This window comes from Tenacibaculum sp. 1_MG-2023 (assembly GCF_030547425.1).
Lineage (GTDB): Bacteria > Bacteroidota > Bacteroidia > Flavobacteriales > Flavobacteriaceae > Polaribacter.
Window position 1 is genome coordinate 57672 of the sequence record NZ_JAUORH010000003.1, and the last position, 57274, is coordinate 114945.

Annotated in this window: 65 protein-coding genes and 3 pseudogenes (2 of these 68 only partly in view); 16 read left to right on the plus strand and 52 right to left on the minus strand. The window is 31.6% G+C overall.

The window, feature by feature from the left end:
* From Q4517_RS03190 to Q4517_RS03225, 8 genes are all read right to left on the minus strand, one after another.
* Positions 1-364 carry the 5' portion of a response regulator transcription factor gene (locus Q4517_RS03190; RefSeq protein WP_047789269.1) on the minus strand. 335 nt of this gene lie to the left of the window's left edge, so 364 of the gene's 699 nt are visible here — the first part of the coding sequence; it begins with the start codon at positions 362-364; the stop codon falls past the left edge of the window.
* 11 nt (positions 365-375) lie between these two features.
* Positions 376-1941, minus strand: a complete 1566-nt coding sequence (locus Q4517_RS03195) for a sensor histidine kinase KdpD (RefSeq protein WP_303506163.1) — start codon at positions 1939-1941, stop codon at positions 376-378.
* A gap of 109 nt (positions 1942-2050) precedes the next feature.
* Positions 2051-2650, minus strand: a complete 600-nt coding sequence (coaE, locus tag Q4517_RS03200; RefSeq protein WP_303506165.1) for a dephospho-CoA kinase — start codon at positions 2648-2650, stop codon at positions 2051-2053.
* Positions 2643-3572, minus strand: coding sequence for a hypothetical protein (locus Q4517_RS03205; RefSeq protein WP_303506167.1), 930 nt, complete (start codon positions 3570-3572; stop codon positions 2643-2645). Before Q4517_RS03205 ends, coaE begins: the two co-directional genes overlap by 8 nt.
* An 80-nt stretch (positions 3573-3652) precedes the next feature.
* Complete coding sequence (gene yajC / locus Q4517_RS03210; RefSeq protein WP_115900569.1) at positions 3653-3973, minus strand: preprotein translocase subunit YajC; 321 nt, start codon at positions 3971-3973, stop codon at positions 3653-3655.
* Positions 3973-4440, minus strand: a complete 468-nt coding sequence (locus Q4517_RS03215) for a DUF1573 domain-containing protein (protein ID WP_303506173.1) — start codon at positions 4438-4440, stop codon at positions 3973-3975. The genes yajC and Q4517_RS03215 overlap by 1 nt, the downstream gene beginning before the upstream one ends.
* Before the next feature lie 40 nt (positions 4441-4480).
* Positions 4481-5419, minus strand: coding sequence for a transcription antitermination factor NusB (nusB, locus tag Q4517_RS03220; protein ID WP_303506176.1), 939 nt, complete (start codon positions 5417-5419; stop codon positions 4481-4483).
* 77 nt (positions 5420-5496) lie between these two features.
* Positions 5497-6597, minus strand: coding sequence for a Glu/Leu/Phe/Val dehydrogenase (locus Q4517_RS03225; RefSeq protein ID WP_303506178.1), 1101 nt, complete (start codon positions 6595-6597; stop codon positions 5497-5499).
* Between the two features lie 155 nt (positions 6598-6752).
* On the opposite strand from Q4517_RS03225, the gene Q4517_RS03230 reads away from it, so the two are divergent.
* Both Q4517_RS03230 and Q4517_RS03235 read left to right on the plus strand, forming a co-directional pair.
* Positions 6753-8507: an ABC transporter ATP-binding protein gene (locus Q4517_RS03230; protein ID WP_303506180.1), complete on the plus strand. Its 1755-nt coding sequence runs from the start codon at positions 6753-6755 to the stop codon at positions 8505-8507.
* An 83-nt stretch (positions 8508-8590) separates the two neighbouring features.
* A complete protein-coding gene (locus Q4517_RS03235; RefSeq protein ID WP_303506182.1) occupies positions 8591-8953 on the plus strand; it encodes a PUR family DNA/RNA-binding protein in 363 nt (120 codons plus the stop codon).
* 382 nt (positions 8954-9335) lie between these two features.
* On the opposite strand, the gene Q4517_RS03240 is transcribed toward Q4517_RS03235, so the two are convergent.
* Genes Q4517_RS03240 through Q4517_RS03250 form a run of 3 tightly spaced genes read right to left on the minus strand, consistent with a single transcriptional unit; the run spans position 9336 to position 11639 of the window.
* Positions 9336-10373, minus strand: coding sequence for a chorismate-binding protein (locus Q4517_RS03240; RefSeq protein ID WP_303506184.1), 1038 nt, complete (start codon positions 10371-10373; stop codon positions 9336-9338).
* Positions 10370-11221, minus strand: coding sequence for an alpha/beta fold hydrolase (locus Q4517_RS03245; protein ID WP_303506185.1), 852 nt, complete (start codon positions 11219-11221; stop codon positions 10370-10372). The genes Q4517_RS03240 and Q4517_RS03245 overlap by 4 nt, the downstream gene beginning before the upstream one ends.
* A gap of 1 nt (position 11222) precedes the next feature.
* Positions 11223-11639: a PaaI family thioesterase gene (locus tag Q4517_RS03250; RefSeq protein WP_303506186.1), complete on the minus strand. Its 417-nt coding sequence runs from the start codon at positions 11637-11639 to the stop codon at positions 11223-11225.
* Between the two features lie 58 nt (positions 11640-11697).
* Here Q4517_RS03250 and Q4517_RS03255 point away from each other — a divergent pair, with 58 nt between their 5' ends.
* The 3 genes from Q4517_RS03255 to Q4517_RS03265 are packed head-to-tail and all read left to right on the plus strand — an operon-like array spanning position 11698 to position 13295.
* Positions 11698-12198: an IS1096 element passenger TnpR family protein gene (locus Q4517_RS03255; RefSeq protein WP_303506188.1), complete on the plus strand. Its 501-nt coding sequence runs from the start codon at positions 11698-11700 to the stop codon at positions 12196-12198.
* Positions 12199-12201: 3 nt separating this feature from the next.
* Complete coding sequence (locus tag Q4517_RS03260) at positions 12202-12822, plus strand: L-threonylcarbamoyladenylate synthase (RefSeq protein WP_303506190.1); 621 nt, start codon at positions 12202-12204, stop codon at positions 12820-12822.
* Entirely contained in the window at positions 12822-13295 is a 474-nt protein-coding gene (locus tag Q4517_RS03265; RefSeq protein ID WP_303506192.1) for an SRPBCC family protein, read from the plus strand. The genes Q4517_RS03260 and Q4517_RS03265 overlap by 1 nt, the downstream gene beginning before the upstream one ends.
* Positions 13296-13479: 184 nt before the next feature.
* Here Q4517_RS03265 and Q4517_RS03270 read toward each other — a convergent pair whose 3' ends face one another.
* The 4 genes from Q4517_RS03270 to Q4517_RS03285 form a co-directional block, all read right to left on the minus strand.
* Complete coding sequence (locus Q4517_RS03270) at positions 13480-14478, minus strand: glycosyltransferase family 2 protein (protein WP_303506194.1); 999 nt, start codon at positions 14476-14478, stop codon at positions 13480-13482.
* A 131-nt stretch (positions 14479-14609) separates the two neighbouring features.
* The gene (locus tag Q4517_RS03275; protein WP_303506196.1) at positions 14610-15239 is read right to left on the minus strand and encodes a hypothetical protein; all 630 of its coding nucleotides are present in this window, start codon (positions 15237-15239) and stop codon (positions 14610-14612) included.
* A 291-nt stretch (positions 15240-15530) separates the two neighbouring features.
* Entirely contained in the window at positions 15531-16079 is a 549-nt protein-coding gene (locus Q4517_RS03280) for a nucleotidyltransferase family protein (RefSeq protein ID WP_303506198.1), read from the minus strand.
* A 5-nt stretch (positions 16080-16084) separates the two neighbouring features.
* A complete protein-coding gene (locus tag Q4517_RS03285) occupies positions 16085-16528 on the minus strand; it encodes a type I restriction enzyme HsdR N-terminal domain-containing protein (RefSeq protein WP_303506200.1) in 444 nt (147 codons plus the stop codon).
* A gap of 405 nt (positions 16529-16933) precedes the next feature.
* On the opposite strand from Q4517_RS03285, the gene holA reads away from it, so the two are divergent.
* The 10 genes and pseudogenes from holA to Q4517_RS03335 all read left to right on the plus strand — a co-directional run.
* Positions 16934-17935 (plus strand): DNA polymerase III subunit delta, encoded by a 1002-nt coding sequence (gene holA / locus Q4517_RS03290; protein ID WP_303506202.1) that lies wholly within the window; start codon positions 16934-16936, stop codon positions 17933-17935.
* Between the two features lie 370 nt (positions 17936-18305).
* On the plus strand, positions 18306-19916 hold the full coding sequence (tssD, locus tag Q4517_RS03295; RefSeq protein WP_303506204.1) for a type VI secretion system tube protein TssD: 1611 nt from the start codon (positions 18306-18308) through the stop codon (positions 19914-19916).
* Position 19917: 1 nt separating this feature from the next.
* Positions 19918-20601, plus strand: coding sequence for a hypothetical protein (locus Q4517_RS03300; RefSeq protein WP_303506206.1), 684 nt, complete (start codon positions 19918-19920; stop codon positions 20599-20601).
* 80 nt (positions 20602-20681) lie between these two features.
* Complete coding sequence (locus Q4517_RS03305) at positions 20682-21356, plus strand: hypothetical protein (RefSeq protein ID WP_303506208.1); 675 nt, start codon at positions 20682-20684, stop codon at positions 21354-21356.
* Between the two features lie 167 nt (positions 21357-21523).
* A complete protein-coding gene (locus Q4517_RS03310) occupies positions 21524-21997 on the plus strand; it encodes a hypothetical protein (protein ID WP_303506210.1) in 474 nt (157 codons plus the stop codon).
* 145 nt (positions 21998-22142) lie between these two features.
* Positions 22143-23450 carry a hypothetical protein gene (locus tag Q4517_RS03315; RefSeq protein WP_303506212.1) on the plus strand — a complete coding sequence of 436 codons (1308 nt, stop codon included), beginning with the start codon at positions 22143-22145 and terminating at the stop codon, positions 23448-23450.
* Positions 23451-23453: 3 nt separating this feature from the next.
* Positions 23454-24113: a hypothetical protein gene (locus tag Q4517_RS03320; RefSeq protein ID WP_303506215.1), complete on the plus strand. Its 660-nt coding sequence runs from the start codon at positions 23454-23456 to the stop codon at positions 24111-24113.
* A gap of 11 nt (positions 24114-24124) precedes the next feature.
* Positions 24125-24595, plus strand: a complete 471-nt coding sequence (locus tag Q4517_RS03325; protein WP_303506217.1) for a hypothetical protein — start codon at positions 24125-24127, stop codon at positions 24593-24595.
* A 23-nt stretch (positions 24596-24618) separates the two neighbouring features.
* Positions 24619-25221 (plus strand): hypothetical protein, encoded by a 603-nt coding sequence (locus Q4517_RS03330; protein ID WP_303506219.1) that lies wholly within the window; start codon positions 24619-24621, stop codon positions 25219-25221.
* 16 nt (positions 25222-25237) lie between these two features.
* A pseudogene (locus Q4517_RS03335) lies at positions 25238-25411 on the plus strand (DNA polymerase III subunit delta); the annotation flags it as partial.
* Between the two features lie 198 nt (positions 25412-25609).
* Here Q4517_RS03335 and Q4517_RS03340 read toward each other — a convergent pair.
* The 3 genes from Q4517_RS03340 to Q4517_RS03350 form a co-directional block, all read right to left on the minus strand.
* Positions 25610-26161, minus strand: a complete 552-nt coding sequence (locus tag Q4517_RS03340; protein WP_303506221.1) for a Swt1 family HEPN domain-containing protein — start codon at positions 26159-26161, stop codon at positions 25610-25612.
* Positions 26162-26181: 20 nt separating this feature from the next.
* A complete protein-coding gene (locus tag Q4517_RS03345; RefSeq protein WP_303506223.1) occupies positions 26182-26814 on the minus strand; it encodes a DUF5343 domain-containing protein in 633 nt (210 codons plus the stop codon).
* A gap of 828 nt (positions 26815-27642) precedes the next feature.
* A complete protein-coding gene (locus Q4517_RS03350; protein WP_303506225.1) occupies positions 27643-28335 on the minus strand; it encodes a hypothetical protein in 693 nt (230 codons plus the stop codon).
* A 113-nt stretch (positions 28336-28448) separates the two neighbouring features.
* On the opposite strand from Q4517_RS03350, the gene Q4517_RS03355 reads away from it, so the two are divergent.
* The gene (locus tag Q4517_RS03355; protein WP_303506227.1) at positions 28449-30080 is read left to right on the plus strand and encodes an ABC-F family ATP-binding cassette domain-containing protein; all 1632 of its coding nucleotides are present in this window, start codon (positions 28449-28451) and stop codon (positions 30078-30080) included.
* Positions 30081-30378: 298 nt separating this feature from the next.
* On the opposite strand, the gene Q4517_RS03360 is transcribed toward Q4517_RS03355, so the two are convergent.
* The 34 genes and pseudogenes from Q4517_RS03360 to Q4517_RS03520 all read right to left on the minus strand — a co-directional run.
* A complete protein-coding gene (locus tag Q4517_RS03360) occupies positions 30379-30756 on the minus strand; it encodes a DoxX family protein (RefSeq protein ID WP_303506229.1) in 378 nt (125 codons plus the stop codon).
* A gap of 432 nt (positions 30757-31188) precedes the next feature.
* On the minus strand, positions 31189-33030 hold the full coding sequence (locus Q4517_RS03365) for a PLP-dependent transferase (protein WP_303506231.1): 1842 nt from the start codon (positions 33028-33030) through the stop codon (positions 31189-31191).
* A 225-nt stretch (positions 33031-33255) separates the two neighbouring features.
* The gene (locus Q4517_RS03370) at positions 33256-33750 is read right to left on the minus strand and encodes a VOC family protein (RefSeq protein WP_303506233.1); all 495 of its coding nucleotides are present in this window, start codon (positions 33748-33750) and stop codon (positions 33256-33258) included.
* A 74-nt stretch (positions 33751-33824) separates the two neighbouring features.
* The gene (locus Q4517_RS03375) at positions 33825-34640 is read right to left on the minus strand and encodes a helix-turn-helix domain-containing protein (protein WP_303506235.1); all 816 of its coding nucleotides are present in this window, start codon (positions 34638-34640) and stop codon (positions 33825-33827) included.
* A 113-nt stretch (positions 34641-34753) separates the two neighbouring features.
* Positions 34754-36892: an amino acid permease gene (locus Q4517_RS03380; RefSeq protein WP_303506237.1), complete on the minus strand. Its 2139-nt coding sequence runs from the start codon at positions 36890-36892 to the stop codon at positions 34754-34756.
* 597 nt (positions 36893-37489) lie between these two features.
* Entirely contained in the window at positions 37490-38200 is a 711-nt protein-coding gene (locus tag Q4517_RS03385) for an aromatic aminobenezylarsenical efflux permease ArsG family transporter (protein ID WP_303506239.1), read from the minus strand.
* Positions 38201-38641 carry a nitrophenyl compound nitroreductase subunit ArsF family protein gene (locus tag Q4517_RS03390; RefSeq protein WP_303506241.1) on the minus strand — a complete coding sequence of 147 codons (441 nt, stop codon included), beginning with the start codon at positions 38639-38641 and terminating at the stop codon, positions 38201-38203.
* Between the two features lie 18 nt (positions 38642-38659).
* Positions 38660-39634: a permease gene (locus tag Q4517_RS03395; protein ID WP_303506244.1), complete on the minus strand. Its 975-nt coding sequence runs from the start codon at positions 39632-39634 to the stop codon at positions 38660-38662.
* Entirely contained in the window at positions 39627-40034 is a 408-nt protein-coding gene (locus Q4517_RS03400) for an OsmC family protein (RefSeq protein WP_303506246.1), read from the minus strand. The genes Q4517_RS03395 and Q4517_RS03400 overlap by 8 nt, the downstream gene beginning before the upstream one ends.
* A 7-nt stretch (positions 40035-40041) precedes the next feature.
* The gene (locus Q4517_RS03405; protein ID WP_303506248.1) at positions 40042-40227 is read right to left on the minus strand and encodes a thioredoxin family protein; all 186 of its coding nucleotides are present in this window, start codon (positions 40225-40227) and stop codon (positions 40042-40044) included.
* A gap of 101 nt (positions 40228-40328) precedes the next feature.
* The gene (locus tag Q4517_RS03410) at positions 40329-40634 is read right to left on the minus strand and encodes a helix-turn-helix transcriptional regulator (RefSeq protein ID WP_303506250.1); all 306 of its coding nucleotides are present in this window, start codon (positions 40632-40634) and stop codon (positions 40329-40331) included.
* A 242-nt stretch (positions 40635-40876) separates the two neighbouring features.
* On the minus strand, positions 40877-41638 hold the full coding sequence (locus Q4517_RS03415) for a YoaK family protein (RefSeq protein WP_303506252.1): 762 nt from the start codon (positions 41636-41638) through the stop codon (positions 40877-40879).
* 66 nt (positions 41639-41704) lie between these two features.
* Positions 41705-41824: pseudogene (locus Q4517_RS15435) on the minus strand (hypothetical protein); the annotation flags it as partial.
* 334 nt (positions 41825-42158) lie between these two features.
* Positions 42159-42824, minus strand: coding sequence for a peroxiredoxin (locus tag Q4517_RS03420; RefSeq protein WP_303506254.1), 666 nt, complete (start codon positions 42822-42824; stop codon positions 42159-42161).
* 144 nt (positions 42825-42968) lie between these two features.
* Positions 42969-43448 (minus strand): Dps family protein, encoded by a 480-nt coding sequence (locus tag Q4517_RS03425; RefSeq protein ID WP_303506256.1) that lies wholly within the window; start codon positions 43446-43448, stop codon positions 42969-42971.
* Between the two features lie 301 nt (positions 43449-43749).
* Positions 43750-44154 (minus strand): DinB family protein, encoded by a 405-nt coding sequence (locus Q4517_RS03430; RefSeq protein ID WP_303506258.1) that lies wholly within the window; start codon positions 44152-44154, stop codon positions 43750-43752.
* Positions 44155-44473: 319 nt separating this feature from the next.
* Positions 44474-45499, minus strand: a complete 1026-nt coding sequence (locus tag Q4517_RS03435; protein ID WP_303506260.1) for an OmpA family protein — start codon at positions 45497-45499, stop codon at positions 44474-44476.
* Between the two features lie 255 nt (positions 45500-45754).
* Complete coding sequence (locus Q4517_RS03440) at positions 45755-46309, minus strand: HD domain-containing protein (RefSeq protein WP_303506261.1); 555 nt, start codon at positions 46307-46309, stop codon at positions 45755-45757.
* A 98-nt stretch (positions 46310-46407) separates the two neighbouring features.
* Entirely contained in the window at positions 46408-46818 is a 411-nt protein-coding gene (locus Q4517_RS03445; RefSeq protein WP_303506263.1) for a hypothetical protein, read from the minus strand.
* The gene (locus tag Q4517_RS03450; RefSeq protein WP_159616498.1) at positions 46815-47150 is read right to left on the minus strand and encodes a hypothetical protein; all 336 of its coding nucleotides are present in this window, start codon (positions 47148-47150) and stop codon (positions 46815-46817) included. Before Q4517_RS03450 ends, Q4517_RS03445 begins: the two co-directional genes overlap by 4 nt.
* A gap of 38 nt (positions 47151-47188) precedes the next feature.
* Positions 47189-47542, minus strand: a pseudogene (locus tag Q4517_RS03455) (SMI1/KNR4 family protein); the annotation flags it as partial.
* A gap of 15 nt (positions 47543-47557) precedes the next feature.
* Positions 47558-47731 carry a hypothetical protein gene (locus Q4517_RS03460; RefSeq protein ID WP_303506269.1) on the minus strand — a complete coding sequence of 58 codons (174 nt, stop codon included), beginning with the start codon at positions 47729-47731 and terminating at the stop codon, positions 47558-47560.
* Positions 47732-47879: 148 nt separating this feature from the next.
* Positions 47880-48851: a thioredoxin family protein gene (locus Q4517_RS03465; RefSeq protein WP_303506272.1), complete on the minus strand. Its 972-nt coding sequence runs from the start codon at positions 48849-48851 to the stop codon at positions 47880-47882.
* Between the two features lie 417 nt (positions 48852-49268).
* Positions 49269-49847, minus strand: a complete 579-nt coding sequence (locus Q4517_RS03470) for an NAD(P)H-dependent oxidoreductase (protein ID WP_303506274.1) — start codon at positions 49845-49847, stop codon at positions 49269-49271.
* A 5-nt stretch (positions 49848-49852) separates the two neighbouring features.
* Positions 49853-50194, minus strand: coding sequence for a hypothetical protein (locus Q4517_RS03475; protein ID WP_303506276.1), 342 nt, complete (start codon positions 50192-50194; stop codon positions 49853-49855).
* A 58-nt stretch (positions 50195-50252) separates the two neighbouring features.
* On the minus strand, positions 50253-50834 hold the full coding sequence (locus tag Q4517_RS03480; protein ID WP_303506278.1) for a Crp/Fnr family transcriptional regulator: 582 nt from the start codon (positions 50832-50834) through the stop codon (positions 50253-50255).
* A 76-nt stretch (positions 50835-50910) separates the two neighbouring features.
* On the minus strand, positions 50911-51642 hold the full coding sequence (locus Q4517_RS03485; protein WP_303506280.1) for a GNAT family N-acetyltransferase: 732 nt from the start codon (positions 51640-51642) through the stop codon (positions 50911-50913).
* Complete coding sequence (locus Q4517_RS03490) at positions 51639-52088, minus strand: DMT family transporter (protein ID WP_303506282.1); 450 nt, start codon at positions 52086-52088, stop codon at positions 51639-51641. Before Q4517_RS03490 ends, Q4517_RS03485 begins: the two co-directional genes overlap by 4 nt.
* 51 nt (positions 52089-52139) lie before the next feature.
* Complete coding sequence (locus Q4517_RS03495; protein ID WP_303506284.1) at positions 52140-52742, minus strand: Crp/Fnr family transcriptional regulator; 603 nt, start codon at positions 52740-52742, stop codon at positions 52140-52142.
* Positions 52743-52757: 15 nt separating this feature from the next.
* Positions 52758-53702 (minus strand): XdhC family protein, encoded by a 945-nt coding sequence (locus Q4517_RS03500; protein WP_303506286.1) that lies wholly within the window; start codon positions 53700-53702, stop codon positions 52758-52760.
* Positions 53703-53708: 6 nt separating this feature from the next.
* Positions 53709-54083 carry a hypothetical protein gene (locus Q4517_RS03505; protein WP_303506288.1) on the minus strand — a complete coding sequence of 125 codons (375 nt, stop codon included), beginning with the start codon at positions 54081-54083 and terminating at the stop codon, positions 53709-53711.
* A gap of 125 nt (positions 54084-54208) precedes the next feature.
* Complete coding sequence (locus tag Q4517_RS03510) at positions 54209-54784, minus strand: GNAT family N-acetyltransferase (RefSeq protein ID WP_303506291.1); 576 nt, start codon at positions 54782-54784, stop codon at positions 54209-54211.
* A 1-nt stretch (position 54785) separates the two neighbouring features.
* Positions 54786-57047: a xanthine dehydrogenase molybdopterin binding subunit gene (locus Q4517_RS03515; RefSeq protein ID WP_303506293.1), complete on the minus strand. Its 2262-nt coding sequence runs from the start codon at positions 57045-57047 to the stop codon at positions 54786-54788.
* Positions 57047-57274, minus strand: partial view of an FAD binding domain-containing protein gene (locus tag Q4517_RS03520; RefSeq protein ID WP_303506295.1) — the 3' end only. 1170 nt of this gene lie beyond the right edge of the window; only the last 228 of its 1398 coding nucleotides appear in the window; its start codon lies beyond the right edge, outside the window — the gene reads right to left on this strand; it ends in the stop codon at positions 57047-57049. The genes Q4517_RS03515 and Q4517_RS03520 overlap by 1 nt, the downstream gene beginning before the upstream one ends.

Below are 57274 nucleotides of genomic sequence, written 5' to 3' on the forward strand. Positions count from 1 at the left end.
TACGTTGTAAAATTGCTTTAATTTTATGTAATAAAACTTCAGAATCAAAAGGTTTATTTAAATAATCGTCTGCACCAACTTGATACCCTTTTAAAACATCTTCTTTTAATGTTTTTGCAGTTAAGAAGATAATAGGAATTTCTTTGTTAGTTGAACGAATGTCTTCAGCTAAAGAAAAACCATCTTTACGAGGCATCATTACATCTAAAATACATAAGTCATATTCTGCATTTTTAAACATAATTAAACCATCTATTCCATCTTTAGCATGTGTAACATTGTAATCATTTAATGCTAAATAATCTTTAAGAACTGTTCCAAAATTAGGATCGTCTTCTACTAATAATATTTTTTTACTCCCCATTTCTTAATATTTTATATTAATGGTAATTTAACTGTAAATGTGCTTCCTTTCCCTTTTTCACTTTCAACGTAAACGGTACCTTGGTGACTATCTATAATTTCTTTTACATAGGCTAAGCCTAATCCGTGACCTTTTACGTTGTGTATATTCCCTTTATGTTCTCTATAAAACTTATCGAACACATATTTTTGAGCATTTTTACTCATCCCTATACCTTCATCTTTTATCTTAAAGATAAAGTATTTATTTGTGTTTTCAGTAAATACATCAATTTTTGGTGCGTTTTCTGAATATTTTAATGCGTTTTCTAACATGTTAACAACAACATTTGTTAAGTGAAACTGATTTCCAAGAACTTCTGTTGAAATAGCTTTAAAATGAGTTGTTACACTTCCTTTTTTGTCGTCGGTTAATAGCTGAATATGTTCAGTAGCCTCTTCAATTATGTCGTGCATGTCTACTGCATCCTTACTAATTTCAATCTGGTTCTTTTCGAGTCTTGAAATTCGTAATACATTTTCTACCTGTCCGTGCATACGCTTATTTTCATCGCGAATCATTTGAACATATCGCTTAACCTTTTCTTCATCTGATATGATTTTTGGGTTTTTAATTGCATCTAAAGCTAGATTAATAGTGGCAATAGGTGTTTTAAACTCATGTGTCATATTGTTAATGAAGTCTGTCTTTATTTCAGAGATCTTTTTTTGACGAATAAGCTGATATAACGATGTTGAAAAAGCAGCAATGATAATTCCTATAAAAAATAAAGAAAGTATCAGTACTTTCATCATGCCTGAAAGCAGATTCTTTTTCTCGTTAGGAAATTTAACATATAGTTTATATTTACTATTTCCGTTTTCATCTTCCAATAACGGATAGCTAATATCTTCTGGTTGTATGTTAAAATATCCAGACTTTAACTGTGTTGCCAAACCATCTTCATAAACAACATATTTAAAATCTTGTGTAATATTCATTTTAGCAAACTCTTCTTTCAGAGTGTAACTTAACTCTTTATTACTTATTCTTTGGTTAATAGGAAACACGGCTTTACTTCGTCTAAAAGCATGTTCCATAACTTCATTATTCCAACTATTATAAGTTCTAAAAGTAGAGTAACGGTTTTCATCTAAAAAAGGCTTAAAATCTTTATTTTCAGATTTTATTACCTGAGAAAAGTAAATATCTTCTTTCCCCGAGTAGCGTTTAATAATAATAGAGTCGTTATCTACAAACTCATTAGGCATTTTAATACTCTCTTCTAAAATAGTACTACCAAAAGAAAACTTTTTTTTGCTTACCGTATCAACTTGTTGAAAAAGAAAAGTTGTTATTTCAGCATCAGTTCTTAGCTTATCATTTTCAAAATAATCTTTATAATTTTGCTTAAACTCTAGATACTCTCTCTCTTTTATGTTTTCAGAGGTGCGAGCTAAAGCAATTTTCACATTGTTTTTAAATTGTTCTTTTTTATTTTTGATAGCATCGTTAATCCAATAAACTTGAATAGAGATGATTCCTATTAAAGAAATACTCATTAAAATAACAATGAGAATAAAAATTTTCTTACCCATTATTCAAAAATAAATTAATAAAATTTAGGCGTATAATCTTTTAACTTAGATTAACAGAATCGCTATAAAATTAAGATAATTTTAACAAAAAATTATAAAAAAGTGTAAATTAATGTATGTTTTCTGTTAAAGAATTGTGGATTTTTAAGACTTGTTCTTTTGATTTTGTAAGTGTAAGGTTTTCAATTAAATAGTTTGATTGAAGTGTTTTTTTAGTTTCATCCCATTGATTTTTAATTCTGTTTTTTACTTCTTCAATGGTTGAGTTGTCTCTATTTATGACTCGATTAATTCTTACGTCTATTGGGGCGGTAACTGTTATGATTTTATTACAAAGAGAATCGCTCCCGTTTTCAAAAAGAATGGCATTTTCATACAAAATGTAATCTTTATCTATGTTTTCTTTAATAAAATGCTGCAAATGTTTATTAACAACAGGGTGAACGATAGCGTTAAGTGTACTTAATCTTTCTTTGTTGTTAAAAACAATTGAAGCTAAGTAAGACCTATTAAGCTCATCGTTAACATAAACTTGCTCACCAAATTCGGCAATTAGTTGAGTCTTAATTTTAGCGGATGTGTTCATTAGCCTTTTAGCTTCATCATCAGCAATATAAATGGAAATATTTTCAAATTCTGAAAACATTTTAACTATGGTAGATTTCCCACTACCAATACCGCCTGTTAAACCTACTACAATACTATTCATATATTAAAAAGTCAATCTTATTAGGAACTATTCTTACCAATGTAACCATATCAGGAAGATCTTTTATTTGAGGGGTGAGATAGTTAACTTCTTTGTTTTTAGATTGTAGATAATCACACTCTACTTTAAATAAGTCAGGTGTTACTTCATTAAAATTCTGCAAGCCTACTTTATAGATAATCTTAACTTTCTTAGGAAAGACATTAATTCCTTTTGGAGCATTTTTTACAAACACAGGAACTTCTATTTCTCCTTCGGTAAACTTATCAACGTCAATACTAATTTCAGCAGTTGAATGGCTTGATTTAAGTTGTGTGTTTTCTGGAAAGATAATAGGAGAGGAGATATTAGTGCTCTTTGATAAGTTTTCTAACGTTATATTTTCTAGGGTTAAAAATTTTGTTTCTTTAACATAGGTTTCATCTCCAGAAATTAAAACACTATCAGGAGTAATTGTTACAGGTTTTGAGAGGTCATATCCTAATTGAAAAGTGATATTTAAGTTAGGTTTTAAAGGGATTTTTTTTGAACTAAGCGTGCCAATTTTTAAAGGAATTGTATCTTCTACAATTTTAGTTAATTCAATGCTAGATTTTAATTGTTTTTGAACTTCTGAAGTTAGATCTTTAGATAAAAAGTAATAATTAGTTCTAGTTTTCTTAGAAACTTTAGTAAGATCCAGCTTAATCGGTTTATGGGTAATGCTAGCAACTAACAAATTATATCCACTACTTTTTAGTTTTAAAGAAAGCTGATTAATAGGTGTTTCTATTAATGTTTTTTGTTGTGGTAGTTTTACGTATTCAACACTGTACACAAGGGTAGTGTTATATTCTTTTGATAGATTAATAAGCAACCAAAAAAATACTGAAGCAGTTAAAAAACCAAAGAAAGTTTTAGGTATGTTAAATTTTGTTTTCAAGAAATAGTTTATTGATGCAATCTACGTAAAAAACAAAAAAGTGAGCTCATGAGCTCACTTTTTTATAAAAAAATATACTGTTATTTTTTAGTCTCAGTAGAATGTTTTTTACTCATTTCCATAGAAATGGCAGAACGTTCAAACTTTATTTTACCAGCACCAGTTTCAATAGTAACAGTGTTGTCAGTATCGTTGATTTCAACAATTTTACCATGAATACCACTAGTGGTAACTATTTTCGCTCCTTTTTTGATTTCAGTTTGAAATTGCTTTTCCTTTTTTTGACGTCTCATTTGTGGACGAATAATTAAAAAGTAAAAAACAGCAATCATTGCTACAAAAGGAAGCATGTTCATTAAACTTTCTTGAGAGCTAGCTTGTAAAAAAATGGTTATAAACATTATGAATTTTTCTTTTTAGGAGTTACCATTCCAGAAATCTTAATAACCTCTCTACCTTTTTCAGTGTTGGTGGTTAGGGTAATAGATTTTGATTGTTTGTTAACTCTTCCGTTGGTGTTAAAACTAACTTTAATATCTCCTGTTTTACCTGGAGCAATAGCCCCTTTTGGCCATTCAGGAACAGTACATCCACAAGATGCTTGTGCATTTGTAATGATTAAATCGCTCTTACCAGTATTTGTTACTAAGAAGGTCGTTTTAACAACTTCTCCTTCGTTAACAGTACCAAAGTCAAATTCTTCTTTGTCAAAAGAAATAACAGGAGCACCTAAACCAATAGAGCTGTCTCTTTTTTCTGCTTTTTCAACATTTTCTTTTTTAACTTTTGATGAAGCATTTCCTTGTCCGCAAGAAACTAACACCCCTGCCGACACAACAAATGCTACTATTACTGCTATTTTCTTCATTGTAAAAATATTTTTAATTTGTTGTAAAAATACTAATTTATTATAATAAACCTCTACCAATTTTTACCATCTTATTTGAACTTAGGTAGTCTTTGGCTAATTTATCTAAAACACCATTTATAAAGTAACCACTTTTATTCGTTGAATAATCCTTAGCTAGTTCAATATATTCGTTTATAGTAACTCTACTTGGAATAGAAGGGAAGTGTAAAAACTCAGTAATTGCCATTTTAATAATAATCATATCAATATCTGCAATTCTATCAGCTTCCCAGTTAGGAGTTTTTTCTATAATATCTTCTTCGTATTTGTGTTGATGTAACATCGTTTTTGTAAACAAATCAGAAACAAATATTTTATCCTCATTATCTTTATATAAACTACCTAAAATAAAAGGTTTATTAGCTTTTTGTTTGTTTAAAGATTTAAGAATCCAAGTGTTTACAAAAGGAATATCATCTACCCAAGAGATCATTTTATCTTCAAAATAATCAGCTAATTTTTCATTAGGAGCTACTATCTCTCTAAAAAAGTCGATAACAAAAGCTTTGTCTACATTAAAAGAGTCTTCAACAGTATCCATATACTTTTTATAAAGATCACTTTTTTGTAGCTCATCTAATAAAATCTTTACGTACTCATCATCAAGATCCCAGTAATTTAACTTGTTAAGCTCAATATACCCTTCTAAACTTACACTTTCGTTAAGTAAGTTTAAAAGCTTGTTATCTATAAATTTTGTATTTGGATTCAGTTCTTCTTTAGTAGCAAGTATTTTCTTTTTAGAAAGCTCTATTCTCTTACGAGCTAATTTTTGCACTTCAACTAATAATTGAAGATTTAAAACGTACAAATCGTACATTTTTTGAATGCTGTGTTTTAAGAATTTTCCTTCCTTAACCAAATCATCGCTATGCGATTGTTGCATCGCATAAGCCGACTGCATTACTTTAACACGAATATGTCTTCTGTTAATCATTCTAAAGAACTTTAAAAAAAAGAGCGATAGAAACCATTTCTAACGCTCTGCAAAAGTAAAACTTTTTTATTTTTTATCTAGCTATTTTGCTCTTTTTTGCGAGCATCAATTCTTGCTTGTGCAATATTGAAAGCAGCTTGATGTGTAGTGATGTTTTCTTTTTCTGATAAATTGAAAATATCTAATGTAGTATTGTAGATGTTTTCAGTTCTTTTTAAGCTCTCAGCTTTATCGTAACCTACAACCTCAGCATATACATTAATAATACCACCAGCGTTAATTAAGAAGTCAGGAGCATAAGCAATTCCTTTATCTTTTAACATTGTACCATGCTTTAATTCGTTAGCTAATTGGTTATTAGCAGCACCTGCAATTACTTTAGCTTTTAATTGGGCAATACTTTCATCATTAATAGTAGCACCCAAGGCACATGGAGCATAAATATCTACATCTAGTCCAAAAATATCATTTCCTAATACTACGTTAGCACCATATTTTTTACTTAACTCTTCTAAGCGAGCTTCGTTAATGTCGTTTAAAACAACTTGAGCACCTTCATCAGTAATGTGCTTAACTAAAGTTTCTCCAACATGACCAACACCTTGAACTAATACTTTTTTACCATCTAAGTTTTCAGTTCCAAACTTATATTTAGCAGCAGCCTTCATACCCATGTAAACACCGTAAGCTGTTACAGGAGAGGGGTTTCCAGAACCTCCAATGTTTTCAGAAACACCAGTTACGTGTGGAGTAACTTCACGGATAATATCCATATCTCGAGTTTCCATTCCAACATCTTCAGCAGTAATATACTTTCCGCTTAAAGAATTAACAAACTCACCAAACTTACGCATTAAAGCGTCATTTTTTTGAGTTTTAGCATCACCAATAATAACTGCTTTACCACCACCAAGGTTTAGACCAGTAATAGCAGATTTGTAAGTCATACCACGAGACAAACGTAATACATCGTTTAAAGCTTCCCATTCACTTTTATACTGCCACATTCTAGTACCTCCTAAAGCAGGCCCTAAAGTTGTATTATGGATACCGATAATTGCTTTTAAACCTGTATCTTCGTCGTTGCAAAAAACGATTTGCTCGTGATTGTCAAAAGATAATTGACCAAACACTGGGTCATTCTTAAGATCTTTAGTATCAATGATTTCTGATGTCATTTGTTTTGTTTTTTAATTTGAGACGATTTGGATAATCTCAAAAATTCGAGTGCAAAAGTAAGAAATCATTAAAACATAAGCAAAAAAAGAGGTCTCAATTAAGGTATCTTTAACAGGGCGTCTTTATAAAGTTTAATTTTTATAATAAAATAAAATTGAAAGCATTACAATACTTAAACAAGTACTTTGTTAAATACAAATGGAGGTTATTATTAGGGGTTTTAATTACGATATTATCAAAAATACTGACACTTAAAATTCCCAATTTTGTTGGTGACTCATTAAATGTTGTAGAAGATTATCAATTAGGTAAAATAACTGAAATGTCAGAAGTAAAAAGTATTCTTTTTACAAATATCCTACTTATTGTGGGAGTAACATTATTGGGTGGCTTTTTTACATTTTTAATGCGCCAAACTATTATTGTAATGTCACGATTAATAGAATTTGATTTAAAAAATGAGATTTATCAACAATATCAACGATTATCACTTAATTTTTATAAGCAAAATAGAACAGGAGATTTAATGAACCGTATTAGTGAAGATGTATCTAAGGTTCGTATGTATTTTGGACCAGCTATTATGTACTCGTTAAACATGTTGGTTTCTTTTGCAGTCGGATTTACCCAAATGTATGCGATATCACCAAAGCTTACCTTGTATACAATGATACCTTTTCCAGTTTTATCAATATCAGTTTTTGTTTTAAGCAAGCAAATTAATAAGCGAAGTACTGTGGTTCAGCAATACCTTTCAAAATTAACCACTTTTAATCAAGAGTTCTTTTCTGGTATTAATGTCGTAAAATCGTATGCAATAGAAAATGCTGTGATTAAAAACTTTGATACGTTGGCAGATGCAAGTAAAGATAAAAATATAGACTTATATAAAGTACAAGCGTTGTTTTTTCCGTTAATGATTTTGTTAATAGGAATCAGTAATATTATAGTGTTGTATGTTGGTGGTAGTTTATATATTAATGATGAAATTAAGGTAGGAGCCATTGGAGCATTTGTGATGTATGTAAATATTTTAACATGGCCAGTAGCTGTCGTTGGTTGGGTGACTTCTATGGTGCAACAAGCAGAAGCTTCTCAAGAAAGAATAAACGAATTTTTAGAGCAAGTTCCAGAAATTAAAAATGCAAATGAAGGAGAAACGATAATAGAAGGAAATATTGAATTTAAACATGTCTCTTTAACTTATGAAGATACAAACATTACTGCGTTAAAAGATGTTAGTTTTAAAGTAGAAAAAGGAGAAACGCTAGCAGTTTTAGGGAAAACAGGAAGTGGTAAATCATCTATTATTAATCTGGTTTCACGATTGTATGATACTACAAAGGGAAGTGTGTTAATGGATGGAAAAGATATTAAAACCTGTAATTTGTATGATATAAGAAACCAAATAGGGTTTGTACCACAAGAACCATTTCTGTTTTCAGACACCATTGAAAACAATATAAAATTTGGTAAAGAAGACGCCACAGAAGAAGAAATTATTGAAGCAGCTAAAAATGCGGTAATTCATGAAAATATTATTGACTTTAAACAAGGATATAAAACTATTTTAGGAGAACGTGGTGTTACGCTTTCAGGAGGTCAAAAGCAGCGAACTTCAATAGCGAGGGCTATTATAAAAAATCCTAAAATTTTAATTTTTGACGATTGTTTATCAGCAGTAGATACTGAGACAGAAGAGAGAATATTATCTAACTTAGAACGAGTTTCTAGTGATAAAACAACGATAATAATAAGTCATAGAGTATCATCGGCAAAAAATGCAGACAAAATAATTGTATTAGATAACGGAAAGATAATTCAGCAAGGTGTTCATAATCAATTAGTAAAAGAAGAGGGGTATTACAAAGAGTTATATGAGCAACAGCTTTTAGAAAAAGAAATATAGCATTTCGTATTGTCAAGTCAAATATTTTGTTAGATTTGTTGAGGAAAATTTAAGTAAACAACTATTATTTTAAGTAGCGAATTATGAGCGAGAGAGTAGAACAAGAGGAAATCTTTTCACAAGTTTTAAGAGCAGGAAGAAGAACATATTTTTTTGATGTTAGATCTACAAAGGCAGATGATTATTATTTAACCGTGACAGAGAGTAAGAAGTTTACTCATGATGATGGTTCTTTTCATTATCAGAAACATAAAATTTACCTATATAAAGAAGATTTTAGCGACTTTAAAGAGATGTTGAATAAAGCAACAGACTTTATCGTAAATGAAAAAGGATCTGAGGTAATCAGTGAGCGTCATCAAAAAGACTATAAAAAAGAAGAAAACGCAACAACAGAAGCAACTTCAACAGAAAGTTTTACTGACGTTTCTTTCGACGATATTTAAGCAGAAGAAACTGTTTTGCATAACTCTAAACACAAATGTATAATTTGTGTTTAGAGATTGGATTGTGCAGAAAAAATCAATTCAAATTCAATTTACACTTAGAAAAACTGCCAATTGTTGCACAAGCAATTGGTGGTTTTTATTTTTTATATAAGCGATTTTATTTTGTTTGGTAGTTTTGATGCGAATTCAACCAGCTGCTTATAAGTTAAAGTTCTACCTACTCTACTATTAAGTTTATCTTCACGCTGGTTAATCCTAAGTAATTTTTGTTTCATAGGAAAGCGAGTTTTTGAGTTTATCTAAATATAATAAAAAAAAACTGAATTTCAGTAGGTTATGTTATTTTGAATTAAAATATCTTGTGAGTTGGGTGTTTTTCCTATAAAATTTTTTTCATAGTAGTTGTTTTCGCTACCGTTTCTTGCCATTCTTTTGTAGGATTACTGTCAAGTGTAATTCCACCACCAATATAAATGTATATAATATTGTCAGAAACTTCCATACAACGAAGGTTAACAAACAAATTACTTTCTTTATCATTAATGTTTAGTTCTCCTAAGAATCCTGTATAAAAGCTTCTATGATAGTTTTCATTATTTAAAATAAACTGTTTTGAAGCTTCTAAAGGCATTCCACAAACGGCAGGGGTAGGATGTAAGCTTTTGATTAAAGAAGCAGTATTAGTTTTTAGCTTACCATTAAGAACTGTTCTTAAATGAAGTAATTTTCCTGCTTTAATAGTTTCAATACCAGATTTTGTAATTTCTGAAGAAATATCAGATAAATTGTTAGTAATGTAGTCAGTTACAAATTGTTGCTCTTCTAATTCTTTTGGTTGCCAAGTAACATTAGTTGTACCATTGTAAACTTGTGTTCCCGCCAAAGCCATAGTAGTAAAACTTTTATTTTTAATACTAACTAAAGTTTCTGGAGTAGCTCCTAACCATAACCCAATTTTAGGATGATACCAAACATATACAAAAGCTGTAGGGTAGTTGTTCAGAAGTTTTTGAAAAGTATCAATAAGGCTGAAATTTGATACCTCTATTTTTTCTTTTCTGGAAAGGACTACTTTTTTAAACTGCTGGTTTTTAATAGCAGTGATTCCTCTTTCAACTAGTTGGATATGGCTCTTTTCGGAAGCAGTATCAGGAGCATGATTGTTATTGTTAGTTTGAGTATCGCCAATCGTAATTTCTTCTTCAATATAGGTAGATTGATTTTTAGGAATTAAAATAGCTTTTTCTCTGTTGTCAAACGGAGCAAAAATAAATCCACTCTCATTATAGTTTTCAGAGGTAATTAAGTCGTTGTTTTGTTGAAACCATCCTTTAATTATAGTACAGTTAGGTTTTCTGTAAGTAATAAAAGGTAATTCTATGTTGAAGGCTTCTTTTATGTTTAAAAAAATACTCAATCTAATTGTTGTATTAAATGTTTTTTAATCGTGTCAAATTTACTCCAAATAAATCCATGACCAGCATCAGGAATGCTAATTAACTCAAACTGATTTTCAGGAAACTGTTCTTTTAAAAATAAAGAGTTTTTAAAAGGTACAATCCAATCATTAGTTCCATGGATACTTACTATGTTGTTAGGAGTAGATTTCCAATTGTTTTCAAAAAGTTGTAAATCTTGTTTATGAGATAGCTTTTCTCTGCTAGCTTCTTGCCAAATAGGTGGAACCAACCATCGAGTAAACTTCCACTTATATAAATTTAAAGACCATGGCATAGGTTCTATTTCGCTATACACTGCTGGAGCCAACAAAATCACTTTTCGAATTTTTTGTTGTATAGCCAAAGCAATAGGACCGCCGTAAGAGTAGCCTACTAGTATTGTTTTGTTGGGGTTGTAATCTTGTAAAATACTTCTTAACATGTCACGCTCAAAAGCAATACTTTCCTGAACCGAATTTTTGTCTTGATAATTGTAACCAATTCTGTCGTATGAAATCATATTAGCTTTGCTAAGCAATACACTGTCTTTCATATATTTTACAAAATCGATAGAAGAACCTATTGTTCCATGAACAAAAACCAGTGTAGGTAAAGTAGTATCTTTTATGATTGAAAGTTTTCTGTACTTAAAACCTTTAAAGTTTTTATAAGTGAGGACAGGAGTAACAGAACTACCTGAAATTTTTTTAAGTACTTTTACATCAGATTTAGGAGCAGAAAAACTCCAGAATAAATAATATAAAACAAGGAAAAGCACAAAGAGAGCAATTCCAACGATTTTCAAGATTTTTTTCAGCAATTTCATGCTATTGTTTGTCTAAAACAATATTGGTAATCTTACAAAGTGAAATCAAATTCTCATCCTCATCAACAATTCTCACTTCCCATAAATGTGTAGTTCTACCTTTATGAATCGCTTTTGCAGTCGCAAAAACATATCCTTCTCTTTTGCTTTTTACATGATTGATGCTAAGTTCAATACCTTTAATAATTTTATTAAAGTCTCTTAAAAAAAATGCAGAAGCACAACTACCAACCGATTCTGCTAAAGCAGCTGTAGCACCACCATGTAATATCCCGTAGGGTTGATGTACTTTAGGTGTCACAGGCATTTTAGCAGTAATAAAATCATCTCCTACATCAATAAACTCTATTTCTAAAGTTTCCATTAAGGTGTTTTTGTTGTAACTGTTTAAGACTGTAAGAGATGCTTGCTTATTCATAGTGACTAAAAATTATCACTCAAAAATACGTATTTTTGTACTGACAAAAAATGATAGAATGTATAAAGTACGCGTAATTTTAGATACGAAAGAAGATGTAATACGAACCCTGTTAGTAAATGAAAAAGGTTCGTTAGAAAACCTACACTTTGATATCGCAAAAGCGTTTGGTTTTAACGGACAAGAAATGGCATCTTTTTACCGTACCGATGACGATTGGAATCAAGGTGAAGAAATTCCTTTATTCAATATGTCAGAAGCAGGAGAAGGAATTTCAATGGCAACATGTATGTTGCATGAAACCATACCAAACCAACACGATAAGTTGATTTATGTGTACGATTTCTTGCAAATGTGGACGTTTTATGTAGAGGTAATAGAACAATCTAATGAAAAAGTTACTGAAACAAAAATGATCTTATCTGTAGGAGAAATTCCAGAAGAAGCTCCAGAAAAAGAATTTAAGGCAGAAGATCTTTCAAAAAATATAGATGATGAAATTGATGATGAATTTAATAACTTTGAAAGCCTAGACGATTTTGACTTTGATAATTACTAAGCTATGGCACAATTTATAAAACTGTATAACGACAACCCCAATCCAAAAGAGATTGAAAAAATTGTAAAAGTTTTACAAAATGGAGGGTTAATTATATATCCAACCGATACTGTTTATGGTTTAGGCTGTGATATTACCAATACTAAAGCACTAGAAAAAGTAGCAAGAATAAAAAAAGTAAAGCCAGAAAAAGCCAACTTCTCGTTTGTTTGTAACGATTTAAGTCATTTATCTGATTACGTAAAGCAAATAGATACCGCAACTTATAAAATTTTAAAAAGAGCTTTACCAGGGCCATATACTTTTGTGTTACCAGGTAGTAACTCATTACCAAAAGCCTATAAAAAACGAAAAACAGTAGGTATTCGTGTACCTGATAATAATATAGCAAGAGCCATTGTAGCAGCTTTAGGAAATCCGATTGTATCTACATCTATTCACGATGAAGATGAAGTATTAGAATATACAACCGATCCTGAATTAATTTTCGAGAAATGGCAGAACATTGTTGATGTCGTGATTGATGGTGGGTATGGTGACAATCATGCATCTACTGTAATCGATTTAACAACCGATGAACCAGAAGTACTTCGTGAAGGAAAAGGAAACTTAGATGTTTTGTAATGCCTAGGATTGAGTTAGTTACTTATATACATTCTTACAGAGAAATTGTATTTGATTTATCTCGTAGTGTAGAATTGCATAAAATATCAACTCAAAAGACAAAAGAGGAAGTTGTTGCTGGTAAAATGACTGGTTTAATAGGGTTAAATGAAAGTGTTACTTGGAGAGCTAAACACTTAGGTTTTTACCAAGAATTAACTTCAAAAATAACAGAATATAAATATCCAGAATATTTTGTAGATGAAATGCAAAAAGGAGCTTTTAAAAGCTTTCGACATGAGCATTATTTCATAGAAGAGTTTGAGAATAAAGTAAAGATGATTGATGTGTTTGATTATGTGTCTCCTCTAGTTTTTTTAGGAAAGTTAATAGATAAAATATTCTTGAAAAAATATATGATAAAGTTATTAGTAGAGAGGAATAAGGTTATCAAAGAATTTGCAGAAACAGATGCTTGGCGTGTTGTTTTATAAGACCCGTTGGAGAAATGTAAAATACATTGTATATAGAGGAGCAGTTTTTGGAATAGCTTTACTATTTAGGACATTAGATAATAAAGTAGTTGTATTACCTATGGAAACGCACTGGTTATAGCATACTTTTGGAGGAATTGCAGTCTTCTTCCTCTTATATTATATCTATAAAGATGAACAAGAATTAACGTAGTTCAGTAAACTCTTTCCTTCCTTTAGCATAATATTGCCAAACTACAGATTTGTGTTTGTAGTAATTCGGCTTCTTTAGTGATTCTTTTCTCTTTTTTAAGAACCTAAAAAGATGTGCATAAAAACTAAAATGAGCTTTTAAAATAGCAAACAAGTGGTTAGGTTTCCCTTCCAATAAAAATTTAACGCTAGCCAACCCGTCTAAAATTAAACGAGAAAATATAATTGGAAACAATTTAGCAGAAGGTAAGTTTTTAACTAAGTTGAGTAAACTATTCCTAAAATTTAAAAACGTTTTTCTAGGGTTTAAAGTATCCAATGTAGCCCCACCTACATGATACACAGTGGATGACCCTACATATTTTATAATATGTCCACTGTTTTTAGCACGCCAGCACAAATCAATTTCTTCCTGATGTGCAAAAAAATCTTCATCAAAACCGTTGAGTTGATGAAAAACTTCAGAGCGGATAAAAAAACAAGCCCCAGATGCCCAAAATATTTCGGTAGTATCGTTAAACTGTCCGTTATCAGTTTCTAAATCGCTAAACAAACGACCACGACAATATGGATATCCAAAAGCATCAATAAAACCACCAGCAGCACCTGCATATTCAAACTTCGATTTATCTTTAAAATCTAAAATCTTTGGTTGAATAATGGCTGTGTTGGACTCTTTTTTAAAAGTATTGATAATAGGAGTCAACCAATTTTCAGTAACCTCAATATCAGAATTTACCAAACAATAGATATCTGCACCAATATGTTGTAACGCATCGTTATAACCTTTTGCATACCCGCCATTTTCGGTATTCTCTACAATTTTTACAGTAGGAAAATACTGCTTAATAAATTCAACAGAATCATCTGTAGAAGCATTGTCTGCGACATACACTTCAGCTTCTTCTGAACTAAAATTCACGACAGAAGGTAAAAATTGCTCAAGCAATTTTTTCCCATTCCAGTTTAATATGACGATTGCTGTTTTCAAGACGGCAAATTTACAGTTTAAAAATGAAATTCGTGTTAAAAAGCATGAGTCATTCTGTGTTCCATCATTCTGACTGTATGAGAGAAGCCGTAAGGTTCAGCAAAGTTAAATCTTATTAAACAGAGCAACTTCTATTCTAATTCTACAGGTATATACGTTATATTCTCTAAACTAAAATTAAAAGGTTCAGAACTCCCGCCGGTCATTACAATATCAGCACTAGCAATACCAAGTATAGTAATTTTTGTGTTTATTTCAGAGATAACTGCAGAAGAAATAAAACTACCTTCTTCAATTTGAGAGGCAACACCAATGTAAATACTAGGCTCAAATTTAAAAATAGCTTTTTGACCTGGTACAAGATTAGTTTTAGTAGCTAATAATTTACCATTTCTGTAACAGTGAGCACAAATATCGCTATTAGTTAAGTTATTTTGTATTTCTACTTCTTCTGGGTTAGTAGCTGGAGTTGAAGAACTCTGTAAGACATTTCCAGAAGTACTTTTAACCATTTCATAAGCATTTCCATTACAGGCGGTTAATTGAGGTGTGTAGTTTCCGTAAGAATCACTAGCTGCAATTTGAAAGATTATAGGATAGTTGAAAGGATGATTGTCTAATCGACCACAATTTTTAATAACTTTCCATGCAATGGCTATTTCATCAAAGGTATCTGAAATATTTTTCTGGAAAATCACAATACTGCTGTTATTAGCATCATTAGATCTGTTTATAAAGTTTAGTTTAATATCATTACTCATAAAATCAATTTTTTAAGTTTGGTACCTCAGAACATAAATTTAAGAAAATGATAAAAGCAAGGACAAAGGAATGTTATAAGCGTGCTGTTTTGTGTGTTGAAATGTGTGCTGGATGTCATTAAAGGAATTACCATCATTCCAAATGAACACTGAGCGTAGTCAAAGTGGTATGTTAAGTAATCTTTTTGTTGATAATGAGATAGCTGCATTGTTATTACTCCCCACTATGACGTTTCCGTTACCGTTATTCCGAACGAGGTACGAGGAGGAATCTCACGAGGTGCGTAACCTTTACTCTTCAATAACTAACTTCTCCCAGATGTTTTCCCACCTCTTATTTATAACTCTGTTACGATACGTTGTTAAATCAAAATTAGGAGTAGGTCGTACAATAAGATTGAATACATCGTCTAAACCATGCGGAGCAATAAAATCTATTTGATTGTTTGTATTTAACTGAACAGCAATTGCTGTAGCTGTTTCAGGCCAGTAAGAAATGGCTTCGTAACAATCTTTATAAGGTAAATGATTGTTTCGAATATGCATTCTTGCTTGATTTTTCACCGACCAATTTACAGAGGAATTAATAGTTTTGAGTTGTTCTTCAAGAGCTAATTCACGAGCCTTAGAAATGTCGCTTTCATCAAAATAAATAACATCAACATCGTTTAAAGAAGTTCTTTTACTATTGTGTTTATAGTCCCAAATTTTGTTCCTAATAAAACCAGCACCAATCCAACAGTCGGGTAAATGTAGATTCCTAACAGCTTCAAGAATGTTTAGCATCCAAGCATCATTTTCAATAATAGTTATGAGTTCAGTGGTAAAATTTGCTTTCATAAAACTTATTGGTACTTAGGTATATCTTTTAAAAACACATAAGTTTCCTTCTCTTTATCTAGCATACAGAAAAAGTGTTGCAGTCCGTTGGTAACGATGAGGTAATCAGCATCGAGTTTTAAGTTGTAGCGTGCAATCTGATCAAAAGTATCTTGGGTAATTTTTATATGCGGAGCTTTACATTCCACAATAATATTCGGATGCCCGTCAGAAGCAAAAACCACAATATCGGTACGTTTTTTAAGGTTGTTGATAACCAATTGTTTTTCAATAGCAATCAATGAAACAGGATAGTTTCTTTCTTGAATCAACCATTGCACAAAATGCTGACGTACCCATTCCTCGGGAGTTAATACCATATATTTTTTTCTCAAATTATCAAAAATAAGCGTCTTATTTTCGTTACTTTTGAGCTTGAATGTATAGCTAGGAAGGTTGAGCTTTTGCATAACCCAAAAGTAATAAAATTATAAGTTATTTCTTCGTTGTTCAACATGACGAAACATTATTGTCATCTCGAACTGGAGCAACGCGGAATGTGAGAGATCTTAAACATGAGAGTTACTCCGTTGAATGAGATTTCTCAGTCGTAACCTCCTTCGAAATGACATTATAGTAATTGTCATTCCGAACGACGAAGGAGGAGGAATCTCAAGAGGTGTGTTACTCTTATTGTTAAGATTTCTCGTCGCTCATAAAATTGCTCCTTCGAAATGACAAAAGAGTATCATTACAAATGAATACCTCGCTATAACATTTTAAATAATAATACCTAATAGAGGTAATTATTTGAGTTAGTATTAACAAGAACAATAATACTTCCTCTCCTTAGGAGAGGATTGAGGAGAGGCTTTATGAACGAAATTAAATCTATCATATCCGATATTAAAGGAGGCAATATCAAACCCATTTATTTTTTAATGGGGGAAGAACCATATTACATTGATAAAATTTCAGATTACATTGAAGATAATGTGTTAGATGAATCCGAAAAGGGATTCAATCAAGTAGTTATGTACGGTCGTGATGTATCGATAGAAGAAATTGTGTCGTCGGCAAAACGTTTTCCGATGATGGCAGAAAAGCAGGTGATTATTGTTAAAGAAGCGCAAGATTTAAGCCGTACGATTGATAAAATAGAGTCGTATGCTGCCAATCCACAACCGAGTACCGTATTGGTGTTTAATTATAAATACAAAAAGCTCGATAAACGTAAAAAGGCGTACAAAGCCATTGCAAAAAGCGGACTCATTTATGAAAGTAAAAAACTGTATGATAACCAAGTAGCCGATTGGATACGTCAGGTGTTGGGCGGAAAAAAGTTTAACATCGAACCGAAAGCTTCGCAAATGTTGGTAGAGTTTTTAGGAACAGATCTAAGTAAGATTAGTAACGAATTAGACAAGCTTACCTCAGTATTGCCTGCAGAAACGATTATTACCGATAAGCATATTGAAGAAAACATTGGGATTTCTAAAGACTTTAACAATTTTGAGTTGCGTAAAGCAGTAGGACAGCGTGATGTGGTAAAAGCGAACAGAATTATCAATTATTTTGCACAGAACCCAAAGAACAACCCGTTGGTAATGACCATTTCCTTGCTAAATAGTTTTTTTACACAACTATTACTATACCACGGATTAAAAGACAAATCGAAAGCTTCGGTTGCTAAAAACTTAGGGGTAAACCCATATTTTGTGGACGACTACGTAAACGCAGCCCGTAATTATCCGATGCGAAAAGTATCACAAATTATTGCCTTATTACGTGATGCTGATGTAAAAAGCAAAGGAGTAGGAGCCAACCAAACCCATGCCGATATTTTAAAAGAATTATTGTTTAAGATTTTGCATTAACAGTATTGTGTGCAAACCTTATCATTAAAGAAGTAAAAAATTACGAGAAAAATGTTGTAAAACGATATTTTACAAACAAAATTCTAATAAAGAGACAATTTTAACTTACCCACACACTCACTTTTCATAATCAAGCGTATCAAAACAGACGACTGCTCGAATAAAAGGGCAAAAAAACATGTACTACTTAGTGGCTTTTTAAGTACATAAAATTGTATACACAGGTACAAGTTGCGTACAAACAAAGTTGGTTCTTCTTAAAAGACAGTGTTTTACGGCAAAAAGCTTAAAAATCAATACATTGATTGTATGATTTTGGAGATATTTTATATCTTTAACTCAAAAAATTGTACCACCCTAAAATACATCTATGAACATAAAAGCAAAGCTTTTTGTATGTGGTGAGGAACGAGAACTACTTACTACAAACTTAAATTATAATCGCCTTACCGATTGGAACGGTAAACCAACTTCCGCCTTATTAGGAGGAGCTATTTCAGTAACTTTTGAATCTCAAATGTACGATGATACCTTTGCTGATTGGATTAAATCAGATAGAAAAGGCAATAAAAAAATACGTCATCCTTTTAATCTTTATCAATTAAGAGACGGTAAAATAGTCTTTTACAAAGACGAGTTTGATGGAATAGAACTATTTCAATACAACTTTCAAGACGGTGTACTTGTAAATTATTACGAAGTTTTTGATAACCAGAAAGGTATGCAGGTTACGTTAACCATATCACCTGCAATGCAAGACTATCGTTTTTTTAATAATAGTACCGATTGGCGTAGAAAAAGTCCTACTCGTTATATAAAGCCTTGGCAAGAAAGTTTTATACCACCTATAGAAGATACTCCTTATAAAGCACAGGAGAATAAAGAACCTAAGAAAGAGAAAAAACCTTTTAAAATAATAGTAGAGGCTGCTAGAAGCCGTGATATAAAAGACGGAATTTTTGGTTTTGATAGCATTCCTAAAGAAACTATAGTAATATCGGGTTATGAAAAATTAAAGAAAGAGTACAAACCTCTTTCAGAAAAAATTTTAGATGAAGAGTATATACCAAATTGGATAAGTATAAGAAAAAACCAAACAGTAGAATTAAAACTAGATTGGGATACTAAAAAGAAGGCTAAACAATATCAAAACATAGCTTTTGAAGAACATCCAGACTTTAGTTTTGAACCTAAAAACTTAAAAGGCGTAAAAGAGGTAAAAATTACATGTAAAAACAATAGTGCCAACCCAGCACAAATCCTTATAAAAGCGGATGATAAATTAACCGTTGGTGCTCTTAATATATACTATCCTAAACCTAAAAAGATAGACCTGGAATGGTACTTTGTGGAGATTCAAGGTAATGATATTGATAAAGGAGCTCTTGAGAATAAAGTTGATAAACAAAAACTAGAAGATTCTCTAAAAAAAGGATTAAACCCTGCTTTGATTGATATTACTATTACAAATAATAGCCCTAAGGTATTAGATTTTACTGAATATTCGCAAAAGCTAAAAAAACATGGTTTCTTGAAAACACACCCTGTCGTAGAAGTTGGAAACTATATTGAAAGAAGTAGAAAACACGTTGTTTTACACTACATTAATGAAACACATAGTAATCGAGATGTAAATAAAATAACAGTGTACTTTATCAATCAAAAGTGTATTAACGAAAAAGATATTAAACCTGATGGTGAATATAACACATCGGGAGGGATATCACCCACAGGCGATGGAATAGCCTATTTAGTCTTAGACCCAAATGGTAAAATAGCTACAGAAAATATTATACACGAAGTAATGCATGCTTTAGGTCTGAGGCATACTTTTAATGAGGGTAAGGTTGATAAGACTAAAATGGCTAAACACCTATTTAAAGACAATAAAACTGACAATTATATGGACTATAAAAATGACAAAAGGCATACCTATAAGTGGCAGTGGAAAAAATTACACCAATATTCTAAACTAAAATAAGATGCGTTATTTTTTAATATTTTTTACACTTGTTTTATTTGCTAATTGTTCTTCTGTTCCTAAAGAATATTTGACAGATGATGACACTTGTTACTATAACGACCCAGTTTTTAAGATTTCTAAAGAAGAAATGAAAATAAAAGTAGATAAGTTTTATAATGAAAAAAATCCTATAGGTACTATAACTGTTTTAAATAATTCTTTTTTAAATAAAAGATATATAAGATGGGAAAAGAAAGGCTATATAACAAACAAACAAACAAACAAACAAATAAAAATTGAAAAATGGCTAAGGTATAATCCTAAAGGGTATTTAAGTAGAGTCAAATTTCAATATTTAAATGGTAATTCAAATGTTTATAAAGAAACTCACTACGATAACCAAGGAAATATTACTAAAGTAATCGACTACGAAAAAGGCTATAACATTTGTTGGGCAGAGGCTATTGCCATAGTAAAAAAAGTAGCGAAAAAAGAAATTAAAAAATATGAAATAACAGAGTTTTATGCTGTTCATAACAACTTAAATGAATTTCCAGAGGTAAAACCTATTTGGTATATTGGTTTATTAAAAGGAAATGAAAACTACAAAAATGAAGTTAACAGAAAGGGAACGCTTCGATTTCGCATAGACGGAATTACTGGAAAAGTATTAAAAAAATATAGAGTTCAAAGTGGGTTTTAGTGTAAGCGCCTCTACTTTTTATTATTAAATATATACTTAATAAATGGAAAAAATTACACCATATTCTAAACTAAAATAAGATGCGTTACTTTTTAATATTTTTTATACTTGTTTTACTTGTTAATTGTTCTTCTGTTCCTAAAGAGTATTTGATAAATGATGATGTCTGTCATTATAATTACCCTATTTTCAACATAACTAAAGAGGAGTTATTAATTGATGAAAAAATTCTTAATCTTTTACAAAAAGAAAAAAGAAGTATTGTTACAGTTGATGGCGATGATTATAAAAACGAATATTGGTATTCTAAAGATGAGATAACAAATAAACAAACAAACAAAGTAACTAACATAAATAAATATTTGTACTATAATAACAAAGGAAAAATAATTTTTTCAGCTTTCACATATAATAATATTTACAACTTAGGGAAAGAAACCGACTACGATGAGCAAGGAAATATTACTAAAGTAATAGACTATGAAAAAGGTTATAATATTTGTTGGGCAGAGGCTATAGCAATAGTAAAAAAAATAGCAAAAAAAGAAATTGAAAAATATGAAATAACAGAGTTTTATGCTGTTCATAACAACTTAAATGAATTTCCAGAGGTAAAACCTATTTGGTATATTGGTTTATTAAAAGGAAATGAAAACTACAAGAATGAAGTTAACAAAAAAGGAACGCTTCGATTTCGCATAGACGGAATTACTGGAAAAGTATTAAAAAAATATAGAATTCAAAGTGGGTTTTAGTGTGAGATTCCTTACTCTTTACTATTAAATACACACTTAATAAATGGCAATGGGAAAAATTACACCAATATTCTAAACTACAATAAAAACACAATATGCATATATTATTTCTAAATGCTCTTTTTAAATTCTATAATTCGATGTCTAAAATCTCTTTGTTCAAAATAATGTTCTTGATTTTAATTATGTCTTCTTGTAAAAGTAGAGTGATAAAAGCGCAGGAGTTTTACACTATTTGGGAAAATAATTCTACACCTATTTCAGAAGAAAAATTAAAGAGTCTCAACGAGATAGACCAAACAATATACGTCCTCTACGAAAGATTTCTTGATTCTGTAGGTAGTGGAAAAAACAGACTGTTGTCCAATGTGAAATATTTAGTTATAGACCAATCTGTAAATGTTACTATTTGTGATTCAATAATTAAAACAAAAGATAATTATGGAAGAGTTTTTTTTAAGCCTATAAATAAGAAAAAATCAAATAAATATATTCTTTATCCACGTTCTCGAAATACTGAGCGGGCATTGCTTTATTATAATAAAAAGTATAAAAAAATAATAAATAAGAGAAAACGATTTGCAACTGCGTCTGTTTATGGGTTAAAAAGGGATAAAGATGTTCTAGCTGTTTTTAGCTGAACTTAAAGAAGCTACAACTGATGAAGTTGAGGATGTTGCTAAATCAAAAATTAAAAAGAAAGTTAAAAAGAAAGCTGAAAAACTTGTAAGTAGTGCTGTAGCAGGTTATAATAATGCTATTGAAAGTAAAGTAACTACCATTGCATTGGCGAAATTAGCCAAAGGTACTATGGTAGATACAAATGGTAAAATACATACCAAGTCTAGAAAAATTTACCAATACACCGAAGAAGTATTTAACAAAGAGGTAATTGTAAAAAGAGGTAGACGTTTTAATAACGGTATTGTAAAATCAGCAGCTAACCAAGCACATTATTTTGCAACTAATGGTACTAATGTAGAAATACTTAATACATTACGTATAAGACCACTAATGAGTGCAGAAGGTGCATCTGAAGCATTTAGTAAAATATTTAGTTTGGTTGATTTCTCTATGATGAGCTTAGAAGAAATAACGGATACACCTTTAAACGTACCTGATTTTTTGTTAAAACGTTTTTTACCCAAAACTCCCATAGTAGGTATTAGTTTATGGCTTGAGTTTTTAGGATATGTAGCATTAGTTGAACATGAAAAGCAAGAAGCTATAGTTGACCAAATAATGCAAGAAAAACTTGAAAGAGCAAAAATAAAAGGATTAGATGCTTTAAGAACATTTCTACATGTTTACGAGATGGCATATTTCTTAGAGCCTATTACAAGTAATACTCTATCTAGTATACTTACAGGTAAGTTTAAAACATTAGAAGAGGTAAGAGATTATGATAAAAAGATATTTAGTGATAGAAATGTCATGCTTTTAATTAGAGAGGATAAAAAAAATCCAGTACAAGTAAAAACAATTATTGAATCTATTTTTATTGAATATATTGTGAAATATAAGTTATATATAACGCTAATTATATTTGTTATTTCTTCTTGCAGTATGCAAAGAAATATTGAAGTAAAGAGTACTACTTCAAAAAGCAATGAAATAATCGGTTGGTATAATCCTAAAAGTAAAAAAATAGACGCGATAAGTTTACCTTTTAATCTATATATTGAGAGTAGCCAACAAGAACTTTTATATACTTACCAATACAAATACAGAAATCCTAAAAAAGGCGCTTCTGTGGAAATTTATTATATAAACAAAGAAAAAAAGATAGAAGTATTAAAAGATTATGAAGAAAGGTCATTTAGCTCTAATAAAAGAAAAAAGTTCTTATTATACACCAGACATATGATTTATGATACTGAACTGTCGAATAAACTATCGTCAAAATATATTAAAGGTAGAGAAACAAAAGACTCTATTACACTAGGGGTTTTTGAAGATTTTTATAAAAATTACCCAACTTTAACAAAAGACTTAATAAAAGAAGATACTCTATATTTAAGGTTTAAACTTCTACCACTTAGAGGGAAAGATAAAAAAATAAAAAGAATTAAAGTACCTATTAAGCTTAACTAATCAATGAAGTTAACTGTTTACTTATTTATAATCTTAACAACATTTACTTGTGCCAACCCTAAAAAAGATCTTGTTTTTAATCAAGTTCAGGCTAATGATTATCCAGTAATAATAGGGATGTATAAAAAACGAATTGAAAATAAAATATCATACATAAAACTTCCCAATCAAATTAAAATAAGGAATACATCTTATGTTAATCAGACACTAAGTAAAATTAATTATTACCATTTTAGCCCTCATATAGAAAAAGAAAAATCTCAACTAGGGCTTTATACTATTAAAAACGATTCACTTATATACGCTACTAATCACCAAAAAAGAATTATTTATGGTAAAGACAGTTTAAATTACATCTATTACATAAGATGTCATCTTTTAGATACTACCAATGCTGTCCAGTCACAACTTAAACCTTATGTTGAAAAAATGATAAAGGAAAACAAGGATACTTTGCACATAGGTTCTTTTTCTCAGTTTAAAAACAAACATTATAACTTATTGGAATTGCTGACAAAAAACGATACTATTTCACTGAATTTTATTACAGGTTTAGGAAAAGCTCATAAAATGAAGTATAATCCTACAGGAAGCTCAAAACGTAGTGAAGTTAAGGTTAGACCTACTCGTTATAAAACTGTTTTTTTTCCTGTAGAATGGTAAAAAAGTAAATTATGATAAAAAATATAATCAATATAATGCTGATCTTTTTCAGTAGCATTTTTACTACTTTTCAAATAATCTTATTCATAATTTTAGCAGAAGTACTAATACAAGGTGAGCCTGATAAAAGCAGTAAAGGCTTTTTGTTGTTTTTCTTTTTTATAATTCTATTAACTGCTTTTGGTCTATTAATGAATTTCAAGGGAAGAAAACCACTTGTATATGTTACCTGTGCTGGGTTTTCAACTTTAATTATGGTTTATTTGATTAATTATATCGATGAACACTTTACTTATGGCAATGAGATAACAAATACATTGTTAAACATATTTAAGTTTGGAAAAGCTAATTCAGAACTAAATGTTGCAGAACGTTATTATTATGCTAACTTAGTTATAATCTATCCCTTCACTTTGTTATCATCTTATCTAGCTTTCTATTATTTTTTATTCTACAGCAAAAGAAAAATAGCTAAAAATTAAAACATCAAAGAAACCCATTAAGAATGCAGTTTAGCTTAGTAACATTTATAAGAAAAATAGTTGAAGGTATTTACCTTACATCTTCACATAAGAGTCCCGATAACTATAATAATGCTACCAGATACAACAATAGGTCAAACAAGTCGCTCTTTAAAGATTACTTACACATAAAAGTATCTACAGAAGATGTTAGAATTGAAGGATTCTATTACGACGAAACTATATCTATTGATGTATACGGAAAAGAGTGTAGAGAAAATCCAGACGATTACTTAGATGAAAAGAGTAGTTTTTTAGATGAATTATTTATAAGGTCGCCTGAATATTATAAAAACAAACACGACAGGTTTGAAACTCGTAAAAGGTTTAGGTCGCAAATAACAATTTCTTTAAAAGACAAAAATATAAAACTACAAACATCAGTTTTTATGAATGAAGTAGAAGCCAGAATGAAGCTTTACGAACAAAACGGTATTAATATATATTATAAAAAATGGGAAATGGAAGATATGTATTTAAGTAAAGCTGGAGAAAATATTCTTAAAAAAGATTTTGAAGAATACTTTGTAGACTTAAAGTTTTTAAACCAAAGAAAAGTTGATTTTAGAAGATTAAAAGTTTTATAACACCAAAAACATAGGAATACCCTCATATTTTGTGGACGACTACGTAAATGCTGTCCGTAACTACCCGATGCGTAAAGTATCTCAAATTATAGCCTTACTACGTGATGCCGATGTAAAAAGCAAAGGAGTAGGAGCCAACCAAACCCATGCTGATATTTTAAAAGAGTTACTGTTTAAGATTTTGCATTAACGGTTTGTGTATGAAACGTAGCGTATAAAAAGACACTAGTTTTTCGGATTAACACAGAGCCGAATTTTTATGTTTTGTTTTACTTTTTTATTTTAAAAGCCAAATTTAAAAAATTGGTGGTCTTTGTAAATAAGCACAAACCTCTCGATTTAGCACTTATTAGCTATGTTTTATACACCGTGTTATGCACAGCTTTTTTTAACCAATTTGATTAATCCAGTCCCTCAAATGCATTTCAAGTCTTTGTCCTTCTTCAGAAGCAAGAATGTTGGTATGCGCAATTACATTTCTACTTCGTTCTGAATCACTTATCCGACTTGTTACCCAAGCTTGGTCTGGAAAGTAATCTTGAAAGACATCCCAATGATTTATTATTAGTTTTGATAAATCTCCAAAATCCATATAAAAAATCGGATGTTCATTTCTACCCGTGTGCCATTGATTTTTTTGTTCGTTCGCTTTCCTTTTTTCAAGTTTAGTTTTCATATCACGGTTGGACCTCTTAGTAAACCAATCAGTACCGTCAATTTCAAAGAATGTGTTTTGAATAAAATCTCTTACTGAATTTTCAAAGACGAAAAGGATTCTAAAATAACGTTGCATTATTATTGAACTTGTCCTTATGTTTTCAGATGCTACTGCAAATAAGTCGTGGTCTTTTTTTTCCTGATTATCATAAGAGGGAAGTCTCAACAAGCCATTAGCTTGAAGGTCTTTAATACAATATGTAGAAAAGACTCCTTTGAGCATAAATGAATCTAATTTTTCTTTCACGATAGTAGTTCTTCTTTTAATGCTTTAAAAATAGCTCTATGCGTTTCAATATTCTGAGTGTCAGGCAGATGAATCTCAAAGCGGTAAACGAGTCCAAAATCTGATTTTCTTGATATAGAGTTATCCTGCACAATTGGAATAGGTTGCTGTATTGGCTGATTTTCGGTTGCAGGTGCTGGTTCTACTTTTTTTGGTTCAGTTTTCAATGGTGCACTAAAATCAGCAATTGAGGCTAAGGTTTTAAAAGTGGTTGCCATTTTTATAGCCACAGAATCACTTTTTCCAGTTTTGGTTTTAAACCAGCCTTTTAATTCATCTCCGGTTTTGGTGTGAGCCGTCTTGTTGCTATTATATAAATCGTCAAATGCTATTTTAATTCTTTGAGCTAAAACTTTTTTTGACTTTGTTTCATCAACATATTCTCGATACGCAGTTTGTGGTTGACCACTAGCACTTAGAAACCCCAAGTATTTCAACAGTTTCGTAACTCCGAAATCATTAGAACTTTTAAATCCTAAGTCTTTTAAAAATTCTATAGTGAATCTTTCAGGAACCGCAGCCTTTTGGATTTTTCCAAAAATTGCAGTTAAGTTTTTGACCGAAGCCATATAAGGTACATTTGTATCCATTTAGTTTTGTTTTTTTAAGTTGAGCACAGCTTGTTTATATAGATGTATAATACATCGTTATACAACCATTTTGATAGGTTTATGATTGTATTTATGATTGTTTATACTCTTACGAACCTAAAAAAATACCTATACATATTTTTACGGAATCCCATAAGCTCAATTATTTAGGTAATAAAAGTTGTTTTAGCTATCATAAAAGCTTGTATGGGTCGCTAATATCACGGCATGCTCCGTTAACACTACGGCATGGGTCGCTGATATCACGGCGTGCTCCGTTGACACTGCGGCACGGGTCGCTAATATCACGGCGTGCTCCGTTGACACCACGGCATGGGTCGCAGATATCACGGCATGGGTCGCTAATACTACGGCACGGGTCGCTAATACTACGGCATGGGTCGCTGATATTACGGCACGGGTCGCTGATACCACGGCATGGGTCGCAGATATCACGGCATGGGTCGCTGACACCACGGCACGGGTCGCTAATACTACGGCATGGGTCGCTGATACCACGGCATGGGTCGCTGATATCACGGCACGGGTCGCTGATACTACGGCATGGGTCGCTGATACCACGGCACGGGTCGCTAATATCACGGCACGGGTCGCTAACACCACGGCATGGGTCGCTAATACTACGGCAATAGATAAATTAATAACACGAATAAAAAAGCTGACAACGTTGCTAGCCGTAGCCTCAAATTCCAACATATTTTACTAAACGCTCTCGGAGAAAACATTAAAAGAGATTAAGAAAAAGCTATCAACCAATACTTAAAAGTAGAATTTTGTTAGTTGTAGTATGAGTAAGCAGTTGTAATATTATTTTATTTTTTCTATAGCTTTTCTAACTCCCAACATGTCAGGTTGGTGCTTTTTACATTCCTGGACAGCTTCTGGTAGTTTGTCCTCAATAAATTTGTTGTAGTCTTTACAAGATTTAAAAATGTTAAATTCCTTATTTTTAAAATCCCAAACAATACCTTTTCCTTTTATAAGGTCATTAGCAATAGCACCACCAATAGCCCCAAAATTTACAGCAGTTCCCATAGCCCATTGGTTCACTAACTCAGCTTCGGTATATAAGTAATTCTCTCCGCCTATAATAGTCCTGACAAACATGTTATGGTAGTTGGTGTTTTGAGCCCTATCAGTTTTGTTTCTGTTTTTTAAAATAGCTTTAATTTGAAAGTATAAGTGCCCTTTATAGGAAATTGCAAAGACGTTTCTCACCTTTTTATTATTATCAGAGTAATAGAAATAACAATCGTGAATAATACTATCCATAACTTTTTTATTAAAGTTTTTCATTACAACAGTTTTTAAAGAACTAGGCTTTTTAGCAATAAAATCTTTTTTAGAAGTATATATCCCTTCAGGGTAATTAGGAGTGTATAAAGAATTAACTTCAGTAGTTGTTTCTGAAAGTAACTTATTGCTGTTTTTAGAGGTATTATTTTGACCAAAAACTATGTTTGAAAGTAGTAAGGCGAAGATTAAGGTCTTTATTTTCATGCTTTTTTTGTTTTAGAGTTTCAAATATAACAAAATCAATAAACTATCTAAGTGAAAGTTTTTCACAAGTTTATACACCATTTTTGCTAATTTCGCCGCTTAAAATATTTTGTATGATTACGGTAGATCAATTAACGGTTGAGTTTAGTGGTAACACGCTGTTTAGCGACGTTTCGTTTGTAATAAACGAGAACGATAAAATTGCCTTAATGGGTAAAAATGGCGCAGGAAAATCCACCATGATGAAAATTATAGCAGGAGTTTCTAAACCAACTAAAGGAGGCGTTCGTAGTCCGAAAGATACCGTAATCGCTTACTTACCTCAGCACTTGTTAATGGAAGACGATTGCACGGTAAAAGAAGAAGCATCCAAAGCATTTGCATCTATTTTTGCTATGAAAGCAGAAATGGACGACCTCAACAAACAGTTAGAAACCCGTACCGATTACGAATCGGACGATTATATGAAAATCATCGAACGTGTATCAGATTTAGGCGAGAAGTACTACGCGTTAGAAGAAATAAACTACGAAGCAGAAGTAGAAAAAGCATTAAAAGGGTTAGGATTTAAGCAAGAAGATTTTGAAAGAGCAACCTCAGAGTTTAGTGGAGGTTGGCGTATGCGTATAGAGCTGGCGAAAATCTTACTGCAAAAACCCGACTTAATTTTGTTAGATGAGCCTACCAACCACGTAGATATAGAATCGGTAATTTGGTTGGAAAACTTCTTATTAAACAAAGCCAAGGCGGTGGTAGTAATTTCGCACGATAAAGCATTTATCGATAACATTACCAACAGAACCATTGAGGTTACCATGGGAACGGTTCACGATTACAAAGCGAATTATTCACACTATTTAGAGTTGCGTAAAGAACGTCGTGCACATCAGTTAAAAGCCTATCAAGAACAACAAAAATTTATTGCCGATACCAAAGCATTTATCGAACGTTTTAAAGGAACGTATTCAAAAACGAATCAAGTAGCTTCGCGTGAACGAATGTTAGAAAAATTAGTTCCTGTAGAAATAGATGAGGTAGATACTTCAGCCTTAAAACTACGTTTTCCACCATCACCACGTTCAGGAGATTACCCTGTAAAAGTGGAAGGATTGACGAAGCAATACGGAGACTTAACCGTATTTAAAGATGCAAGTTTCTCCATAGCTCGTGGTGAAAAAGTATCGTTTGTAGGAAGAAACGGAGAAGGAAAATCAACCATGATTAAAGCAATTATGGGAGAAATTGACTTTGAAGGAGAATGTGGTTTAGGGCACAATGCCAAAGTAGGGTACTTTGCACAAAATCAAGCATCGTTATTAGATCCTGAATTAACAATTTTTCAAACCGTAGATGAGGTTGCTGAAGGAGATATAAGAACGCAAATCAAAAATATATTAGGACGTTTTATGTTCTCGGGAGATGATTTAGAAAAGAAAGTAAAAGTACTTTCTGGAGGAGAGAAAACCCGTTTGGCAATGGTAAAACTATTGTTAGAACCTGTAAACGTGTTGATTTTAGATGAACCTACCAACCACTTAGATTTAAAATCAAAAGAAGTAATTAAAGAAGCCTTATTACACTTTGACGGAACGTTAATTTTAGTATCGCACGACCGTGATTTCTTACAAGGCTTGTCTCAAAAAGTATTTGAGTTTAAAGACCAACGTGTTATTGAACACTTTGAAACGATTGATGCGTTTTTAGAGCGTAATAACATCAAAGCGTTAAAGGAAATAGATTTGTAAAAACGTCATTGCGAGTGGAACGAAGCAATCTGCTGGTCGACGGAGAGATTACTTCAGTCGTACCTCCTTCGTAATGACGTTTAATAACTGTCATTTCGAACGAATGTGAGAAACCGTAAGGTTCAGCGGAGCTAAATCTTATTCATGTGAGTAACTCCTATTATTAAGATCTCTCACATTCCGTGCTACTTCAGTTCGAGATGACAGTATGTTTTGTCATTGCGAGTGGAACGAAGCAATCTGCTGGTCGACGGAGAGATTACTTCAGTCGTGTCCCCCTTCGTAATGATGATAGTTATTATTTTACCATAGGTTTATAAGCATCGCAGTTTTCATAAATTACCCAAAGATTAATAGCAAATAATGCTATAGCAATAGGAAGTCCAGAAGGCGCTTGAAAAATGTTAGTTAGCATTATTCCAATCATTACAGGAAAAATAACAACAGCTCCTAGGGCTCTAGTTTTTGGGATAATGAATAGAATACCTCCTAAAATTTCAATGATTCCTACCAAAGGCATTAACCAGCCAATTTCCATCATGGCAGTCATAGCACTCATCATTTTTTCGGGTAATTCTTCTGGCATTGGCATGTAGTTTAAGAATTTGTTTAATCCTGAATTGATAAACATTAATCCGAATAGCAGACTTAGTACGAATAAAATTTTTTGCTTCATAGTGATTAGTTTGAGGTTAGTAGTTTGTTTTTTAGTTCTTTAAATATATAAAAAATAAAAAAGGTACGATAAAAAGAGTTTAGTCATTGCGAATAATTTTATGTCATTCCGAACGAATGTGAGGAATCTCATGAAGAGAGTAACTCCTATTATTAAGATCTCTCACGTTCCGCGTTACTTCAGTTCGAGATGACGTTTCGGTTAACGTCATTGCGAACGGTAGTGAAGCAATCTGTGTAAGTCGAGAGTAAGATAGCCATTTTATTCATTTCGACTTCGCTCAGTGTTCATTTGCAAAACAAAATAAAACATCATTTCGAAGGAGGTTACGACTGAGAAATCTCAATAATCAGAGTTACTCCCTTTGATAAGATTTAGCTTCGCTGAACCTTGCGATTTCTCCCTTCGGTCGAAATGACGTTTTTATTGTTCTTAAATACTTTTTACAAAATCAAGGAATACTTTTTTATGAAGTGCTAAATCCATGTTAGGAGATAGCGCTACACGAGCAATATAATCTTTATCCCCTTCTTTGGTAGTTCCTTGTGTTGAGGTTGCAGGAATCGTCCAATAACAACCTTTTAACTGTCCGTAGCTTACACAATACTTACTTTCATTAGGTATTTCAGTAATCATTAAATTGATAAGCTTTAAGTTTAAGGCTCTTTTATACGCTTCTTTTTCTTCCGCAGTATTTCCTTTGGTAGGAAGGTCTAACGAGAATACCGATGGTGTAAATCCTTGTGCAGCTAATTCCTCAGAAACAAAATTGATTTTAGCATCAGGTAACACTTCATGAATAAAGTTTACAAACTCACGCGTATTCTTATAAGCATCACTAATTCGTTGTGTCATTGAAGGCATTTGTGCAGCTAATATTTCGTATTGAAGCGGTGTAGCCTCGTTATCGCAAATGTGTAAGTGTTTTTCTATTTTTTTGATTAACGCGTTGGTTGTTTTATTTCCAACACAGTATCCAGCAGTACATTTTCCACCACTAGGGAATTTAGATCCACTTGCAAACGAAATAGTTCTAATATTGGCTAACATGTCTGTATCTCCTAAAAAGTGAACATTCGGACAAAAAGTTTGGTCTAAAATAAACACAGGATCAACGGCTGTTTCACCAGTAGGAGTGGTACGTTTTTTACTTAAAACATTTCTTAAATCAGTAAGATTTGGTACTTCTACTCTTGGGTTGGTTGGAATTTCTGCAATGATATACGGAACCGCATCTTGCGCTGCAATGTTGGTTAACACGGTATCAATACTCTCTACCATGTCGTTGTCTCCATCAACAGGTAAATCAACAATGTCTACGTTGTTTAAACAAGCAGCAACACGTCTTGCTTGGTCGTTAGTACCACCATAGCAGTTTGGAGGCACTACAATTTTAATCGCTTTTCCTTTATGGTTTTCAAGAGCATCGTCAATCAATCCCATTAAAATGGCGTATTGTATTGAAAGTCCACTTGATGCTACTAACGCTTTTGTACTGGTATTGGTAATTTCATTGATGAGTTTCTCAACCTTCGCTTTGTTTTCTGCTACATCAGTAACCGTAACATCATACGGTTCATCGATAAGACTTTTTAACGCTTTTAATGAATTAGCAGGAGTCATGGCAATAGTTTCTCTTCTTCTTACATGTTGAATGTCTGAAATATAAGCGTCGTTTTGCTCACCGTTTACTAATAAAAAGCTTCCTAATTCTGGGTGTGTGTTGATGTAGAAATCAACGTTTGGTACAATGGTAAAGTTGCAAATAGCTTCTTGCTCAACAATCAATACGGTGCTACCATCAAACTCAGGAATAGCTTCAACACTATCCACCTTTTTTAATTCAAATTGATATCCGTATACATTTTTAATTGCTTCAGCATCAAAAAAGCTAGGGATTTTATTGGTGTACACTATTTGCGTGTTTTTATTAGCAAACAAATTCGCTCTTAACACAGCCAACACAGGAACTGTTTGTGACGAAAAACTAATTACATTTTCTGCTTTTGTATTGTATAATTTGGCAATCGTCCACTCTAATACAGATGATAACGGATGCCCTAAACGAATATAATCGTATGCAGTTGGTAACTCGCTTAACGCTGAAGCAGTAGCATTGTTGTTTTTATACAAATCTTCAAACTGTTCTAAAAACTGGGTTTTGGCTAGTTTTTCTTCATAAATATCCAGGCGGTGCGTGGTAAGGTTTAACCAAGCTGCTGGCATATTTTCTACAACATTTTTTATATAGTTATGTACGTTTTTGTCTTGCATTATAGGTGTCTTTTAATAAGACTGCAAGATACGTTAATTAGATTTTTTTAGAAAGGGGAGAGAATGGTTTTATAAAGGGAGTTTTACTTTCGTTTGATGTATGAGCTGTAGCTGACTTTATAAATTTATGGGTTGGTTTTCAAGACACTTTAATAAAAAGAAATAACGGTTTGAGTTAGTACCCAAACCATTATTACTTCCCTTTATTGTTAGGTGTTTGTTTTTTTAATTTGGCGAATGAAGTCCGATTTTGTTTCCTTCTGAGTCGAGAAAAATGGCAAAATACCCGTTTTCGTCAGCGTGAGGTGTTTTAGGTATCATAACTTTACCACCATACTCTTCTACTTTATCAATAATAGTTTGCAGGTTGTCTCCACCATTGAGGTAAATGGTAACTCCGCTAGCAGAAGGTTCATAATCTTCGCCTTGTATAATTACTCCTGTAACCATTTGATTTTGGTAAGGAAATACCCCCATTTCCATTTCTGGAAAATGGAATCTTTCAATTTCTATTCCTAAAATTTCTTTGTAAAAATTAATGGCTCGTGTAATGTTGGTTGCTGGAATTTCAAAAATTGAGACATAACTTTTCATCTGTTGTATGCTTTTAGTGATTGATTCTTTAGATTGTGTTGTTTTAGCGACTGAAGTGTCTTTGTTTTTGCAAGACACAATGCAAAAAAGTAGGGTAATAATGGTAATAAATAATTTATTTTTCATTTTCGGCTTAGTATTATTGATGCAAAACTAAGAGCAGAAAATTAGTTGAAATTGTAAAAATGCGACACCTTAGCTTATTTGTAAAAAAGGGTAGAAAGCGTTAAGCTTTCATCAGTGAGAAACTCTTTAGGGTTTATTCCCGTAAATTCTCTAAAGTCTTTAATGAAGTGGGCTTGGTCGAAATAGTCGCTTTTATAGGCAACATCGGTTAGGTTTTTAGATTTTTGGTTAAGCATCAATTTTAAAGCTGTTTGTAATCGAATTACTTTTCCTAATTGTTTGGGGCTTACTCCAATTTGTTTTTTGAAGTTTCTTTCAAGCTGCCTTCTTTTAGATAGGTCGTATTGGAGGATTGAGTTTATAGAAACACTTCCGTTTGTAGATAGGAGGGTATTCACAGTGCTTTTTACTATTTTATGAATCGTTTTTTGGTCGTTAAACGTATGTAAAAGAAACTTTTCGATTATTTCTATACGTTGTATTGTGTTTTCAGCGTTGATTATTTTTTGTTGCAAATCATCTGCGGTTTCCTTTGCAAAAAGTAGGTTTAGGGGTGTTTCTTTATTTGCTAAGTTGTTGATTGGTTCAGAAATAAAGTTAGCAAACCCATAAGGATAAAATCTAATAGCAAAAGTATTGACATATCCTGTAGGTTCAATGTAGAAAGGTTCAATTGTTTGCCCCAATATCATTGCCCGTGGTTGGAGTATAAAGTCATTTTCGGAAGTGTACCGTTTTATATCGTCTCCAAGAATAAAAGCCATTTCTATACAGCCATCTGGTACAATTCGTTGTTTTTGTGGTTCGGAATGTATGGGTACTTCCAACGTCCAATAACAACTAATTATTGACTTTAAATCTGTATGTGGTTCGTATGTTTGGTAGTCCATTTTGTCATTTAATCTTTTTCAGCAAGAGGCATGGTGTACCAAAGATATAACTTCTATAAGAAATATAAATTGATAATTAAGTTATCAAATTCTCTCCAGAATCAAACCAAAAATTAAGTAGTCTCCTCCGTATCCAGTTTATTTATTTCATAATTCATATACTCTTTATACAGTTTTGCGATAGACTTGGTTTCCCCAAGTATAGTAAGTACATCATCTTTTAGAAAAACAGTTGAACCATTAGGGGTAAACGTTTTGTTGTTTCTTTCAACCAAAGCCACTAAAACATCTTTTGGTAACTGAATGTCTTTTAGCTGTTTTCCAATCATGGTGTCTTGCGGAGTTCCTTCGAGTAGTTTGATACTTACAAATCGCTCGTTTTGTAGTAAAAACTCTTTAATTTCTCTGTGGCTATTCATTTTAAGCAAGGTTTTTACGATGTGCTCTCGCTCTAAAATATCAAGAAGTCTCGATAGCATACGTAATTGCTGTTTTGGGTTTTCATCAGAGTTAATTAGAAAAGCACAGATTTGTATGGGCTTTTTAAACTCATAGTCTTCAGACGGAAGTGTTCCTTCAATTGGTTTTTTAGAAATCACAATTTTCATGGATGGATGCGAAACACTTTTGAATTTAGCATGAAAAACTAAAATACCTGGTAAAGTGATGACAGATTCATCGGGTATCGACTGAAAAAACTTGTGTAGTACCCCTTCTTTGTTGAGGTCTAACTCCCTACAAAAGTAATCGGAAGCGATATTTAAGACCTTGTCAAAGTTAGTGGTATCCTTAAGTATTTTTATTTTCGATGTAATTACGGTTTCATCAAAAGGATCGCCTTCACGTAGTCCTTTTTCTTTTAAAATAGTCATTAATTCATTTTCCAATTCATCGTATTGGTGCCTCCCTAAAAGTGCAAACCAATGAAAAATAGCGCCTTCTCTTTTTACTTTTCCTTTAGAGTAAAAGTGATACCAAAGTACCCCAATAACAATAATACCAGAGGTAAAAAGTATGGGCATCCATCCTAAATAAACAATAAGGATGAATGAAATAACAATTCCTATAACTTGCATAAATGGGTATAATGGAGATACATAGCCAGGGTCGTATGATTCTATTTTACTTTTTCTAAAAACAATAACAGAGAAGTTTATAAAGATAAAAATTAACAGTTGGAAGGTACTCGCAAGCTTTACAATACCTTCTTCTGATAATACTAGAATGAATACGATAATTAATGCCGTGGTTAAAAATATAGCGACTACAGGGCTTCCTTTTTTACCAATTTTGGCTAAAATAGCAGGAAACAGTTTATCACGTCCCATGGCAAACGGATATCTTGATGCTGATAAAAGTCCTGCATTTCCTGTTGAGGCAAAAGCGGCAAGTGCTGCTACCGACATTAATAAAACTCCTACATTATCGGGTAACCATTTAAAAAGTTGTTCTGCTGCTGTAGCCGCAGGAGCTAGCTCATTAGCAAAAGAGGCAGGCTCAATAAGTGTAACCATAATAAAAACACCCAAACCATAAATTAATCCTGTAACGACTAAAGACAATATCATTCCTAAAGGAATATTTCTTTCAGGGTTTTTAATTTCTTCTGCAACACTTACTATTTGAGTGAGCCCTAGGTAGGAAACAAAAACAAAACCTATGGTAGTAAACATACCTCCAAATCCGTTTGAAAAGAAAGGGGTAAATTGTTTGTTAATAGATTCGTTGGTAATAGTATCTGAGGTGAAGATGGAAAAAAGTCCATCAGCAATAAAACCAACTAAAATGATTAATAGGAATATGACAAACACCTTTTGAAAGGCGGAGGTTTTTTTAGCTCCCACTAAGTTTAATGCCATAAAAAAAAGAGTGGCTACGATAGCAACTATTTTGGTGGGAACTTCCCAAAATATAGCGGCATAAGCACCAATACCAATAATTGCAAAGGCTGTTTTTAGCATTAAAGCGAAATAGGTACCTAGTCCGCCAATGGTTCCCATGAGTGGTCCTAAACTTCTATCTAAAAAAAAGTAAGCACCTCCTGATCGTGGTAAGGCTGTTGATATTTCAGCAATACTAAACATGGTGGGGAGTATTAATACACCTGCAAGTAAATACGCCAAAAACACAGAGGGACCTGTGTAATGTGAGGCGATTCCTGGTAGTAAAAAGAAACCAGAGCTAAACATAGCTCCAGTACTTATGGCAAAAACATCAAATAATCCTAAGTCTTTTTTTAGTTTGTTCCTCATGGCTTTTGTGTTTAAGGCTTATTATTAAGTGGTTAGACCATGAGAAGATATGAAAAAAAATAGACTTTTTAGGTGTGATTTAGTTAAGGTATTGCTTGTAATATGTTCTTTTACAGTGTTTTTTTGTTAGAAAGGCTAGCTTTTGTTGGTTGGTTTATGGGGTGAAAATAGGGGGTAGTTTTATAGGGGCGACACCCCAAGCCTAATTGGGGTGACACCCCAACGGTAATGGAAACGATACCCCAAGCCTAATTGGGATGACACCCCAATGGTAAGGGTAGCGATACTCCCTGCCTAAGGGGAATGACTCTCACACGGTAAGGAGAGCGATACTCCTTGTTTAAGGGGAGTGACTCTCCCACAGTAAGGGGAGCTATTTTAAACAGTGGTATATACTACCGTGTAGAAAAATGTTAGTAAAGAAATGTAGTTTAAGGATATGGTAGCAATTTTTCTAATGTATCGTGAAGTAACGCTAATTGAACAGCATATAAGTAAATTTATTATATTATTATCTAGTTTATAAAATAAAGTGTGGAGTAAGGTTATGATATAAAATTTACTTGTGTTTTAACTTAGTTCTTTGTTATATGTTGGTTATTCAAATATTCCTGTAAAAACAGAAACATAATATAGTCCAGTAAGTATAAAAACGATACCAGTAATTGTTCGTATTACCTTTTCAATTTTTGTGATTTTGTTATAGAATATGCCTATTTTCCCTACAGTAAAAGCTAACAAGTAGGTAAAAATAATTACAGGTAACCCTGTTCCGAATGCGAATATTATAGGTAAATAAAGTCCATCTACAGATGTAATTGCCATTGGAATTAGCATGCCAAAAAATAATGCTCCACTATATGGGCAAAATGCTAAAGCAAAAACAACACCTATAAAAAAAGAACCTAATAAACCTTTATCTTTGAGTTTTTCAGATAGTTTTTCTTGAAAATTTAATTTACCCCAAAAATTTAGTTTAATAATATTTAGCATAATTAAGCCGATTATAATTAATAAAGGGCCTAAATATTTTTCTCCGTTTTGATTAAAAAACCGTGCAATGTGAAACTTACTTGCACCAAAGTATAATATTAAACCAATTATAGTATAACTAAACCCTCTTCCTAAAGAGTATAATAATCCGCTCAAAAAAACTTTTCTTTTGCTCGAAATATTTTTAGAAATAAATGCAGTTGCAGTAATGTTGGTTGCCAAAGGGCACGGGCTAATAGCTGTCATTAACCCGAGTATAAATGCCGATAAAACAGGGATATTGTAATTTTCTAAAAGCGATTGTAAATAATCCATTTAGAGTGATTTTAATTCTTTATCAATTTTAGCTTTTAATTCTTTACTGAAGGCTTCTTGGTCGTTACCTTTCATAAAAGCAAAATCGGTTAGATTTATTTGGGTTTCTTTTCCTTCTTTAATTACGTTTAAGATTAAAGAAGTGCCAGACGCCTCAAATTTTTCAGCAACCTTTTCATTTTCTTTTTCATCTACATTGATAACTTGAAATGTAATTTTAGCTTCATTAAGCTCCTTTGCAAAATAGGTATTTAAAGTAAATTTGGTATTTGCTTCAATTGCATTACAGGTCATACACCTATGAGTGGAATGGAAGTCTAAAACTTCTATTTTTGAAATAGATGTATTAAGAGTAGTTGTTTTGTTTTTTTCTTGACTTTCACAAGATGTAAATATTATACCGATTACTAAAGCGGTAAAAAAAATGATTGTTTTATTCATTTTATTTGATTTTATAGATTATAATATGATGTTAAATAAATATCCTGAAATAATGATGCATAGTGTTACTACACCAAAAAAGATAGCAATTAATTTTAGCGACATCACTTTTTTTAGTAAAGTTGCTTCAGGAATTGACAACCCTACTGTTGCCATCATAAAGGCAATTGCAGTACCAAGTGGTACACCTTTAGCTACAAAAACCTCAATAACTGGTACTATTCCTGCTGCATTGGCATACATTGGAACAGCCACAATTACAGCTAGGGGAACAGTCCACCATTCTTCACCTCCTAAAAACTCATTAAAAAAGTTTTCTGGAACATACCCGTGCATTACTGCACCAATTGCAATACCAATAATTATATAAATAAACACTCCTTTTACAATATCCCAAGCTCCTCTTATAATTTCGGGTAAATGTTGGTAAAAAGTTAGCTTTTCTTCTTTATATTCTACCTGTTGTATTTTACGTTCTAGAATTTTTTTTACCCAATTGGAGAGTAAAGGTTCTAGATTTAATTTGCCTAATAACCAACCACCAATTGTTCCTAATATAATACCAGAAACTGCATAAATAAGTGTTGCTTTTAAGCCAAACATACCTATAAACATAGCTATGGCAACTTCATTAACTAAAGGAGAAGTAATTAAAAAAGAAAATGTTACACCTAGAGGAATACCGCCTTGAACAAAACCAATAAATAAAGGAACAGAAGAGCACGAACAAAAAGGTGTAATTGCTCCAAAAATAGAGGAGAAGAAGTACTCTAAGCCGTACATTTTTTTTCGATTCAGATAATTCTTAAGGCGTTCAATGGGAAAGTATGCGTTTATTATTCCCATAAAAAAAACAATAACAAATAAGAGAATTAAAATCTTAAGTGTATCATACACAAAGAAATTAAGGGCGGTTGCTAAGTGAGTTTCTGTTTCAATATTAAAAACAGAGTATATAAGCCAGTCAGCAAAATTTTGTAACCAATTAAACATTTTCAGTTATATTAATAGTTCCAGAAATGTTACAAGATAGCTTTACAGTATTGTATATTGTACCAAACTTTTCTATGTTCTTTTTTAATAAATTAACATTTAGTTTTTTATCATCGCTGTAAATTGTTAAAGTATAAACAATATCTTCCATTCGTGGTAGATTTTCAATACGTGTTGCTGTTACTTCAATGGTAGCTTTAGAGTAATTAAATTTCATCATAATTGAAAAACGTTCTACATTTTTAAGTATGCATGAAGCGAATGAACTTAAGAATAATTCTGCTGGGTTAGGGAGGGTTTCAGTAGTGTTTTTAGTGATGCCAAAACCTATGTTTGATTGTTTAATAGAAATAACTGCATCTTGATTTGAAATAGATGAAGCTTTGATATGATACTTCATAGTTTACTCAATTTAAAAGTTTTAATACTTCATCTCTTGAAGGTACTCTACCTTTTATTGTAACTACATCATCTATTACCAAAGCTGGTGTTATCATTACATTGAATTTCATAATTTCCATAATATCTTCAATTTTTTCAATTGTTGCATCAATGTTGTTTGCTAAAACGACATCTTTAACAACACTTGTCATGGATTGGCATTTTGGACATCCTGTTCCTAATATTTTAATTACTTTAGTCATTATTTTATGTTTGTTTATCGTAAATGTACGATTTGATTATTAAAAAAATATCAATCAAAGAATTGTTGAAATAAGTTTTTTGCAATCTTCCAATTTTCTTTATTAATACAGTATTTTATTTTTGGTGGCTTTAATTCTCCTTGAATAAGACCAGCATTTTTTAATTCTTTCAGGTGTTGAGAAATGGTAGATTGTGCTAATGGAAGAACATCTACCAAATCACCAGTAAAACAGCATGATTGACTTTCAAGATGTTTTAAAATGGCAATACGTGTTGGGTGTCCTAATGCTTTAGCAAACTTAGCTAAAGCTTCGGTATTTTTGTTATACTCTATGTGTTCTAAAGTTCTTTTCATATTTATTATCGCAAATGTACGATAGATTTTTTAGTTGTAGTGTAACTTTTATCACGTTCTACTATTTTTTGTATTGGTTTTAAAAGAGCTGTGTGGTTATACAGGTTTTATGCTCTATCATTTAGAAGGTTAAGGTATGTAATAAGTTACTAAAACATATTTTTGCTGTTGTAAAAAATGGGTTGCCGTATGATTTGAGCTATAAAAGTACTTTGAGGTAAATTTTATGAAACTTATTTGTTTTAATCAGACTTATTAGTTGTGTGTAGTTTTTTTCTTTGTTTATATTTTCTTTTAGTTCTGATTAATCTATACCTTAAATCGTCATAAAATAAACTTATTAATAAAATTATAGCTCCTAAAATAAGGGTGTTTAACCTCAAGTTAAGTTTAGAGTAAAGAAATCCACCGGTTATTCCTCCTAAAAAAAAGAAACAAATAATATAAATTCTAAGCTTTATAGTTGCTTTAATTTTTTCTCTATGTGGATGAGATTCAGGGAAAAATAATTGAGATAATTCAATTCCTAAATCTGTGAATAACCCTGTAAGGTGTGTTGTTCTTACAATTGCATTTGAAATCTTTGTGACAAAAGAATTTTGAAGTCCCATGGCGAGGAGGAGTGAACAAACAATGAAGTCTGGATATTTTATTTCTACAGTATTACTTATGATAGGGATTGATAAAAAAATGAAACATTCAATTATTGTTGGTATAACAAAAACGTTGAGCTTTTTGTTTTCTTTAAATTTTTCAATTAAAAAGCTTGACAAAAAAGAACCAAAGAGAAAAGAAAAAAGATAAAGAAAATAAACTGTTCCTTTCCAAACCTCAAAATCGGCAACATCTCTTATAAAAAGAGCAAAATGTCCAGTTACGTTTGTTGTCAATTGTTTAAATGCTAAAAAACCTGTAACATTCACAATACCAGCAACAAATGATAGAATAGTGGCAATTTTCAGATTATGTTTTAATGTTCTGCTTTTACCTTGATGTCTAAACATTTTTTCTTATTTAGTTCGGTTTATCAAATGTCTTATCTTTAAATATGGCTATGGTTAAAATTGATTTTAAGCAAATAATTTATATACCATATTAGGTGTTTTATAGTCTAAAGATAGATGTAATCTTATTTGGTTGTATAAATTAATTGTGTTTTTTATTGCTCTTTTTGCATGCATCACGTTATGAAAGGTTTGGTTTAGTAACTTCTATATCTTTTATAAGATTATTGTACTTATAAAAACAATGATACGAATTTGTGGTTATAGTACTTGTTTTTTCTAAGTGTAAGTATGTTGTATTTTTTAAGAACGTTAAATAGCGTGTCTCTATCAATTTTAAGATTGACTTTAGTAAAGTCTTTATCTAATGATTTTATAAATTTACCTACGCTTTTTCTAAGAAGAGATTTACATTTATTCCTAATAATAATAACCGTTGTACAAGTATCTTAAAACAAAATATCGTTTTATAGGGCTTGTACAACGGTTACCTGTGTTTACGGTAGTTTTTTATTTAATGTTAGAGATTCTTTTTTGCTAAGTACCAATCTACTTTTTCTAACGATTCATCATTAATTCTATCATTTAATTCATCTAGTGTTTTTGGAGGTGATACAATTACCTTATCTCCTTTTTTCCAATCAAGTGGCATGGCTACCTTATACTTATCTGAAGTTTGTAATGCTTCTAATGCTCTTAATATTTCATTCATATTTCTACCTACATTTAGTGGATAGTACATAACCAAACGAATCTTTTTTTTCGGGTCAATAAAAAATACAGCACGAACTGCTGCTGTTTCACTTTCATTTGGTTGTAACATTCCATATAACTTTGATACTTTCATATCTAAGTCAGCTATGATTGGAAAGTCAAAATAAACACCAGTATTTTTTCTTACATTTTGAACCCAACCTAAATGTGCATGAATACTATCTATACTCAAACCTAACAGTTCAGTGTTTAAAGCATCAAACTCTGCTTTTCTTTGTGCAAATCCACTCATCTCTGTGGTACAAACAGGAGTGAAATCTGCAGGGTGAGAAAACATTACTACCCATTTATTTTTTGCAAAGTCTGAAAACTGAATTTTTCCTTTAGTTGTAACTGCCTCAAAGTCTGGAGCATTGTCTCCAATTCTTGGCATTGAATAAATTTTGTTTTCTATTTCGTTATTATTTTCCATGGTTCTATAATTTTAATTACTTGTCATTATTTTAAAGTAAAGGTACAACTTAGCTTATTTTAAGAAAGTAACTATTGTTACAATAATGCTTGTTTAGTTGTGGTTAATTAGTGTTGAAAACATTTGCGGTATTCAATGAGTGCTTTATTTATCATTAAGGTGTGCAGAATACATCCAAACCAATTTCTCTTGTTCTCTTATATAGTCGCTCATTAATGCACTTGTTCCTTCATCATTCGAGTCAGAAGCGATTTCTAAAATATCACGTTGCTTTAAAATAATAGTTTTGAATGCTGCAAGAATTTCTTCTACAGCTTTTTTACCGTCAGATATTTGGTTACTTTCTTTAACATCTGTTTTTCTAAGATAATCGGTGTACTTATGACTTGGTGTATAACCTAATGTCAAAATTCTTTCTGCTACGTCATCTATTTTTAATATTAGATCATTGTAGAGTTCCTCAAATTTGATATGTAAAACAAAAAATTTATCTCCCCTAATATTCCAATGATATCCTCTGGTATTTTGATAAAATGTCGAATAATTGGCGAGTAATTCATTGAGTAAATCTGCCAGTTTTTTACTTTTTTCTGTGTCAAGTCCGATTCGATTTAAATGTTCCATTTTTTATTGATTTTATTTTTACGAAAATAATTCTTCTATGTAACTTCTATTGTGATGTATGTTACAGATTGTTCAATTACCGCCAACATGTGTTTTATATAGATGTAAAAAGACATCGTTATACAGCGATTTTGTTAGGTTTGATTGTATTTAATGTTTGTTTATATTTTACGAACTTACTAATAATTTACTTTGTAAGTATCATTATGTTAATTATTTAAATAGTAGGGGTGTGGTGTTTTGTATGTTGTTAGCGATTCCTGATACTTTGTTTAGAGTACTAAAAACAAGTTGACACACTTTATTGAATAACTTTCTTTTTAATAAGTATTATTTGTCCAAGGTGGTAGTATGTATGTTCTATCATTACATCAATGTTTCTAAAATAAGTTCCATATTTTTTGTTAACAAAATCACTCAATAATTTTTCATCAGTCATTTTTTCAACGAGACTTATGAGTTTTTCCGAATTAGAACAAAACTTATTCACTAACTCTTTCCAGTTTTGTTCCGATTTAATTGGCGGTGAATCAAAGCTAAACTTATCCCGAATATCAAGTGTTCCACCTTCGAGTACTTTTAATACACCAGAGATATAGTAATTAATATGAAACGTCAAGTCAGCAATAGTATTGAAATCTTCTATTTTTTGAGTTGCTTGTTTCCAATCAAGATCAATTATTTGCTCTTTGAAGTTTGTTCCCACAACCCATTTCCCCTCGGTAAAAATTTCCTTTAGTCGATTAGCTAAGTACTTACTTAATTTTATTCTAGAGCTAAATATTTTATGTTATTGATGATTTTCTCAAATTACTTACAACTAGTTTATATATATACTAAAACTACCAATACATTTTTTAGAAAGTAGAATAAGTAGAAAGTATAGCAATTTTATTAACACCTTCAAATATATATAAGATAAGAAAGTGTGTTTTTTTATTGGGGTGATACCCTAATAATTTAAAAAATATAATATGTTGTGTTTTGTGTAAGCAGTAGTTTTCATACTACTTACACGTTTTTTCTTAAATTTTTCTTAGTTCAACTCTTCGGTTTTGTGCTTTTCCTTCTTCTGTAGCGTTATTACCTATAGGTTTCGTGTGCCCAAAGCCTTTACTTTCTAACCTTGATTCTTCAATACCTTCATCTACGAGTGACATAAGAACGGATTTTGCTCTGTTTTTAGAAAGTTTCATATTAAATTCTTCATTACCCACATTATCAGTATGTCCTTCAATACTTATTTTTAAATTGGGGTTTGTTTTTAACATTTTAGATATTTCACTCACTATTTCGTAAGAGTCAGCTTTAATTCTTGATTTACCAGAGTCGAAATTAATATGTAATGTAGCAAAGCCTTTAGTGTTTATTTCATTTATAATTTTATCTGCTGTTATTTTCTCTATTGTTTGTTCAAATTCTTTTGATTCTACAACTCCAATCTGTGCATTAGCCACATCTGAATAAATTTGAATTCCTATTTTTTTAGTTGGCGTTTTTAATACATACATACGAATAGGGGAGTTTACAGCATCACCAACATAAAAATTATTAAAGTAAGCATAACGATCGTTTACGCTTTCTCCTTTTTGGTTTACAAGTTCATTAGGTATTTTTCCTTCAAAAATAAGTTGAGCACCAATAGCTTTTAAATAGTCTTTAATACTTTTATCAAAATAGTATTGATTCCATTTTTTGCTTCCATCCATCATAATTCCCATTTTATCTACTCGTCCTTCTATGTCAAAAAATGATTTACCGTCAAACATTTCAAGTTTGTGAAAGTCATAAGACTCTGTGCTGCTAGTATTTTTATTTACTAATATACCTTTTGGTGGTGTTATATAAGGGTATGCACCAATATCAACTTTAGATTCAACTATGTTTTTCCAAGAAAATTTTTTAGTGTTATTCTTTAATTCTTTTTTCTCTTTGGTTGTTACTTCATTATTAACAACTTCATCTAATTTGTTTTTGGTAGTCTCTTTCTCATTTTTACATGAAGTTAAAGTAATTATTGATAACAAACAGATTGAGTAAATTCTTTTCATTGTAATTCTTATTTAAGTTTGGCTTCTAATTGTTAATAACAGCTTTTTATGTTCTTGTTAATTATGGAGTTAAATATAATATTTTTAAGTTTAGTTTAATGTTATTAATTATTTTAGTGGTTTTTTGAAGTTTCTTACATCTTCTTGAGATTGAAAGTAGGTTATATTTGTAATTAAGAGTTTATTACTGCAGTTAAACATTATAAAGATTAATTTTATAGTTATTTCTCGGGAGAATTTAATAATAAGTTATTCTTATTTAGTAGTATACTTTTTGTATTCAGCAATTTTATTTTCTAATCTTTTATTTAAATATTCATTTTTGTTTTTTAGTGTTTCATTAATTACGATAGCTTCAGATAAATAGTGTTGAATTTTATCTTTCTTCCAATGTTTTGGTGGTTCTTGAAGGTTTGTAATTCTGTCTGCTAATTTTACCATTCCAACTTCTTTTTCAAGTTTGTTTATTCGGTTCAAGCTGTCTGTCATTTTCTCTTTTTTTGAATCTAGGTTTTTATCTTTAGTCAATGCTTGAACTCCATTAGCAACTTTTTCTCCAAACATGTTCAATAGTTCCGAAAAGTCGGTATCAGTATCTTCTAGTGTATCGTGGAGTAGCGCTAATTGAACAGCATAATTCAAATCGAAATTGTTAGCCGCATTATGTGCTAAGATTATTTCCATAGCAACGTTAGAGATATGTAGCAAATAGTTAGAGTTTGTTCCAGGAACTTTTTGATCTTTATGTTTTTCTCCAGCAAACTTTATTGCTTTTTGATAGAGTTCTTGTGTCATTTGAGGTGTTTCCATTTAGAGAAGAGTTTTTTTAGCATAGTATATTATTGTTCAAAAGGATAAAAAGTAGGCGAGAGTTAGTGAATTACTTATAATAATTACAGTAAGTGGCTCTATTTCGGGTTGATAAATAATATTTTTCGGTTAAACTCTTCTTCAAACTTATACAAAAAATCTAGTTCTTTTCCATATTCATCGTATTTCTCCCAAGGGGTTAATTTATTTTCTGAGTCAAGAAAGCTTTTGATTTTTGCTAACACTTCTTTACGAAGCTGTTCTGGTATGGTGTCTTCGAAATTTTCAATCCGATTGTTTTCTTCATAATTAATCAAAACATTGTAAAATTCTAATAGTTGATTCCTGAAGTTATTTTTTATAAATACTTCAACAGAAAATTCAAGATCAGATAATTCTTGTGGTATTACCATATCAAATATTGGGGTTACAACTAAATATGGCTCTCCCCAAGAAAATTTCTTCTCTTCTAATGAGCATTTAGGTAGTGTATCGGTGTCTATTTTCACTTGTCTTGATTGAGTATAATATAGTTAATGTCTTTTTTGTCATAAAGCAAGTAAATAATATCCTTTACTTTATACTTTTTGTAGATGTTTTTATTCACACTCAATTCACTTATGTTTATTTTGTTTTTTACTTTATATTCAACTGTGAAATAATATCTATAGCTTATAGGTTTACCACTTAATACTTTTTCTTTATTGATAATGGTTCCTGTAGATTCAATTCCATTATTAGCTACATGATTATTTTTAATAATTATATATAATGGAAATCCAATGATTATGATTAAACCTAATAGTAAGAAATACGACTTGGTTTTTTCTGTAGTGTTCAAGGTTTTGTTTTTAGATATTTAAAGAGGTAACTACTTTGTTAGCTAGCATTGTTTTCTTTTGCTTCACTATCCAATTCATTGATCATCGCTTCAAAATTAATATACATTGGCTCAAACTCATCAAACATTTCGTGATCCCACAAAACTATGGGGTATTCATTATTTATATGTTTACTAGTTGTGTCAAAGCATAATAAACCCCAATCACTCCAATTAGCAAAAGGTATTTTTCCTTTATCTAACAAAAGTTCACGAGGATATCCATTAAAAACCATTTCAGATAAAGAAGCTCTCCAAATACCTAAGGGATGTTCACAGAAGGAACACTCACTAATTTGAAGCTCATAAAAGTGTTTATACTTTAGAAATTTTATATATGACTTTGGAAGTTTATGCCCAAGTCTTGATTAAAACTCTTCAATTTCAATGTCAGTTACTTGGCTTTTAACTGGATTCCAAATTCTCCACTCTTCGTTTTCATCCTGATGTGGGGCAGCCATTTCTGTAACTATTTTGGTTGGTAGTTTATTCAATTGAACATCGGTAAGTTCTTTTAGGTATTTGTCAATTATTTGCTCCATTTTTTAATTGTAGTTAAAGATTTAATTATGAGTAGTTGCTTAGTTTGGTATTTAACTTTACAAATACACACCAAACTAAAAGCCACGAGGATTTTCAAAAGTAGGCAAGAATGAGCAATTACTTATAGCCAATGCTTACCACAAGTAGTTATTCAATAAATTTAGTAAAAGTATCTAAATCAGAATACCCTTGATTTTTTATAATTTCTCCATTTGCATCTATGATAACAAAGTAAGGTTGAAATCCTGATTTAAATTTATTTACTTGTAATTCATAGTTTTTTCTGCCAACAGTTTTTATAAGTCTGCCTCTCCTTGATTTAACCCATTCCTTTTCAGGTAGAGGCGTGTTATCATCAACATACACACTAACAAAATTAAAGTCAGTTTTTAATTTATCAATTATTTCCTTTTTTGATAGAACCCTTTGCTCCATTTTTATTGCATTTACACAAGCATAACCAGTAAAATACATTAATACTGGTTTTTTATTTTTTTTACTTTTTTCTAATAGCTTTTCATAGTCTACTTTACCATAGTTTTCAAAAATTTTATTTTGGCTATATTCTACAGGTTCAATTTCTGTATTGTTTTCAGGTGTGCTATTTTTTCCAATTCTTTCTAGTATTTGTTTGTAGGTTTCGTCTTTATTAGAGCTGTTTTTTAACTCGATGAATATTTCTTCGATATATTTATTTGGTATTTCTAACTTTTTAAGTATTAATTTGTCTGATTCCCAGTTTTTAATATTAGCCTCTTTTTTAGTAAAATCAATTAACATTATATATTTAGGCTTGATATTATTTTTATAGTTTTCTGTTTCTGTAATTAATAATAGTTTTTCTAAAATAGTATTGTAAGTATAAGGCTCAGTATTTTCTTTAGCTAATATGTCCATTATAATATGAGTCATAATGGGACTATTATTTAAAATTTCTAAATCAGTTTTATCTAATCCACAATTTTCAAGTGAATTCAGTTTTTGAGTAAATATTAATAAACTTTCTTTATCATTAGGGGTTAGTTGAACTTTCTCATTCAGAATTTCATTATTACAATTATTCTGACAAAAAGCAAAGTATGTGTTTAAAAGTATTAATGTTAAGAGTAATTTTTTCATTTTCCTATTTGTGGTAACTAGTTATATATACATAATAAAATCACTATTACATTCCTATAATGGTAGAATAAGTAAAAAGTATAGCAATTTTACTAACACCCTCAAATATAAATAAATAAGATAAAAAAGTGTAACTTTTTTATCAGGTCAACACACGAAGCCTAATCAGGTCAACACACGAAGCCTAATCAGGTCAACACACGAAGCCTAATCAGGTCAACACACGAAGCCTAATCGTGTCGACACTCCTTACCTAAGGGGAGTGACACTCCCTCGGTAAGGGGAACGATACTCCCTGCCTAAGGGAAGTGTCATTCACTGCCTAAGGGGAGTAACACCAAACAACAAAAAAGATAAAATATTTGTATTGTGTAGAAAAATGTTTGTTAGCATATTGAATGGATAATAGAAGTATTGTTATTTGTTCATTGTTCCAAGAGTTACTACTTTTTTCAACCATTTAGCTCTAAACTTTTCTTTTGAGAGTCTTATAGGGCCAATGGTAGTAATTCGCACTTTTTTTACACCTATATAGTTTAATGTTAGTTTTTTCATAGCATTATGGCTTGGGCTTCTATAAAACCATTTATAATACCAAGCAGGTTGATCTAACGTGCAAATTATTCTGGCTGTTTTTCCTGTAAAACATTTATCCCACCATAAAGACTTTTCTCTTTTTTTAAAAGCAAAACCAGGGAGTAAAACCCGATCTAAAAAACCTTTCATAATTGCAGGTACAGAACCCCACCAAATAGGATACACCAATACTAAGTGGTCTGCCCATTTAAGTTTTTCTTGTGCTTCTAGTAAATCAGGCTCAAGCTCTGTTCGCTTTCGATAGCCAAATTGAAGGTTGGGGTTAAAGTTTAATTCTCGGATGTTGATTTCTTGTATTTCAGCAGTCGATTTCTTCGCACCTGTTTTATAAGCTTCAGAAAGACCAAAATTAAAACTTTCCTTATCAGGGTGTCCGTTTATAATGAGTATTTTCTTCATTTTGCTTAAAAAATAGGTTTCATTTTTGCTTCAAACTGAGAGCCTGTTAAGTTTTCTGTTTTAAAAAACTTATATAGTATAAAACAGGTAGGTATTGTTAAAAAGACTGTGCAAATTATAAAAGTGCTAAGGCTACAAAATGTACCTAAAATTTGAGTACCGACTTCTCCTATATATGAAGTAATATTGTTTTGTGGGTTTTTAAAATAGATATGAACTGATATGGCATACTCATAAAACCGAATTGAAGTTTCATAGATTAACCAAGCAGGATAAAACCATTTTCTAATAGGTTCCCACCATTTTCCCCAGATTGACTTTAGTTGTTGTTTGTTGTTATCTTCCATTGTTATTGTATTTGTTTGCAAAATTGCTGTAAATGGAAGGTTTATCATTTGATGTAAATCAAATTCGTTTTTTGGGGTTTCTTATTCTGCTCAACGTTTCAAGAGTTATTCCTAAATAAGAAGCAATATGTGTAAGGGGAATTCTGTTGGTTATAAAAGGATAAATACTAAGCAGGTGTTTATACCTTTCTTCTGCTTTGTTGAATTGAATGGTGTATAAGCGTTCGCAAAGCCCTAACATGGTTTCAGTGACTATCTTACTAATTAAGCGTTCAAAGTCGTGATGCTTTTGAGAAAGCTTATCAACAGTATCTTTTGAAAATTCCAAAACGGTTGAATCTTCAATAAATTCAACATAATGCGGACTCGGTTCATTGCTGAAAAAGCTAACGATGGAAGCCATAAACTGATTTTCGAAAGTAAACCAATCAGAAATGTCTTTACCGTCTTTTAAGTAATATGCTCTTGAACATCCTTGGACAATAAAAAAGACTTTTTTAGAGAATTGCCCTTCTCGTACAACAATGTCTCCTTTTTTATATACACAAACTTTTGAACTGGTAATTAATTCTTGTTGACACTCAGTAGACAGCGGAGTGTAAGTTTCCTCAATTGTTTTAAAGACTTCTTTATAATTCATCCTCTCTCATTAGTAGCTTCAAACCTACTATTTTTTTGCCAAGTTCAAAAGTTATGTGTGTTAATATGCTGTACTTTTAAGAAGGATTGGTAACACCATAATTATTCATTAAAAAATCTAAAGAAAATCCTAGTTTTAAATACATTTCTTTAGCCATTTCTGAGGCTTGTAATGTAGCTAAGGATAAATTCTGGTCAATAGCTTTATTCAATGTATGGCACATAATTTCGGTAGCAAAACCTTGCTTTCTTTTTTCAGGTATAATACCCAAACTATGTAAGCCAACAATCGTATTAGTAGTGTATAAAATTACGGTTCCAACAAGTTCTTGTTCAAAATAAACAAGATAATAGGGTATGGTTTCTTTAGTTTTTAAAATGGTTGCTGTACTTATTTCGTAATTAAAGGCTTTAAAAAAGGCATTGCTCCAAACATCAGCTTCTTCTGTGTTTTCTACTCTTTTAAAATCGATGTGTCTTTGAGTTTCGAACTTTTCGTTTAGCTCTAAACTCATTCCGTATTGTGTTGACTTTAACTGAATTTTAGCGTCAAGTTCCATATTGTTTTCTTGACTTGGTAGTGCAAATAAAGAAAATGTAAAAAGGTTACCTTCTCCTAACATTTGTAGCTGTACTTCTTTTAGTTGGTTTTCAGAAGGAGAGAGGTTGGTCCAAATTCTATTAGGCCATTGGGCATTTTCAATATAAGCGCTTTCAAAAGATGTTTCTTTATGATATCCTTGATATGGAGTCGCAGCAGTTTTCCACAAAGAAGTTAAATTGTTAATGTTTGATACTACTTTTTTCATTTTGAGTTGATTAAAAGAATACTAATTGCCATGAAAATAATTCCAATACACTTTTTGGTAGTTATAGGCTCAACAGGCAGGTTTAACCAACCAAATTTACCTGCGAATAACGAAAAAATCAATTGACCGCATAAGCCAAAAGCAATCATTTTTGAAATCCCTAGCTTTGGTATGGTGTAAAAATAAAGAGAAATACCAATCATGCTAAAAAGTCCGCCAATAAACCATAAATACCAAGGCACTTGCTGTGCTGTAGTTAATTGAATACTTTCTTCTTTGAATAGAAAGATGAATAAGCATCCAAAAACAGCACTAGCTATAGAGGTGGCTATAACAGCGATAACAGGTTGTTTTACAATAGTACCTAGTTGCGTGTTAAACCCTGCTTGAACAGCTAGTGAAACACCTCCAATAAAAGCCAAAAAGTATAAAAAGAATATTTTCATACTGCAAAGATGGAAAGGAAATAACACCTTTTTCTTTACATATGTTGACTGCTACACACTTTTTTTAATGCTCTTACGAATTCGGCTTAATTGAGTGGGAGTAATGCCTAAGTGAGAGGCAATATAGTGTAATGGTATCCTGTTATCTATGTTGGGATTAGCGTTTACAAAATCGAGATACCGTTCTTTAGCTTCTTTTAAAACAATATCAATTTCTCGTTTTTCTTTATCAATTACCCAATTCTTTTCGAGATAAGCAATATAGAAGTTCTGTAAGTCTTGGTTTTTCTTAATAAGTTGTCTGTAGGTGTCATACGGAAAGCTAATAACTGTAGAATCCTCTATAACCTCTAGAGAAAACTGAGAAGGTGTGTTGGTAAGTGATGATACTACAGAACCTATAAAACTACCTGATAAAAAGATGTTTTTGTGGTATACTGTACCATCTTTATGTAAAAAACAAGAAACTACAGCTCCTTTGTAAAGAACATGAACATGTTTTGATACCTTACCAAAAGGTAATAAGGTGCTTCCCTTTTTTAAATCATGAATTTTTGCAACTGAGAACAAAGAAGAAATGGAGTCGTCGCTTACCGTAGCATAACGATTAAAAACGCTTGTTAAAAAGGCTTTATATTCATTTGGTTGATCCATTACTACTTATAAGGTTTAAGTGTTTTTTATTTGTATGATTTGTGCTGCAATACTTACCGCTATTTCCTCGGGGGTTTCACTTTTTATAGAAAGTCCAATAGGTGCGTGTACTTTATTTAATTCTTCTTGAGTAAATCCTTCGTTTTGCAGAACTTCCCACATCGTTTGCAACTTTGCTTTGCTACCTAAAACTCCTAGAAATTTATAGTTGTTTTTAAGGAGCTTACTCAATACCAATTTGTCATCAGTGTATTTATTGGTCATAATGGCTACATAGCTTGAAGAAGATTCTTCTATGTAGTTTTCAATATCATTATAATCAATAACCTGTTTTTTATGAGCAGTTTGGTTGTTTTCTAATGTGTTGAGGTTTTCTCTATTATCAAAAACAATAACATAGAAACCTAGCTTTACAAAAAGTTCAGAAACAGCAACACCTACATGTCCACCACCAACAATGTACAAGGTTTCTTTAAAGCCGATATGTTCTTTAAAATACCAATCTTCTTTCGAGTTGATGTCATACTCAAACTGACTTTCTAGAATATCAAGAGTAAAATCAAATAGGGTAGAAGATAAGTGTAATGTTCCTTTTTTACCGTGTTGTAAAGAAGAAATGATATTCGCTATTATCGAAACATGAGTGGAATTTAAACAATGAAAAGCTAGGGTTTGTTCACCAGAACAAATCATACCCGAACCATATTTGATATTTCCTTTATGAATTTGTTTTTTGATGAATGTTGGTGGATTCTCTTGTTGTAATAGTTGTTTGGCTTCTTCAACGAGTGCAAACTCCATAACACCACCACCCACAGAACCATAGATAAACCCATCTTCAGCAATTAACATTTTAAAGCCTTTTCGACCTGGAGAACTGCCAAGGTTTTCAATTACCGTTAGGAGGTATACCTTTTGTTCATTTTGAAGTTTTGTATGTAACTGTTGCCAAAAATCCATAAAAGCTTAGTTAAAAATGGTTTCGCTTAGGGCATAATAAATAGCCATTAGTGCAGAAAAAATAGCACTGGCTAAAAAACGCCAATCGAGTTTTACTTTATTTTGAATGATAAAATTCGCGATAAACGAAATAGGAATGTTCACTAAAAACGACCAACAAGCAACAATGAATAAGTTACTGGTTATTTGTTCAAAATTTCCAGAAAATAATTTGATAAACAGCAAATGTCTAAAAATCCATAATGGATTAAAATAGGCAATGGCCAATATTGTTTTAGCTATAGTTCTTTTGAGTCCGCTATTGTTAGCTGTTTTTCTCTCTATCCAATTAAAATAATTAGGGATTTCAAGAGCATAAACGGTAGCCCCAATAAATACCATTCCGAGGAGTCTGTATAAGGAAAACTCGTTTAGTAAAAGGGATGCAATGGTATCTCCAATGCTATAAATTAAGGCACCCCTAAATATATTTTGTTTGGTGTATTGTAGTTTGATACTCTTCTTATTTATTTTGAATTAAAATCTGATTTTAATAGCGAATAAATCTCGCTATCTAAAAACATCCCATTGTAAAAATAGTTCTCTCTAAAATAGGCTTCTTTTTTAAACCCTAATTTTAAAAGAATACTTCTTGAATTTTGGTTTTTAGGGTTTATATTGGCTTCTAAACTATGAAGGTTGAATGTGTGAAAAGCAAAGTGAATTAAGGTATTCATAGCTTCTTTCATATAACCTTTTCCCCAATAATCAGGGTTTAATACATAGCCTATTTCACCTCTAAAGTTTTGTTTGTCTAATCTCCATATTCCAAAATCACCAATAAGAGTATTGTTTTCTTTGAGCGTAATAGCCCAAGTAATTCCGTTTTTATCTTTAAAAGCTTGCTGAATGAGTGCTATTCTTTTTTCAATGTCTTTGGGAGATTGCGGAACATCAGAGTCTAAGTATTTAGAAACTTGAGGGTGAGTTCTAACGTTAAACAGTTCAGAGGCATCAGCCATTGTGTATTCTCTAAATAAAAGTCTGTCACTCTCTAATTTAGGAAACGTATCAAAAATACTTTCGTTTATTGCGTATGTCATTCTATTTTTCATACAATCCCATCAACACTTTTTCGGGTGTAAAAGGAGCGTGGAATTTTAATTTATAATTTGGGTTGAAAGTTTTTACCGCTTGCTGAATGGCAAAATAAGCTCCAATTCCGTACATTAATGGAGGCTCACCAACCGCTTTCGATTTTTTAATAGCCATTTGATTCCCTTCCGTTTTTAACGGAATGGTTTCTACTGTTTTGGGAGCTGAAAAAATATCAGGCACCTTGTAGGTAGACAACGCATTCGAAAGGAGACGCCCGTCATTATTATAGGCAATTTCCTCTAAGGTCATCCAACCGATTCCTTGTGCTAAAGCACCTTCCACTTGGCCTAAATCAATTCCCATATTCATACTTTTACCAAAGTCGTGTACAATCTTTACGCTGTCAATTTCATAATTCCCACGGATACAATCTACAGTAACGGTTGTGATAGCAGTACCGTATACATGATAGGCAAACGGATGCCCTTTTTCTTTGGTTTTATCAAAATGAATCACAGGAGTAGCATAATGTGCATTTTCAGATAGCGCCACGCGACGAAGCATCGCTTCAGTAATTAAAGCTTCCCATGTTAGCTCTGATTTTTTACCACTCACAAAAACAGCATTTTCTTGAAAAGAGATATTTTCTTTTTTGGTAGAGAGCATGTCAGCGGCAACTTCTGTTAGTCGTTCAACTAACGAATTACAAGCCATTTCTGTTGCTTTCCCGTTAAGGTCGGCAGTTGAACTTGCTGCAGAAGGTGAGGTATTGGCAACACGTGTAGTATTCGTGGTTTCCAGTTTTACTTTATTGGGCGAAATTCCTAAAACACTTTGTGCTACTTGTAATATTTTGGTGTTTACACTTTGTCCCATTTCTACAGCACCTGTAGAGACACCAACACTTCCATCTTGATAAATATGTACCAAAGCACGTGCATGATTCATTGGGGTATTGGTAAATGAAATACCAAAGGCGATAGGCATTAATGAAATTCCTTTTTTGTAACGGTCGTTCTTATTATTGAAGTCAGCTACTTCTTGTTCTAGCTGTTCAAGTTGATATTGCTCTTTTGCGCTAAACCAAGAGTTTTGTGCTTGTACTTCGGTTGCAATTTGCCCGTATGAAAACTCATCGTTCTCAGCTAATAGATTGGCTTCTTGTATTAATCTTTTATTGATCCTTATTTTATCAGCGGCATCTGCAATAGCACTTTCAATAACAAACATTCCTTGCGGACCACCAAAACCACGAAAAGCGGTGTTAGGAGGTAAGTTGGTTTTACAACTATACACTGTAGTATGTACGTTTGGAACAAAATAACTATTGGTAGCATGAAACAATGTCCTTTCAGCAATAGCAGGTGATAAATCAGCGGCGGCACCAGAATTTTGTAGGAACTCAGCTTCAAAAGCTTTTATTTTTAGGTCTTTGGTTAGACCAATTTTATAAAATGATGAATACGGATGGCGCTTTCCTGTCATACGTAAATCGTCATGGCGATTCAACATGTATTTTACTGGACGATTCAAATGTTGTACCGCCACAGCTGCCATCACTGCCCAAGGAGTTGCTTGATCTTCTTTACCTCCAAAACCACCTCCTAAGCGAATTACATCGACTTCAATTTTATGCATTGGAATACCTAAAACCTTGGCTGCTGTTTTTTGAACAGCAGTAGGGCCTTGCGTAGATGAGGTAATTTTTATATTCCCGTTTTCTTGAGGAACCGCATAGCAACCTTGTGTTTCGAGATACAAATGCTCTTGTCCGTTAGAAAAAGTTTCGCCTTCAAATACATATTCACATTCGGTAAAAGCATTTTGGGTGTCTCCTAAGTTAAATGAACGAGGAGCATTGATAAAACTACCTTTTTCTTTGGCTTCTTTAGCGGTTGTGATTACAGGAAGTTCTTCAATATTTATGGTAATTAAACTTCTTGCTTTTTTAGCAATCGCTTCACTTTTTGCAACAATGAAAGCAATGGGTTGTCCCCAAAAATGGACTTCATCTTCTGCCCATAAAGGTTCATCAGGAATGATACCTCCAATTTGATTTTCTCCTAAGACATCTTTATAGGTGAATATTTTTACTACACCTTCTAGTGCTTCTGCTTTAGAATAATCTACCGATTTGATTTTACCATGCGCTTTTGACGAGTCAAAAACCAACCCGAATAAGGTATCTTGACGTAGCATTAAATCGTCAACAAATAACGATTCTCCTCTAACATGTGTAAAACTGTCAATATTTTTCATCGTCTTCATTAGGCAATTAATTTTTTTAGTTCTACATGATTAGAGAATAGCTCCAAAAAATGAGCAAAAAATAATTGTCGTGCTAACAAACGTTTGTATTCAGCAGTTCCACGAACATCACTGATAGGTGAGATTTCTGATTGTAAAACTGTTTCAGCTTCTTTTATAGTTTCTGAATTGATTGTTTTTCCGATTAAAAAAGCGTTGGTTTCGTGTAAATATTTCGGAATGGCAGC

Excerpts from the sequence above, each read along its gene's own strand:
- Q4517_RS03490 (WP_303506282.1), bottom strand. The coding sequence starts at position 52,088 with ATGAAAATATTCTTTTTATACTTTTTGGCTTTTATTGGAGGTGTTTCA.
- Q4517_RS03405 (WP_303506248.1), bottom strand. The coding sequence starts at position 40,227 with ATGACAAGTGTTGTTAAAGATGTCGTTTTAGCAAACAACATTGATGCA.
- Q4517_RS03365 (WP_303506231.1), bottom strand. The coding sequence starts at position 33,030 with ATGCAAGACAAAAACGTACATAACTATATAAAAAATGTTGTAGAAAAT.
- Q4517_RS03280 (WP_303506198.1), bottom strand. The coding sequence starts at position 16,079 with ATGAAAGCAAATTTTACCACTGAACTCATAACTATTATTGAAAATGAT.
- Q4517_RS03495 (WP_303506284.1), bottom strand. The coding sequence starts at position 52,742 with ATGGATCAACCAAATGAATATAAAGCCTTTTTAACAAGCGTTTTTAAT.
- Q4517_RS03390 (WP_303506241.1), bottom strand. The coding sequence starts at position 38,641 with ATGAATAAAACAATCATTTTTTTTACCGCTTTAGTAATCGGTATAATA.
- Q4517_RS03195 (WP_303506163.1), bottom strand. The coding sequence starts at position 1,941 with ATGGGTAAGAAAATTTTTATTCTCATTGTTATTTTAATGAGTATTTCT.
- tssD (WP_303506204.1), top strand. The coding sequence starts at position 18,306 with ATGAACATAAAAGCAAAGCTTTTTGTATGTGGTGAGGAACGAGAACTA.
- Q4517_RS03395 (WP_303506244.1), bottom strand. The coding sequence starts at position 39,634 with ATGTTTAATTGGTTACAAAATTTTGCTGACTGGCTTATATACTCTGTT.
- Q4517_RS03215 (WP_303506173.1), bottom strand. The coding sequence starts at position 4,440 with ATGAAGAAAATAGCAGTAATAGTAGCATTTGTTGTGTCGGCAGGGGTG.
- Q4517_RS03225 (WP_303506178.1), bottom strand. The coding sequence starts at position 6,597 with ATGACATCAGAAATCATTGATACTAAAGATCTTAAGAATGACCCAGTG.
- Q4517_RS03355 (WP_303506227.1), top strand. The coding sequence starts at position 28,449 with ATGATTACGGTAGATCAATTAACGGTTGAGTTTAGTGGTAACACGCTG.
- Q4517_RS03380 (WP_303506237.1), bottom strand. The coding sequence starts at position 36,892 with ATGAGGAACAAACTAAAAAAAGACTTAGGATTATTTGATGTTTTTGCC.
- Q4517_RS03360 (WP_303506229.1), bottom strand. The coding sequence starts at position 30,756 with ATGAAGCAAAAAATTTTATTCGTACTAAGTCTGCTATTCGGATTAATG.
- Q4517_RS03260 (WP_303506190.1), top strand. The coding sequence starts at position 12,202 with ATGGCACAATTTATAAAACTGTATAACGACAACCCCAATCCAAAAGAG.
- Q4517_RS03440 (WP_303506261.1), bottom strand. The coding sequence starts at position 46,309 with ATGGAAACACCTCAAATGACACAAGAACTCTATCAAAAAGCAATAAAG.
- Q4517_RS03460 (WP_303506269.1), bottom strand. The coding sequence starts at position 47,731 with ATGGAGCAAATAATTGACAAATACCTAAAAGAACTTACCGATGTTCAA.
- Q4517_RS03350 (WP_303506225.1), bottom strand. The coding sequence starts at position 28,335 with ATGAAAATAAAGACCTTAATCTTCGCCTTACTACTTTCAAACATAGTT.
- Q4517_RS03325 (WP_303506217.1), top strand. The coding sequence starts at position 24,125 with ATGATAAAAAATATAATCAATATAATGCTGATCTTTTTCAGTAGCATT.
- Q4517_RS03410 (WP_303506250.1), bottom strand. The coding sequence starts at position 40,634 with ATGAAAAGAACTTTAGAACACATAGAGTATAACAAAAATACCGAAGCT.
- Q4517_RS03475 (WP_303506276.1), bottom strand. The coding sequence starts at position 50,194 with ATGGAAGATAACAACAAACAACAACTAAAGTCAATCTGGGGAAAATGG.
- Q4517_RS03340 (WP_303506221.1), bottom strand. The coding sequence starts at position 26,161 with ATGCTCAAAGGAGTCTTTTCTACATATTGTATTAAAGACCTTCAAGCT.
- Q4517_RS03375 (WP_303506235.1), bottom strand. The coding sequence starts at position 34,640 with ATGGACTACCAAACATACGAACCACATACAGATTTAAAGTCAATAATT.
- Q4517_RS03370 (WP_303506233.1), bottom strand. The coding sequence starts at position 33,750 with ATGAAAAATAAATTATTTATTACCATTATTACCCTACTTTTTTGCATT.
- Q4517_RS03510 (WP_303506291.1), bottom strand. The coding sequence starts at position 54,784 with ATGACATACGCAATAAACGAAAGTATTTTTGATACGTTTCCTAAATTA.
- holA (WP_303506202.1), top strand. The coding sequence starts at position 16,934 with ATGAACGAAATTAAATCTATCATATCCGATATTAAAGGAGGCAATATC.
- Q4517_RS03505 (WP_303506288.1), bottom strand. The coding sequence starts at position 54,083 with ATGGTATTTATTGGGGCTACCGTTTATGCTCTTGAAATCCCTAATTAT.
- Q4517_RS03345 (WP_303506223.1), bottom strand. The coding sequence starts at position 26,814 with ATGGATACAAATGTACCTTATATGGCTTCGGTCAAAAACTTAACTGCA.
- Q4517_RS03265 (WP_303506192.1), top strand. The coding sequence starts at position 12,822 with ATGCCTAGGATTGAGTTAGTTACTTATATACATTCTTACAGAGAAATT.
- Q4517_RS03310 (WP_303506210.1), top strand. The coding sequence starts at position 21,524 with ATGTTCTTGATTTTAATTATGTCTTCTTGTAAAAGTAGAGTGATAAAA.
- Q4517_RS03275 (WP_303506196.1), bottom strand. The coding sequence starts at position 15,239 with ATGAGTAATGATATTAAACTAAACTTTATAAACAGATCTAATGATGCT.
- nusB (WP_303506176.1), bottom strand. The coding sequence starts at position 5,419 with ATGATTAACAGAAGACATATTCGTGTTAAAGTAATGCAGTCGGCTTAT.
- Q4517_RS03515 (WP_303506293.1), bottom strand. The coding sequence starts at position 57,047 with ATGAAGACGATGAAAAATATTGACAGTTTTACACATGTTAGAGGAGAA.
- Q4517_RS03320 (WP_303506215.1), top strand. The coding sequence starts at position 23,454 with ATGAAGTTAACTGTTTACTTATTTATAATCTTAACAACATTTACTTGT.
- Q4517_RS03415 (WP_303506252.1), bottom strand. The coding sequence starts at position 41,638 with ATGTTTAGACATCAAGGTAAAAGCAGAACATTAAAACATAATCTGAAA.
- Q4517_RS03255 (WP_303506188.1), top strand. The coding sequence starts at position 11,698 with ATGTATAAAGTACGCGTAATTTTAGATACGAAAGAAGATGTAATACGA.
- Q4517_RS03300 (WP_303506206.1), top strand. The coding sequence starts at position 19,918 with ATGCGTTATTTTTTAATATTTTTTACACTTGTTTTATTTGCTAATTGT.
- Q4517_RS03465 (WP_303506272.1), bottom strand. The coding sequence starts at position 48,851 with ATGAAAAAATTACTCTTAACATTAATACTTTTAAACACATACTTTGCT.
- Q4517_RS03500 (WP_303506286.1), bottom strand. The coding sequence starts at position 53,702 with ATGGATTTTTGGCAACAGTTACATACAAAACTTCAAAATGAACAAAAG.
- coaE (WP_303506165.1), bottom strand. The coding sequence starts at position 2,650 with ATGAATAGTATTGTAGTAGGTTTAACAGGCGGTATTGGTAGTGGGAAA.
- Q4517_RS03420 (WP_303506254.1), bottom strand. The coding sequence starts at position 42,824 with ATGGAAAATAATAACGAAATAGAAAACAAAATTTATTCAATGCCAAGA.
- Q4517_RS03385 (WP_303506239.1), bottom strand. The coding sequence starts at position 38,200 with ATGGATTATTTACAATCGCTTTTAGAAAATTACAATATCCCTGTTTTA.
- Q4517_RS03425 (WP_303506256.1), bottom strand. The coding sequence starts at position 43,448 with ATGGAACATTTAAATCGAATCGGACTTGACACAGAAAAAAGTAAAAAA.
- Q4517_RS03235 (WP_303506182.1), top strand. The coding sequence starts at position 8,591 with ATGAGCGAGAGAGTAGAACAAGAGGAAATCTTTTCACAAGTTTTAAGA.
- Q4517_RS03435 (WP_303506260.1), bottom strand. The coding sequence starts at position 45,499 with ATGAAAAGAATTTACTCAATCTGTTTGTTATCAATAATTACTTTAACT.
- Q4517_RS03250 (WP_303506186.1), bottom strand. The coding sequence starts at position 11,639 with ATGAATAAGCAAGCATCTCTTACAGTCTTAAACAGTTACAACAAAAAC.
- Q4517_RS03285 (WP_303506200.1), bottom strand. The coding sequence starts at position 16,528 with ATGCAAAAGCTCAACCTTCCTAGCTATACATTCAAGCTCAAAAGTAAC.
- Q4517_RS03245 (WP_303506185.1), bottom strand. The coding sequence starts at position 11,221 with ATGAAATTGCTGAAAAAAATCTTGAAAATCGTTGGAATTGCTCTCTTT.
- Q4517_RS03485 (WP_303506280.1), bottom strand. The coding sequence starts at position 51,642 with ATGAAAAAAGTAGTATCAAACATTAACAATTTAACTTCTTTGTGGAAA.
- Q4517_RS03400 (WP_303506246.1), bottom strand. The coding sequence starts at position 40,034 with ATGAAGTATCATATCAAAGCTTCATCTATTTCAAATCAAGATGCAGTT.
- Q4517_RS03305 (WP_303506208.1), top strand. The coding sequence starts at position 20,682 with ATGCGTTACTTTTTAATATTTTTTATACTTGTTTTACTTGTTAATTGT.
- Q4517_RS03480 (WP_303506278.1), bottom strand. The coding sequence starts at position 50,834 with ATGAATTATAAAGAAGTCTTTAAAACAATTGAGGAAACTTACACTCCG.
- Q4517_RS03470 (WP_303506274.1), bottom strand. The coding sequence starts at position 49,847 with ATGAAGAAAATACTCATTATAAACGGACACCCTGATAAGGAAAGTTTT.
- Q4517_RS03330 (WP_303506219.1), top strand. The coding sequence starts at position 24,619 with ATGCAGTTTAGCTTAGTAACATTTATAAGAAAAATAGTTGAAGGTATT.
- yajC (WP_115900569.1), bottom strand. The coding sequence starts at position 3,973 with ATGTTTATAACCATTTTTTTACAAGCTAGCTCTCAAGAAAGTTTAATG.